Consider the following 53,421-nt stretch of genomic DNA (forward strand, 5'->3'; position numbering starts at 1 on the left):
ACAGGCCAGTGACGGCGACATCGCCGCCAGACTCGACGCACACGGCGAGGAGTACGAGGTCGCGGACGGCGGCCGAGCGTCGCCCTCGACGAGCGCGCAGGCCAGCGACGACGACATCGCTACCCAAATCCCCGATGTCGACGACGCCGAGTCGGCCACTCAGACCGACGACGGCGGCGACGCCGACGCGGGGCGTGATGACGCCGGACGCGACACCGGGTCCGAACGCGATGACGCCGACGCCGCGTCGTCGAGCGACGAGGACGGTGCCGACTCCCAAGAAAACGCAGACGACGAAGACAGCATCGACGCCGACGACCTCGACTTCGATTTCGGCTGAGTCGTCGGATAGCTCGCGCTACTGCGTGACGATGTCGGCGACTTCGTCGACGATCGGCGTCACGGCGACGCCCGGTTCGAAGGAGAGATACAGTCCCTCCGCGCCGTCGAGCACCCGAACGACGGTCGTGTAGTCGGTGTACGTGACAAAGCCCCGCGTCTCCTTGGCTGGCGGATACAGATCCTCGAACAGCTTGCGTTCGGTAAAATCGACGTGCATGTACGAGTGGAGCCGATCCCCAACGTCGTCGAGCGCACCGGGATCGTCGTACTCTTCGAGGACGCGGTCGCTCGCGTACAGTACCTGAAACTCCTCGACAGTGTACTCGGCGGCGACGATCACGCGGTCGTCGCTTTGCTCGCGAGCGAGTTCCGTAGCCGCCGCGGCGTCGAAGTCAACGTGTGTCGGCGCGTTCGTGATCGGCATACGTTCACGTTTCTCTGTGGTATTGTTAAATATACTCACGCCCACGGGGGGAGCGAAACGCTTTACCCGTACTCGGGCGAAGGGCGTAGTACGGGACCGTGGGGTAGCTTGGTATCCTTCGAGCCTTGGGTGCTCGCCACCTCGGTTCAAATCCGAGCGGTCCCATATTGCTGCCGCGAGCAACTCCGTGAGCGGCAGCAATCTGACGAGCGAGGATTTGAACTACGCGAGACGAGCGACGCGAGTCTCGCACCGAGTTCAAATCCGAGCGGTTCCTGTCTGCTGTGGACCGGTTCTAGTTGAGTTCCAGATCGTGGGCCCTCAGTATGCTCGCTGTCGGTGTGTGATTGATCATTGGCCAGTCACTCGGGTGCCGCCACACCGCAGACGGCGTGGCGTTCGGCCACATCCAGCGGTAGCAGTCGCGTGGACGGCTGACACGGCGGATCGACTCCGGAAAGGTTATCCGTGTCGTGGGGCTTTGTTGAGAAGCAATGGCAACTGGAACGGTTGACTTCTTCAACGACACTGGCGGCTACGGTTTCATCGACACTGAGGACGCGGACGAGGACGTTTTCTTCCACATGGAGGACGTCGGCGGCCCGGACCTCGAAGAGGGACAGGAAGTGGAGTTCGACATCGAGGAGGCCGACAAGGGTCCCCGCGCGACGAACCTCACCCGGCTGTAAACGCCGAGTAACCTTCCTACTATCCTCACATTCCACAGCGGCAGCGCTGTCACGTAGTTGACACGCGCCGCCGTCGAGTGGCGACGCAGTTTGCTGGTCGACGGCCCAAGAGCCCACCTACCGAGCGCGAGCGACGACGCCGCGGGGCAGTTGGTTTATTCTCTCGCTTGGACGAATGTCAAGTATGGCGCGCGACATCGTTCGGGAGCTGTTAGATCGCAACCGCGAGCACACCGACTCGCTGCCGGCCGGCTACTTCGACACCGTCCGGTTCGGTCAGCAACCGCCGGTCGTCTCGGTGTGTTGTTCGGACTCGCGTGTCTCGCAAGAGGGGATGTTCGATGTCGACGAGCCGGGGTATCTCTTTACCGCGAGCAACATCGGTAATCAGACCCGCGACGAGCACGAGGGTGAGTTCGTCGTCGACGGCAACATCATGTACCCGGTAAAACACACTGATACACGGACTATCGCGGTCGTCGGCCACACCCAGTGTGGCGCCGTGACAGCAGCCTATAACTGGGTGCGCTACGGCGACGAAGTCGACCACCCCGGCATCCGCGAGCGCGTCGGGAAGTTGGTACCGATTGTCGAGAACGGACTCGACAGCGGACAGATTGATGCCGATGCCGCCGACGCTGCTGTCGTCGACCAACTCGTCGAGTACAACGTCAACCAACAGATCGGGTTCTTGCTCGACAACGCCGACCTGTCCGAGGACGTGTCGGTGTACGGGTTCGTGTACGACTTTCACGGTTCGTACGACGATGTCGACGGGCGGACCTACGCGGTCAACGCCGACGGCGAAGCCGATCCCGCGGCGATCCGCGATCTGCTTTCCGAGGAGTACGAGGTGTTTGGCCACTCGCTGCTCGGGCCGGCGTAGCGACGTGATGACGGTCGTTGCGTTCGGTTGCAGCCGATTACGGCGCCATCTAGACACGATAAATGTCGGGCTGGTTCAACATAGTTTCTTATACCACGTCGCTCGAACTAGACATACGGATGAGGTTCACGAGTCCATCTCGGAGCCGGCCGTCGACACACTGCCCGCAGAACTCGACTCCCCGCGCGCGAAACTGGTGTACCTCTACATTGCTACCGCCGACAGCGCCCATTTGACCGACCTTCAGGCGACGCTGGGGCTGAAGAAGATCACGCTGTTTAGCATTCTCGACACGCTGCAGGGTCGCGACCTGATCGAGGAGCGCGGCGACGCCTACGCCGTGGCATCCTGACCAAGCGCGAAACGGATTTGTAGCTGCCAGTCGAACGCCGGAGCGTGTCCGACGACAGCTCTCTGGCGGATTTCGGCGACGAAGCGGACGACCCAGACGAGGCCAGCGACATCGCCGATGACGCCGCTGGTACCGCTGTAGTCACCTACCAGTGGGGTACCGAAACCACCTGCGAGCGCTGCGGCGAGGCGACGAGTCGGCTGTGGCGTCCGGACGACGACGCGGGCGAACCAGACACCGCCATGGTCTGTGTCGACTGCAAACGCTGGTAGCCCCCGAAGCCACGCAGTCGACTGCCGGTGCTCACAAGCTACAAGGTCCGGCCCTGCGTGTGATAAGACGATTCCCGTGTCCGACCGTAGCGAGTTCACCTGCACCGGCGTCTGGTCGCGCGAGCGCGTCGAGTCGTTTCTCCGCGAGACGACCGTTCCACTCAGGCTCTCGTGTCACACGCCGGCCGGTCGGCTCTGGATGCTCTCGCTGTGGTACCGGTACCGGGACGGCCGGCTGTGGTGTGCGACCGCGGCCGACGCCGACGTGGTCGAGTATTTGCGCGCCGACGAGGAGGTCGCCTTCGAGATCTCGACGAACGACCCGCCCTACCGTGGCGTGCGGGGCAACGGCGTCGCGCACGTCCGGTCGGATGGCGGCAAGGAGCTCTTGGCGTCGCTGCTGGAGCGATATCTCGGTGGGACGGAGTCGTCGCTGGGCGATCAGCTACTCGATGACAATCGCGAGGAAGTGCGCATCGAAATCGAACCGAGGCGGGCGTTCAGCTGGGACTTCTCCGAACGAATGGCCGACGCAGTCGACGACTAAAGTACCTGCCGCTGGCAGGTGCCACAGAGCGTTTCCTCTTTGACATCGACCTCCCGGACTGTCGGCGAGAAGTTCATCACACAGCGGTTGTTGTCACAGTGTTCCAATCCAAGGGTGTGACCGATCTCGTGGACGATCTCCTTGCGAACCCGGTCGCCGAAGATTTCGTCGGGATTGCGCTCGGAGAACCCGCCGTCGCTGGAGGTCTGGAGGCGGTACGTCGAGACGACGCTCCCGTTACCGTCGAGGTACGCCAGCCCGAAGACGTAGTTACGCTTGCGGTAGAACAGGTCCTTGGCGGTGACGGCGATGTTTTTCTCTCCCGACCCGATGTGACTGGCCATCTCGATGAAGTCCTCGGCGCGGTACTGATTTCGGTTAGCGTCGAACGCGCCGTCGGGGATCGGCTGGGACTTGTGGACGGTGACATCACAGTCGTATACCGTCCGGAGGCCGGCAGAGGCCTTCCGCTTTACCTCCGCGGGAAGGTCCCCCACCGGGACGATGTCAACGAGCATGGGAACCACTAATATCGCCCCGAGCATAAATATCCCGCCGTGCCACACGCTGATTCCGACGCGCTCGTCGAACGACTCGCCCGCTTCGAGCGCGTCGTCGAGGTGGGCGTCGGCCGTCGCCCCGGCGTCGCCGCCGCGCTCGCGGACGCCGGCGTCGACGTGACCGCGACGGATGTCGTCGCGCGCGAGACGCCGGCGTCGGTCCAGTTCGTCCGCGACGACGTGACCGATCCGACCCGATCGGTGTACGCCGACGCCGACGCGGTCTACGCACTCAACGCGCCGCCGGAGCTGCATCGCCCCTGCGCCGAGATTGCCCGTGCTGTCGATGCTGCGTTCCTCTTTACGACGCTCGGGTACGATCAACCCGCGATTTCAGCCGAGCGGGAGACGCTTCCGAACGAGACGTTGTTCGTGGCTCGTCGGACGAGATGACAGTTGTCCGCCGGTTCGGAGATGCCGTCAGTCGGACCAGTTGACGCTCCGTCCGTTCGACCCGCTCCGTCGCTCGACGAGGCGCTGCTCGGTCCACGCGACGATCCGATCGGCGGCGTACACCGCGACGGCTCCGAGCACGATGCCGGCGATCACGTCGGTCAGCCAGTGGATGCCCAGATGCATCGTTGCGATCATCACGCTGATGCCCAGTACCGTCGCAATCGGCGTCCACGCCGGGTACTCCTCGCGGCTCATCAGCGCCAGCACCATCGCCGTCAGCGACATCGAGGTGTGCAACGACGGGAACACGTTCGAGCTGTAGTTGATCATCGCGGTCAGATACATCACCTCGGGGAACTGGGTGTACATCGGCTGGGCGACCGCCGTCGGCATCATGTTCCGTGGCCCGTAGGCGACAAAGAGGGTATAACAGATCACGCCGACGCCGTAGTTGATCGCGTAGGCGGTCAACAGCACCTTCAGATGCCGGAGTTGGTCGGCGACGAAGTACGCCACCAGCGGGAACACCAGCAACACCACGTAGCCGAACACGTAGATCCCCGCGAAGTAGAGGAGTGCGGCGTCGGGGAACAGGTCCTGTATCCACGCGACGAACTCGCCTTCGAGTTCGTAGATCTGGCCGGTCGCTTTCCAGCCCACCAGCCGCGAGGCCTTGAGACTGTACTGCAGCAGACCCTTGTTGATCAGCAACACGGCGACAAGCCCGCCGAGATACGGCACGATCTCACGAAAGCGTCGCTTGCGCTCTGCGGGGCTCCGTAGAATCGCCGAGAGGCGATCCACTCCCACGCAGCCCACGAGAAGGGCTCCAAGGATCACGCCGGCCACCGCTGCAACGACGGCCAAGATCTGGAGCAGGATCATCGGATACCTACCACTACCTTCTCGACCATAAAGAAGGTATACATTTTGTCAGACACTCACAACGAGTGCCACAGAGTCACTAGCGAGAGCGTACTTCGCCGTCAGTCAGCAATCGAGAATAGTTGCGGCAGGCTATCATGGACGACCGCTCCGTCATGCGGATCGATAGACGGGATCACTCGTCACGTCCGGAACACGCTGGGAGGTCAGTCTTTGTGGTCTACGTCGACGCGCTCGCGGAGGTCTTCGAGGGCGTCGGACTCGGCGAGCTCTTCGAGACGCTCCTGAAAGTGCGCCTCACAGAGTCCCACCTTGATGCCGTCGGATTCGGCGGCGACGGTGGCGTCGTCGTCGCAGTAATGACACTGCATACCTTCTCTATCCGCCCAAGCAGTTTGAACGCTACGGCTTCGGCCGCGCCCGCCGCGGTCTCCATACGCACACGCCCTACGATTCGTCGGCCCGCTTGAGAGCATCCTCGATGGGCTGGTAGTCGGCTTCCGATAGCCCGGCGACGCCGAGCTGTTCGTCGTGGGCGTCGCTCCCACCAGTCGCCACCAGATCGTGCTCGCGGATCGAACGCTCGACCGGTTCGTGATCGACCGCCTCGCCGTAGGGATAGTACCGCTCGACGGCGTCGAGGTCGCTCGTCAGCGCCAGCGCCGACGCCGGATCGTCGTACCGCAACGGGTGGGCCAGTCCGACGAGCGCGCAGGCCTCGTCGAGGACCTCGCGCCCGCGCTCGAACGTCGGCAGCGTCCGCGCGGTGTAACAGGGACAATCGTTGCCGATCAGTTCCGCGAAGGCGCCCTGATAGTCCTGCGGGAGATCCGGATGGTCGGCGATCGCCCGCGCGATGTGGGGCCGGCCGATCCCCTCGTGGGCGTCGACGCCGAGAGCGACGCCAGTCCGGTCCTCGACGGCGTCGACGATCGCCCGCCCGCGCTCGATCCGATCGCGCTGGAGTCGTTCGATCTCCTCGTCAAGAGCGGGCGTCGAGCGCGCGCCGTAGCCCAACAGATCGACGCGCTGGCCGCTGGCGGCCTCGACCCGCAACTCGATCCCGCGGATCACCGTGACGCCGTCGAGCGTCGTCACCGGAGCGTCGAGGGCGGGCTGCAACCGATCGTGGTCGGTAACCGCGACGACATCGACGCCGGCCGATCGGGCAGCCGCCGGAATCGTCTCCGGCGTCAGCGCGCCGTCGGACGCCGTCGTGTGGACGTGGAGATCAGCGTACACCATGCACGTACTCGGCGCCCGCCGGCGCAAAGTCGTTGCGCACGCGGTCGAGGCGATGCCGGTGGTGGGGTGCCGCCGGAGATCGGTTTACTGGTGGGTGCTCGGTGGGGGTTGGGAGTGAAACGCCGTTCGGGCGGGTTCGAACCGCGAGGACTTCGCTTCGCTCGTCCTCTGGGCTCGAACCCGCGTTTCCACTTCGACGGCGTAGCTCCTCGCTACGCTCGTCGCGTTACGCCGTCAGAAGTGGGTTCGGGCGGGTTCGAACCTCGTTCGTTCCCGTTCGCTCGCTGCGCTCGCTCACCTCTCACTCTCTGGTTCGAACCTCCCTCGAGTAAACGATTTGACTGCTCACGTCCGTTCGCAGTCAAAGTCGATGGGTTCGGGCGGGTTCGAACCGCCGATCTCGGCCTTGTAAAGGCCACGTCATAACCAGCTAGACTACGAACCCGACAGTCGAACCGAGAGGATCCGACGAAATAACGCTTTCTCTCTCGGTCGGTAGCCTTACCTCGGGACGCACCTACGATCACGTATGGCAGACACGCGCGCGACAGCGGCAGTCGGAAGCCTCGTCGTCGTCTTGCTGCTCGGCGCGCTGGCGGTGCAGGCGGGCTACGTCCCGACGCCGTGGGCCGACCAGTACGGCGAGGCCACGGTGACGATCGCCGACGAAGACGGCGAACGGCTCGCGGTCGTGCAGGCCGAGGTCGCCGACACGCGCCACGAGCGCTACACCGGGCTGAGCGAACACACCTCGTTAGAGCCCGGTCGCGGAATGTTGTTCGTCTACAATGAGGCGGACGACCGCACCTACGTGATGCGCAACATGTCCTTCGGCATCGACATCGTCTACGTCGACGCCGACAATCGGATCACCGAGATCCACGAGGCCCGCGCACCCGGGCCGAACGAGAACGGCGAGTCGATGCAGTACCCCGGCTACGGCCAGTACGTGCTCGAAGTGCCAAAGGGGTACATGGCCGAGCACAACGTCACCGAGGGCGACCGCATCACGATCGAGTACAACGAGTGACTCAGGCGACCTCGATCGCAACCTCGTTCCGGCGCATGAACGGCGGCGTCCACGGGTCGTCGTAGCGCAACAAGAACGGTTCGCCGATCGCCTCGACGCCGTGTTCGTCCAGCGTGTCGAGCAGATCGCGTTCGATCCGATCGACACGACCCGATGTCGCGTACCACGAGAACGAGCGTACCGCCAGCACGCGCTCGCTCTCGCTGCGTACCGTCACGTCCGGATCCGTCGGCTCGGGCGGCGTCTCGACGCCGTACTCCGGCGGGAGGTAGAACCCCATCGTCATGCCGTCGCCGGACTCTTTGGAGCGGACCGGCGCCGTCATCGGGATCTTCGTCGATTCCGACCGGACCGGCGCCGTCATCTCGATCTCGCTGGCCGTCTCGTTGTCACCCGTGATGTAGTTGAACAGCCGCCGAAACGCGGTCGTTTGGTCCTCAGCGGTCGTCTCGGCGACCGCGATGGGCGGATACCGTCGCAACTCGACGCCGTCGACCATCCGGATGGTCGTCGACGGAACCGGATCGGCGCTTTGTCTCGCGTACAGCCCCCACGCCGTCCACGCGGCCAGCGCCCCGGCGGCGACGGTCGCCAGCGATTTGCGGGTCAGTGCCATACTCTCAGTAGCGCCCGACCAGTCATAAGTCCCGCCGCTGGCTGGGCGTGACGACGCCTGATCGTAACGCATACGCGCCCGCCGACAGCAGGGAGAGACATGGGTGAGCACGTCGACGCGCTCGCGGACCGCGAGGGGTGGCGCGCCGAAGACTTCGCGGCGCGGGTACACTACCAAGGCGCCGGAGACGCCTTCAGCATCGAGTACTACGAGCCGAGCGACTGCGTGCTCTACTGGAAAGTCAAAGACGACGGCGAGACGGCCGTTCCAGTGGGTCGCGACACCGTCCCCGATCCGCTGCGCGAGCGCATTCGTGAGGACCTCGCAGCCGCCGGCATCGACGCCGATGCCGAAGACCGCCGACTCTGAGCGGCGGGACGCCACACTCCAATTTGCGAGGCCCGAGAAACCGGCACCGTTCGGGTCACTCGCAAACGCTTTTAGACGGCTATCCGCTAGAGCGGGGTCATGAGCGGCGTCGATCTCGACGAGGACGATCCCTTCGAGGAGCAGCGGGAGCAGGTCGAGAACCCGATGCGCCGGCTGTTTCGGGTCTACGGCGGAGACTACAAGTTCTCGGCGACCGTCGGGGTTGTCGGCAGCCTGTTCGCCCGCCTGTTGGATCTCGTGCCGCCGATTTTGCTGGGGTTCGCGCTCGACGCCATCTTCGAACAGAACAAGGAGTTCTCGAGCATCTGGTTCGTGCCCGACAGCGTGATCCCGGCCGACCAACAGGGCCAGTTACTCCTCACCGTCGCGCTGATCGCTGGGGCGTTTTTCACCGCCGCGGGCTTTCACTGGGTTCGAAACTGGGGGTTCAACGACTTCGCCCAGAACATCCAGCACGACGTTCGCACCGACACGTACGACAAGATGCAGCGGCTGAACATGGACTTCTTTGCGGACAAACAGACCGGCGAGATGATGTCGATTCTCTCGAACGATGTCAACCGACTGGAGCGCTTTCTCAACGACGGGATGAACTCGATGTTCCGCCTGCTCGTGATGGTCGTGGGCATCGCGGGCGTGCTGTTCATCTACAACTGGCAGCTCGCGCTCGTGGCCCTGCTGCCGGTGCCCCTGATCGGCCTCTTCACCTACAAGTTCATCCAGATCATCCAGCCAAAGTACAAGGAGGTGCGCTCGACCGTCGGCAAGGTCAACTCCCGGCTGGAGAACAATCTCGGCGGGATCACGGTGATCAAGTCCTCGAACACCGAGCCCTACGAGTCCGACCGCGTCGAGGACGTCTCGCAGGACTACTTCGATGCCAACTGGGACGCGATCGGCACCCGGATCAAGTTCTTCCCGGGCTTGCGGATCCTCGCGGGGATCGGCTTCGTCGCGACGTTCCTCGTCGGCGGGCTGTGGGTACTCGCGGGCGAGGGCGGGGAGGCACCGTGGATCTTCACGATCCCGCTGTCGGCCGGCGAGTTCGTTACGTTCATCCTGCTCACCCAGCGCTTTATCTGGCCGATGGCCCAATTCGGACAGATCATCAACATGTACCAGCGCGCTCGGGCCTCCAGCGCTCGCATCTTCGGGCTGATGGACGAACCCGCCCGGATCGAGGAGGACCCCGGCGCCGAGGAGCTGGTCGTCGAGGACGGCTGCGTCGAGTACGACGATGTCACCTTCGGCTACGAGGACGGCGAGACCATCATCGAGGACGTGAGCTTCGACGTCGAGGGCGGCGAGACGCTCGCGCTCGTCGGGCCGACCGGCGCGGGCAAGTCGACGATCCTCAAACTGCTCATGCGGCTGTACGATGTCGATGAGGGCGAGGTCCGAATCGATGGGACGAACGTGCGCGACGTGACGCTGCCCAGCCTCCGGCGCCAAATCGGCTACGTCAGTCAGGACACGTTCCTGTTCTACGGCACCGTCGAGGAGAACATCCGATACGGCGCGTTCGACGCCGATCGCGAGGACGTGATCGAGGCCGCCAGAGCCGCCGAGGCCCACGAGTTCGTCCAGAATCTCCCTGACGGCTACGACACCGAGGTCGGCGAGCGCGGCGTCAAGCTCTCGGGGGGCCAGCGCCAGCGCATCTCGATCGCACGCGCGGTGCTTCGGGACCCCGAGATCCTCGTGCTGGACGAGGCGACCAGCGACGTCGACACCGAGACGGAGATGCTGATCCAGCGCAGCCTCGACAAACTGACCGAAGATCGGACCACGTTCTCGATCGCCCACCGGCTCTCGACGATCAAGGACGCCGACGAGATCGTCGTCCTCGAAGGCGGCCGGATCGAAGAGCGCGGGCGCCACGAGGAGCTGATCGACAACGACGGGCTGTACGCCCACCTCTGGGGCGTCCAAGCCGGCGAAATCGACGAACTACCCGACGAGTTCGTCGAACGCGCAGCGAGGCGGCAGGCCAGAACTGAGGCAGACGGTGACGACTGACCGGTCGAGGTGACGGCTGGCCGTCGACGCCCTCCTCGATGGCCGTCGACACCGTCCTCAAGCCTCACCGTCGGCGTCGCCCGCGACGTGACGCCGCCCCGTCCCCGCAAGCCAGCCCACGAGCGCCCGCACTGCCTCGGGATCGGAGAGCGCGTGTTCGGCGGCCGTCTCCGTCCGCCCGACCGCAATGCCGACGCCGTCGTCCAGCGCAGCGAACGCGTCTTCGTCGGTCACATCGTCGCCGACGTAGACGGTGAGCCAGCGCTCGTCGTCGGGGACCAGTCGATCGCGCAACCACTCGACGGCGGCGCCTTTGTCCCAGTCCACGGCGGGCCGGATCTCGAAAATCTTCTTGCCGGACGTGATCCGCAGGTCGGCATCGGCGTCCGCGACGGCGGCCTCGACCGCGCGCTGTACGTTAGGCACTGCACTCTCGTCGACGCCGCGGTAGTGGACTGTCGCAGTGACGCCTTTGTCCTCGACGGCGGCGCCGTCGATGCCATCGATTCGGGACGCCACGTCGCCGGCCACCTCGCCGACGGCGTCGGCCGCCGCCGCGGCGTCCGGATGGATTTCGATTTCGGGGTCGGCGTCCTCGCCCTCGGCCGCGGGGGCTTGCAACTCCAGCCCGTGATTTCCGGCGTAGTGGACGCCGGAGACGCCGGCGCGCTCGCGGAGATCCGCCAGCGCGCGGCCGCTGACCAGCCCGACGGCGATCCGGTCGGTGTCTCGTAACGCGCGCAGGCTCTCGGGAACGCCGTCGAGCGGCGTGGCCGTTGTCGGATCCTCGACGATCGGTGCGAGCGTGCCGTCGAAGTCCGCGAGAAAGAGCAGTCCGTCGGCGCGGTCGAGCCGCCGCTCGAACGTCGAACGAAGCGTCGCCGGGACGGCGTCGTCGCCGCCCATCTGTCAGGCGTCGACCGCGGATTCCTGCTCGGGGCCGGGGCGCTCGATCCGTTCGGCCGTCCGGAACTGGCTGGCGATCCACTCGTACACGTCGGCGTCGAGGACCTGCTCGCGGAGTCCGCGCATGCGCCGCTCGCGCTCGTCGGCGGGCATCGACAGCGCGCGCTCGATGGCGTCGGCGACGGCGGGCGTGTCCGAGGGGTGGATCAACACCGCGTCGTCGCCGAGTTCGTCGCTGGCGCCCGCGAGCTCCGAGAGTACGAGCACGCCCGTTGTGTCGAGCTGGGCGGCGGCGAACTCCTTGGCGACGAGGTTCATCCCGTCGCGCAGGGACGTGACCAGACAGAGATCGGCGTGGCGGTACAGCCCCGCCAGCGCCTCTCCAGAGAGCATCTCGGTCGTGTAGACGATCGGCTGCCAGTCGGTCGTTCCGAAGCGGCTGTTGATGTCCGCGACCTTCGCCTCGACGCGCTCTTGGACTTTCCGGTAGGCGGGGATGCGACTTCGGCTCTCGGAGCCCTTCTGGACGAAGGTGAACTCGCCGCGCCACTCCGGGCGGGTCTCGAAGAACTGTTCGAGCGCTTCGAGGCGTTCGACGATTCCCTTGGTGTAGTCCAGCCGGTCGACGCCGACGCCGACGCGCCGATCCTCGAGCCCGTGGGCGTCCGCGAACGTCTCCCAGAACGACGCCGCTTCGTCGGTGTCGGCCGCGGCGGCCTGCGCGTCGGCGTCGATGCCGATTCGGAACGGCCGAACGTACGTCCGGCGGTCGTTCTGTCTGACACAGCGAGTTCCTCGGTCGACGTCGTAGTCGGTCGTCGCCTCGACGGTGTCGAGGAAGTGCTGGCAGTACGCCGCCGTGTGAAAGCCAAGCAAGTCGTTGGCCAGCAGGCCGTCGAGCAACTGCTCGGCCTGCGGACAGGCTCGGAACACGTCCCAGCCGGTCCACGGCAGGTGCCAGAACTGCATGAGGAATGCGTCCTCGCCGAGGCGCTCTCTTGCCATCTGCGGGGCCAGTCCGAAGTGGTAGTCCTGAAACCAGATCACCGGATCGGCGTCGTCACAGGCCTCGACGGCGGCCTCGGCGAACAGCTCGTTGACCTCGCGGTAGCACTTCCAGTCGTCGCGCGAGAACGTCGCCCGGGTCGTGTCCGAGTGGCTCAGCGGCCACAGCGCCTGATTGCTGTAGCCGTAGTAGTAGCCGTCGACCTGCTCCTCGTCGAGCCACACCCGCCGCAGGTCGTAGGCGGGATCCTCGGGCGGCACTTCGACCACGTCGTCGTCGGCGACGACGCGGTCGGCCTCGCCGCTCCCCCACGCGACCCACGTGCCGCCGACGGTTTGGATCACCGGGTCGAGCGCGGCGGTCAGCCCGCCCGCCGGTCGGTTGACGACGACCTCGTCGCCGTCGTACTCGTGACTGTAGGGCTGGCGATTCGACATCACGACGAGGCGGCGTCCGTCCAGAAACGACGCCGCGGCGTCGGTCGCAGCCGCCTTCGAGTCGGCGCCGCTCCCTCCAGATCGGTCGTCCGACGGCGTCACGTCGAACCACCCCGGCGGACGCGTGGGCTTGCCCGCACGTTCGGCCCCCGGCCTCTCGGTCGGCGCCGGTGCGTCGCTCTCCCGTTCGTCACTCGGCACGTCGACTGTCCGCCAGATCCGTGCTGTACGCTGGTCATGTCCCACTCCCCTCTCGATTGAGCGGTTTCGGTGAAAAGCCGCCCCACCGTTTCGAACCGTTCGGCGAGTGCTTGCCGCGAGTAAGGACTCGCTTCGATGCCGTCGCCAGCCCGTCACGTCCGGTAGGCGCTCCTTTCTCCCCGAACCGAGCACCTAGAGCGACTCCTGATCGGAGTCGGTGTCTTGGCCGGGCGCGCCTTCCTCCGGTCTGTCCTCGCCGGTCGCCGGCGGCGTCCGGTCGCTGTAGTTCTTGCGTCCGATGGCGTCGTCGCCGACCATGTTGAGCGCGGCCTGCTGAACGTCAGTTTTCGACTCGAACTTCTGTCCGCCCATCGGGTCGAGCAGTTCGGCGAGCGTGGCGCTGCCGCCCTCGTACTCCAGCTCGGCGTCGCCGTGGTCGTCGAGCAGTCTCTCGGTCGTCACCGGATACGACAGCTCGTCGAGCGCGTCGTCGAGGTAACCGAAGTCGACGCCCATCTCGCGGCTGTCGCTCCCGTTTGTCTCGGTGTCGTCTCCCATTGTGTTCTCCCGGGTGCAAAAACGCGAGGCGGACACAAACCCCTTGGCCCCACATATTTATCGCCGGCACGCCAGGGAACGCACGTGCATCTGAGCGACCGGACTTGGACCGACGCCGCCGACGCCGAGACGGACCTCGCCGTCTTGCCCGTCGGCAGCACCGAGCAACACGGCCCCCACGCTCCGCTCGGCACCGACGTGCTGACCGCCGAGGCGGTCGCTGACGCCGGTGCTGAGCGCTACGACGGCGAGGTCGTCGTCGCGCCGGCGATCCCCGTCGGCGTCGCCGAGGAACACCGCCAGTTTTCCGGCACGCTGTGGGTCTCCGAGGAGACGTTCCGCTCGTACGTCCGCGAGACGGTTGCCAGCCTCGCCGCCCACGGCTGGGACCGGGTCGTGCTGGTCAACGGCCACGGCGGCAACGTCGCCGCGCTTCGGGAGGTCGCCGGGAGAATTGTCCGGCGCGACGACGCCTACGCGGTGCCGTTCACGTGGTTCGAGTCGGTCGGCGAGCACGCCGCCGACATGGGCCACGGCGGCCCGCTGGAGACGGCGGTGCTGCGCGCCGTCGCGCCCGAACTGGTCCGCGAGGACCGGGTCGAGGACGCCCGCGAGGGCGCCAGCGACGGCTGGGGCGAGTGGCAAAGCGGCGTCAATCTGGCCTTCGACTCGGCGGAGTTCACCGAAAATGGCGTCGTCGGCGATCCCGAGGCGGGCGACGCCGAACGCGGAGACGAACTGCTCGAACTTGGGGCCGACGCGCTGGCGGCGCTACTCGACGCTATCGAGGAGCGGGACCTGAGCCGTCCCGACCGGCGCTGAGCGCGACGACAATCGGGGCGTCGTCACTCGGCCTCGGCTTCTTCGGCGTCCGCATCGGCCTCTGTATCCGCGTCGTCTGCGTCCGTACCGGCGTCTGCGGCGTCGTCGAGCGTGCCCCGCAGATCGGGGATCGTCGCCGTGAGGTCGCCGACCTGATCGTGGGCCTCCTCGATCGTCTCGATCAGCGCTTCGACCTCCTCGATGCTCTCTTCGAGGTCCTCTGCGTCGTCGAAGGCGTCGGCGCGCTGGCCCATCGTGAACCACTTCTTGGCGTCGCGCAGGTCCGACTGAGCGTCTTCCACGTCGAGTGCCGAGCGGAGCCCGTTGAGCACGCCGAGCACGTTGTCCGCCTCGGTCTCCCAGACGGCGTCGCCGTCCGGGAGCGCGGCGCGGGCGTCGTCGAGCGACGCCTCGACGTCCTCGCGCATCTCGTTTGCGGCTTCGCCGAACAGTTCGTCGTTGTCGAGCGTCGACTGGCTCATACCCCACGTTCAACCTGCCCACTGTTAAAAAGTCGCCCGAAAGTGAAAGTGAAGATCCCGCCGAGAGCTATCGAGCGCGTTGATTCGACTTTGGCGGCGGCGACGATTCGAAACGAATGTCGTCTGTCTCGGCTACGTCGCGTCGCGCCCCGAGACGACGCCGAAGGAGTCAGTCGAGACCACGACGGCGGCGTGGGCCGCCAGTGCGACAGTCAGCAGACCGGCGTTCCACCACGGCGAGTTGTACCAGATCAGATCGAGCCCCCACCACCCCTCGACGACCGGCCAGAGCGGTTCGATCGGCGTCGAGATGTCCGGCGCCGACAGCATGTCCGCGAACACGTGACTCAGTCCGCCGGCAGCGTAGCCCGCGGTGGCAAATGTGAACGTGGATCGCTCGTCGAATCGCGCGCTGGTCCAGCGCGCCAGCGGTTCGGCGAGCGCGGCGGCCGTGATCGCGCCGGCCACGACCGCGATGCCGACGACGAACACCACAGTGTGCGTGACGCCGTGGTGGTGGATCGCCGCCGGGAACAGCGACGACAGCACCAGATCCACGTCCGGAAGCATCGACGCCGCCGCCGCGAAGCCGACGAAGGCCAGACTGACGCGGTCGTCCCAGACGATCCACGCGGGCAGCGCCCACAACAGCCCCATCGCCACGTGTCCCATGACATCTACCATTGCAACCGAGTACGCCCCGACCGAGTAAAAAGCGAATGCCTGCACCGCCCGGCCGTGCTACTCGTCGCGTCGCACGGCGTCGACGCGCATCAGCGGGTAGCCGTCCTCCATCTGCATGCTGGTGACGACCTCTGTGCCCTCGTAGTCGACGACGACCTCGACCTCCATGAACTCGCCCGTCAACTCGGTGTAGCCGTGGTCGATGGCGGCGTCCAGACGCTCGTTGAGGATGTCGACGGACACCGCGGCGCAGTGGGGCTGGTTCTCGATCGACTCCTCGATGGCGCGCTCTAAACTGGACGCATTGTCGGGGCTGACCGGCGTGCCCGCGAACTGGTGGTACAGCGTGCCGAACTTGATGCCGGCCTCGAACGCCGCTCGCTCGCCGGTTGTCGGCGTCGCGTCGGTGTTGTCCATGTCAGTGACTCGTCGCGTGGCGCCCTAAATCGCATGGTACTTATCGACCCTGTCCCACTGGGCGAACGAATGGACGACCCCGTGCTGCTGACCGGCGCCGGCGGGCGCGTCGGACAGGCGATTCTGGGCGGGCTCGCGGACGACTACGAGTGGCGACTCCTCGATCGAGAGCCACCGACGGGCGAGCATCCGGGCGAGTACGTCGTCGCCGATGTCACCGACTACGACGCCATCCGCGATGCGATGGAGGGCGTCAGCGCGGTGATCCATCTCGCCGGCGATCCGCGCCCTGAGGCGCCCTGGTCGAGCGTTCTGGAGAACAACATCGACGGCGCCAAGACCGTCTTCGAGGCCGCCGTCGACGCCGGCGTCGAGAAGGTCGCCTTCGCCTCATCGAACCACGCTGTCGGCGCCTACGAGACCGACGAGCGCACGCCCGAGATGTACCGCGACCACCACGAGCTCCGTCTCGACGGCACCGAACTCCCTCGGCCCACCAACCTCTACGGCGTCAGCAAGGCCGCCGGCGAGACGCTCGGTCGGTACTACCACGACCAGCACGGACTGGACGTGGTCTGCGTGCGCATCGGCAACCTCACTGAGGGCCACCCCCCGATCGACTACGAGCGCGGACAGGCGATGTGGCTCTCCTATCGTGACTGTGCCCACCTGTTCGATCGCTGCCTGCAGGCCGACTACGACTACGAAATCGTCTACGGCATCTCGGACAACGACCGCAAGTACTACTCGATCGAGCGCGCGAAGGAGGCACTTGGATACGAGCCGCGAGACAATTCTGCACACTTCGACGGCGAGGAGCGGGTCGACGAACCCGAGGCGTGAGCGCGGCACTACGACTCTACGCGACGGCGGCGACACAGCGGCGTCCGTGCGCGAACGATGTTACTCGAACAGGCCTTCGACATCTCGCTCCCGCGAGCGACGCCGATCGACGTGCTGGCTCAGTCGCTGGTAGATGATTCCCCTGTTTTCGGCGTCACGAACGAAATCCAGCACGAACGTGACGAACGGGCTCCCCTCCTCACCAGCATCGAGGTCATCACGGGCGTACTCGACGGCGCGGTCGATCGTCGCTTCGTCGTACCTCTCGGCCGCTTCGGCGAGCAGTGGCGCGACGGTCCAGACCGCTCCGATGTCGAGATCGGTGAACTCGACAGCTCGCCCGTCGACCCGTAACTCGGGCGGACGGCGCCGTTCGATCACCTCGGGGTCGGACGCAAGCGTCGAAAGCGTCTCGCGGACCGTCCCGACGTTGACGCCGCGGTAGTCGGCCGGCAGCTCACGGAGGTACGCGCCGGCGCTCTCGGCGAGTCCGACCGCTCCCTCCCAGTTGCGATCGTGCGCGTGGTGGACGGCGGCTGTGAACTGAATCAGGCCGTGGAGCAGGCGCTCGTCGTGGCCTTCCTCCAGTTCCAACCACCGATCCTCCCACGCGTCGTGGGCCGCGTGGTAGTAGCCCGCGTTGTAGGCGGCGATGCCAGCGCGGAGTAGTGACTCCATCGGATGGGCGTCCGTAGAAAATCCGGCGCGGTCAGGCGCTGCGGGCTTCCTTGGCCTTCGGGCGGAGATTGCCGTAGCCGCACTTCCGGCAGTTCTCGGCCTCGGCGGCGTTGCGCGCGTTACACCGCATGCAGATCATCTTGTTCAGCAGTCGCCCCTCCGCTTTTTCGAACGTAGCCATACCCGTCGGTTAGCCGCTCGCTCGTTTAAGCGTGGTGGTTCCCGGTTGCGACGCCGACGCTACACAGTGGCGACAGCAGTCGCTTGTCGCGCGTAAAAACCGCAGAAGAATCCCGAAATCCTTAGAGACGGCCCGCCTTCTGGAGCTTCATCAGGTCCTCGGTGTCGAGGGTCTCGCCGTCCTTGAAGCGCTCGTAGATCTCCTCGGCTTCCTGCTCGACTTCCTCTTTCTCCTGCTCGCGCTCGGACTTGCGCTCTTGTTCTTCTTCCTTGTCGAGTTCGCGCAGACGCTTCTGGACGCGGACGAAGTCCTCGTGGTGACGGTCGGCGGCCTCTTGGGCTTCGACGAACAGCTCGTGCATCTCGTCGGCGTCGTCACGGATGTCGTCGGCCTCCCGATAGGCCTCGATCATCTCGTTGTGGTGCTCTTGGGCCTTGTCGGCGAGCTCGGTCACCTTCTGGTGGTGCTGACTGGCTTCCGATCGGACCTCTTCGGCCTCCTCGACGAGGTCATCGAGCTCCTCGTTCTGATCGAGTTTCTCCTTTCGCTGCGTGTACTCCTCGCGCTTCTCCTCGATCTTCTCGATGAGTTCGCGCTCGTCCTCGGTGCTGAGAACCTCGGTCTGCTGCTTAAATTCGAGCTCCTCGATCTCCTCTTCGAGCTCCTCGAGGTCCTTGCCCTCGTCGAGCTCCATGTCCGACTTCATGGCCTCGACCTTGTCGAACAGCTCGTTTGCCTCGGCGTTGAGCTCGTTGCGCTTTTCTTTGTGCTCTTGGACCTGCTCGTTGAGCTCGTCGCGCTGCTCGCGGTGCTCTTGAGCTTCGTCGACCTTCTCGCGTGTCTTCGCGTTCAGGTCGTCGCGCTTGGATGCGCGCTCGGATGCGAGCTGGTTCAGCTCGTTTCGCCGGTCTCGCAGCTGGCCTGCGAGCTTGATGAGCTGTCCTTTCGATTTGTTTTCGAGGTCGTCCTCCGTAAGTTCGACGTTGTCCGCTTCGTCGAGTTCTTGTGCATCTACCATTGTTAGTCAAGCCTCTGTGCCATACCCGCACCGGCGGGTAGCAATAGCTCGTGACGTACGATGACGGTCCGATTATAAGGATTGCCTGTCATTCTGGTCTGCGAGCGATGCTACCCGAACGCCGGTGACGTTCTGGTACTGCTTAGTAACGGGGCTTACAATTTAAAAGTACCGGTCATCAAACCCCTGAAAACAGTTAGCAAGCGGCCTGACTCCCCGTGTAAAGGGTTCTCACGACCCCCGCCAAACCATATAAAAGGAACCTCGGCGTCCCGCCGTTCCGCCCGGCGATTGCTCGGCGCGTCCTCGACGCCCTCGGCGAACGAGCGCCGCCGACGCGTACCGGCCGCGATGCTCGACGCACTCTCAGCAACAGCCCCATCGGACCCTGTATGACGGCGTCCAGCCGACTACAGCCGGTACGTGTTCGTGACCCCCTCCCCGTCGTTCGACAGCGTCAGCACGACTTCGTCGGCGCCGTCGGGAATCTTGACGCCGCCGGCGGACTCGCTGTCGAGCGGCTCGACTGTGGCATCGAACGAGCCGCCACGGTCGCCGGCCGTCCACTCGACGGTCGCCTCGGCGTGCTCGCCCGTGTCGTTGACCACCGTGACGCCGACGGTGCCCGGACGCGGCGTGTCGTCGAGCACGGCCTGTAGCGGCTCGTAGGCGTCGGCGAGGGCGCTGTAGGCCGGTTTCTCACCGCCGTCGGCGGCCAGCAGGCCCATCCCGCCCGCCGGTCTGGCGTCCTGCAACGCGAACGCGGCGACCACGGCCGCGCCGTTGCGCCGCAGCGTCTCGCCGACGCGTTTTACTGTCCGTGCCTGCTCGCGCTGTGTCCTCTCCGGGTCGTTTGCCTCGATGCGATCGGCGAGTCCGGGAACCGAGTCGGTCCCGTCGGGATCGACGACCGATCCGGCGCCAAACTCCGACACGACTTCGCCGAGCCCGGGATAGCGGTCGAGCAACCGGTCGATATCCGCGGCGACGCCGTAGTCCCAGCCGGGGTACAGATTCGCGGCGTCGGGCGCAGTGCCGGGCGGGCCGGCGACCGGGACGACCGGTCGATCGGTGTCGAACGTCGCGGCGATCTCGTCGGCGGTCGATCGGTCGTAGTCGGTGCGCCACGCGCGCCAACGAAGCCGCGAGCGCGCAATGGTGCCGCTTCCCAGCGGTTGCTCGAAGGGATCCGCGGGGTCGTCGTGGACGCCGTAGACGCCGACGCTGGGGCTGGCGCGAGTCGTCTCGACCAGTGCGTCGGCGAGTTCGGCGCCCCGTTCGGGGTCGACATCCACGGGGCCCGATAGCGGGAGATCCTGCCAGAGCAGGAGTCCGGCCTCGTCGCAGGCCTCGCGGAACGACGGCGAGGCGACGTGTGCGTGTGCGCGAACGAGATTGGCGTTGGCGGCCGCCGCGGCCTCGACAGCTCCGACGGGATCCTCGCTCGGAACCACGTTGACCCCGCGTGCGCGGGCACGGCGGCCGTTGATGCGAAGTCCGTCGTCGTCGAGCGACACCGTACTGAAGCCGGTCGTCGCCGCCCGCTCCGCGCCGTCGAGCTTCGCGCGCACCGTGTAGCGGTGCTGGGAGCCCAGATCGCGAGGCCACCAGCGCCGCGGCTCTCGAACCTCGATCTCGCGTTGGACCGTGACGCGCTCACCGGCGTCGGCCTGCACGTGGACCCGCTCCATCGCGCCGCCGCCGCGGAACCCCTCGGGCCGGAGCGACAGCGTCGCGCGCTCGTCGATCTGCTCGGCGGCGTCGACGGTCAACTCGGCCGTGATCGTTCCGCGGTTCTCGTCGAGTCGTGGCGTCACCGACAGGTCGACGAGCGCGACCGGTCCGTGCGTCTCGACGTGGGCATCCCACCAGATACCCGGTACGCGCGCGCTCTCCGGCAACCGGTCTGTCTCGTGGACGCCGCCGAAGCCGTCGTCGGGGCGCCGGCACTCCACGATCAACTCGTTGTCGGCCGAGGGCTCGAACTCGAAGCGAGCAGGTCGGAAGTAGGTGTCGTGCTCGCCGAGCAACTCGCCGTCGTGCCAGACGCGTGCGTGCGCGTACAGCCCGTCGAGGACGAGCGTCGCGCGCGTTTCCTCGTCGTCACGCGGATCCGGAAACGTCGTCCGGTACGCGACGGCGTCCGCTCCGGCGAGCGCGTCCGGACGGCCGGGAATATCGACTGGATCGGGGTCATCGAGGACCGGCGGCTCGTCGTCGTCGCTCGGTTCGACCGCGGCCCCTTGCCACTGGTCCAGCATCGGTTATCGACTCCACCGTCCGGCACCGAAATAGGTCTTACTCTCGATAGGCTCCGGACCGCCGGCAGTCGCTGCGCCGACGACCCGATCTGTTCACTTTCACTTTCACTCCGGGGGAGGCGCAGTTTAAGGGTGCTTGCCCATCCAGTCGGTAGTATGCTCGAACGGCTCACCAGCACGTGCGAGGGCGAGGACTGCGACCGTGCGCTCGACGACGAGCACCTGATGCTTGCGATGGAGACGGAGTCCGGCACCCGTCGCGCCTACGAGTGCGACTGTGGCGCCGTGACGATCACCGTCGTCCGGGAGCAGTAACCGACGTTCGGCGTCGCCCGACACCCCCGACCGGAGATGCGTGCGCTCAAGTTTCGCGGCCGGGAAGGCTCGGCCATGCAAGAACAGATCCATGCGACGGGGCACCAGAACGTGCTCGCAGAACACACGAGCACGTTCGAGGTGACGACCGACGACTACCTGACCACGGCCGGCGACTGCATCCTCGCGGTCGAGGCCGATCGCGCCCCCGCCGACTTCGATCCCGACTTCGTCGCGGCCTGCCAAGACGCCGACGCGACGATCACCGCCGAGCTGGCCGTCGGTGACCAAACCGAGACTGTCACCGGCAGCGGCCACCCCGATCTCTCCTTCGAGAGCGAGCGCAGCGCCGTCGGTCGCACCAGCGAACACGTCGACGAGCGTACGATCATGGTGAACGCCGACAGTCCCGCGCTCGGCTTCGACCGCGATCTGGTCGCCGATCTGGCCGACGGCGCCGACGCGACGCTGACGCTTTCTGTCGAGTAAACTCCCTTACACGTCGGCGTCGACGTGTTCCTCGACGAGTTCGACGTTCCGACGATTGGCCTTCCATCCGGCATCGAACAGCGTCCCGAGCACCGGGACCGAGCCGATAGTGGCGTCAATGCCGATGTTGAGTACCATCCGCGCGAGAACGTGCCGCGGGACGCCGAGGTTGATCGCCTCGGCGACGACGTACAGCGAGATCAGCGCCATCGTCCAGTCGCCGGCGACCGGCAACGCGCTGACTACCGGGTCCAGTCCGAACCGCATCTCGGTACCGGGCACGCGAAACGCGTCGTCGAGCACCGCCCCGACGCCGCGGATGCGCTGGATCGCCGCTGCCTCGCCGCCGAGGATCGCGTCCTCGATCTCGGTTTCGATGTCTTCGACCGCCGTTTCGTGTTCCATACCGCCCGTTCAGCCTCCGGCGTCGTAGGCTCGCGGCCGAAGTGTGTAGGCTTCACTCCCCGATGCGCTCGCGCGCGGCGGCGACGACCAGCGGGAGCGTGATCGTCGCGTCGGCGTAGACGCTTGCGTTTCTGCCGGCCTTCTCGATTTTCCCCCACGAGCGAGCCTCTTCGAGGGTGGCGCCCGAGAGCCCGCCGGTCTGTTCGTCGTCCATCGTCAGCTGGACGGCGTAGTCGTAGGAATCGGGCGCGACCAGCATCGTCTGGAGGACGAAGTTCTTCGGGACGCCGCCGCCGACGACCATCGCGCCGGACTGCTCGGCGTCGAACGCCCGGTCGGTCAGCGGCGTCATGTCGCCGAGCGCGTCGAGTTCGAAGTCGGTCGTCTGAGAGTACATCCACGCCTGCAGGCCGAGCACCGAGTCCTGAATGGCCGGGCAGTAGATCGGCACGTCGTTCTCGTAGGCCGCGGCGGCGATGCCGGCGCCCTCGTCGATGCCCTCGCGCTCGTTGACCTCGGCGTTCGCTCGCCCCAACTCCTCGGTGAGTCGTTGGATGGTGACGGTCTCTTCGACCTCGGAGAACACCTCCGAGCGCAGGTGGTCCTCGAACAGCGCGAAGTGCTCTTGGGGGAGATAGACGTTGTAGATCCGGTCGACGCCCTCGTCGCGCAACTGCTCGTCGTGCTCGCGCATCGTCCCCTCGCCGTGGGTGCGTCCGTGGTGGTGCTTGCCGCCGATCGCCTCGATCGCGTCGTGGGTGAGGTTCGCGCCGGTCGTCACCAGCACGTCGATGTGCCCGTCCCGGATCAGATCGGCGACGACTTTGCGCATCCCCGTCGGCACCATCGCGCCGGCCAGCCCGAAGAAGTTGGTCACGTCGTCGCCGAGCATCTCCGCGTAGATGTCGACGGCGCGGTTGAGGTCGTCGGCGCCGATGCCGGCCTCGCCGTACTGGTCGACCAGCTCGCCCACCGACATCCCGCCGCGCACGTCGGCGTGCCCGATCGGGTCGTGCGCGAACTCCTCACGGGGCGGCTGTTCGTGCTCTTCGTGCTCGTCGTGGTTCTCGTGGTCCTCGTCGCTCATACGACTCTCTCGCGGTGCGAGCGATTTGAACGCGACGGTCCTAGGATGGGTTGCTTTTGCTGTTCGATCTCTCGGTATCACCAACGCCGCCTCGAAAGCCCCCGATCGCTGGCGGGCCGGGACTCGCTGCGCGCGCTCGCTTCGCTCGCGTGCTTTCGTCGTCCGGGCGCCGCCAGCGATCGGCCCCTTTCAGTCCCGCCCGATGCCGGCTGACCAACCGGCGCAGGAGGGACTGAAAGGGGCTGCCGTCTCGGGGAAGACGGCCGACGTAAGCACCGCAGCCGCCGGAGGCGGTGAGCCGAGCGCAGCGAGGCGATCCTCGTCAGAGCCTTACTCTGACGGTGGCGAGGAGCGCAACGAAGCCCTCGACCCGAGACGGCAGGGGCTTTCGAGGCGGTGGTATCATGCTATTCGGTTCTCCAGCTACTGCAGCACAGGTTTATCCGACAGTGAGCGGCCAAAATCCCCCATCCGCCACTTGCTAGCCGCGACGCAGGAGTAGGCCGGTGCGCGACGCACCGCGTCGCGGCGGGGCTGGTCGACGCCGCTTCGATCCCCCGGTCGGAAGCGTCGCCTGCTCGCCCCTCACCCAGCCGTAACTTTCCTCAGAGTCCGGTCGGATGGTCGACGAAGGTCGTCTCCAGTCCCCACTTTTCGGCCAGCTCCTGCAGCGATCGGACGCCGAACGTCTCGGTGGCGTAGTGGCCTGCGAGGAACACGTTGATCTCCAGTTCCCGAGCGAGGTGGTAGGCCTTCTGTTTGCCCTCGCCGGTGATCAGCGCGTCCGCACCGGTCGCAGCGGCGTCCTCGAGCCAGTCGACGCCGCTGCCGGTGACGATAGCCACGTCCTCGATCTCGTCGGGGCCAAAGGTCATCGCCCGAACGTCGCGCCCGCCGGTGTCCAGTTGCGAGCGCAGGTCGGCTTCCAGATCGTCAGCTTCGATCGGCTCGCTGGCCCGCCCGCGCTGGCCGATGTACTCGGCGCCGACGGTGCCGAAGGGCTCGCGGTCGTCGAGTTCGAGCAGGTCTGCGATTCCGGCGGCGTTACCCAGCTCTTGGTGGCCGTCCAGCGGCAGGTGCGAGACGTACAGCGCGATGTCGTTCTCGATCAGCGGTGCGATCCGCCCGTACTCGGTGCCGGTCACGCGCTCGATGCCGCCCCACGAGAGCCCGTGGTGGACGACCAGCGCGTCCGCGTCGGCGTCGACGGCGGCGTCGATGGTTGCCCGTCCGGCGTCGACGGCAAATGCGACGTGCTCGACGGTCCCTGAGTCCGGGCCGACCTGAAGGCCGTTCGCGCTGGCGTCGACATCGCTGTAGGCGTCGGTATCGAGACGATCGTCGTAGCGTCCGACGAGTTCCGAAAGCTCCATGCGCGGGGTTTCGAAGACGGGGAGAAAGGGCGTTGCGGTCCCTATCTGTGGGCCGCCGCGTGCGAGAAGACGAACTCCCGGAGGAGCTTCCCGGCCAGCGTCGCGGCCTGCCCGTCGTCCCGGTCGTTCACCTCGACCACGTCGAACGCGTCGGCGTGGGGTCCGACCTCGCGGACGACATCGCGCAACTCGCGGCTGTCTAGTCCGAACGGCTCGGTCGTGCCCGTCCCGGGTGCGACGGCCGGATCGGCGGCGTCGATGTCGACGCTGAGGTACACCGACTGCTCGGCCAGCCGCTCCGGCGGCGTCCACGCAGCGACTTCCTCGGGTGGAACCACCGTCACGTCGTCGCGCTCGGCGCGGTCCCACTCGGCCTCGCTTCCCGTGCGCGCGCCCAGCACGAACGCCTCGTCGGCGACATCGAGCGCGTGGCTGGTGACGGTCGCGTGACTCAACTCGTTGCCGTCGTAAGCCTCGCGAAGATCGAGATGGGCGTCCAGACAGACGAACGCGTCGGGCTCGACCGCGCGGACGCCGGCGATCGAGACGGTGTGCTCGCCGCCCACTACGAGCGGGACGGCGTCGTCCCAGACGATATCCGTGACAACGCCCTCCAGATAGTCGAGGTACTCGGCGGCGTCGTCCCACGCGCGGACGTCGCCGTGGTCGTGCACGAAAAGCTCAGAGAAGTGCGCGTCCGTCCGTCGGTCGTAGTCGTCGAAGGTGCGGGCGAACCGGCGAATCCGGTCCGGCCCGAATCTGGTGCCGGGCTGGAACGTCGTCGAGACGTCCAGCGGCGCGCCGGCGAGGACGTAGTCAGCCTCGTCGCGGGCGGCGCCGGCACCGGGAAACATCAGTCCTGCAGAATCTTGCGCTGCTCTTCCATCTCGAGGTACTCGATGTCGTCGTCGGGCGAGAGGTCGACGTCACCGGGCGTCTTGATGGAGATCGTCTCGTAGGTTTCGAGGTCCATGACCTGCGCGACCGTGTCGCTCTCGACACTGACGACTTGGCCCTGCTTTCGGTTGACGATCGGGACCCAGATCTTGGCGTCCACAGGCTGGGAAAGGCTGCGCTTCTGGTCGTCGAAGACGCCCTTGCCCTCGATACGGGCCTTCGCGCTGCCGTGCTTGCCGGGCTTGGCCGTGCTGTAGGCGGTGATCTTGCACGGTTCGTCGTCCATCATCACGTAGTTACCTTCCTGAAGATCTCGCACTTCCTTCTGCTCTTTCGCCATACCAGCGGTGTAATATCCGCGGGTGTATAAACGGTTTGGAAACGCTGAGTGACGGATTTCGGGCACTTCGGGCCGTTTTCGGCCGGTTCGCAGGTTGGCGAGCGCACCCCTCAAGTGGCTGTCGAACCAACGGTCGGGCATGTCCGACGATCAGGAACCGGCCGAGAACATCAGCGGTGGCGCGGCCCGCGGCGGTCGTGCTGCGGCGTTCGAACCGGGCGACGCCGACACCCGCGCCGAGGCCGTCGTCGACCGGCTCGGCGAGCTGTACTGGCAGAAAGCCTACGGCGGACGCGACGCCTTTGAGTGTCTCGTCCGGACGATCCTGAGCCAGAACACCAGCGACGTGGCGAGCCAGCCCGCTCACGACGCGCTGATGGAGCGGTACGCGCCTGCCGAGAACGCCGAAACCGGCAAAGACGCCGCGCCGACGCCGGACGCCGCCGAGCGCAGCTCGTCGAGCCCTGCCTCGACTTCGTCTCGGCAGGACGCCGACCTCGCCGCGGCGCTCGTGGCCGCCGACCGCGAGGAGCTCGCAGAGACGATCCGGCCCGCGGGATTGTACAACCAGAAGCCCTCAGTAAAGTAAAGAAACATTATTTACGCCAGCGCATCAGCTTTCCGCCGCAGCGATGGCGGAAACAACCCAAGTGAACGTCAAAGTCCCAGTCTCGATGAAACAGGACTGGGAGAAGTACATCGAGGAACACGAGGAAGCCACATCGCTATCCCACCTGATCCGACTGTCGGTGCAGCGCGAGGTCAGTGGCGAGCGCGGGTCGAACGTCGACATCGACCCCGAGGACGTTGAACTCGACGTCGACGTTGATTTCACGCAGTTGGAATCGAAGATCGATAACATCGACTCGAAGTTGGACGAGCTGCGGAGCGCGGTACACTCCCTTGAGGCCGCCGAGTTGACCGACACGGAAGATGTGCAGGAGATTGCGGACAAGATATACGACACGATGCCGCGTCGATCGGCGGAGACGGAGAGCAGAGAGCGCGACCTTTCGCCGCGCGAAATTGCGAGAATGAAGATTATCGATGACGTTGAGATGCGGATGGATCGCGGACAGTCCCTGAAGGACTTCGCGGAGCAAGAGAACTTCTACGGGCTGGTTGAGGCGTACAAATTGTACTTCGAGACAGACGACTACACGATGCAACGCGCCTTGGAACGCGTGCAGGAATACAGCAGCCGCGTTCACGTCGTGGACGATCTCGAATACACGGTTGTCTTCGAACAGGAGTGATCCACCTATGAAGAACGTCACACGGGACAAGTTCGATCACAAGATCAACTACGAGTTCTGCGTCGCGCACCGAAACAAGGTCGAAGAGGGCACCCTGACGGGGTATCGATGGACGGTCAAGAGCTTCCTTGAGCACATCGAGGGGGAGGGAGTTGACCTTGAAAACATCGACTGGACGGACATCGACTCGTTCATCGATTCGATGGTCGAGGAGTACTCGCAGTCCACAACGAAGACAAGGTACAACCACCTCAGGTCGTTCATCAAGTGGCTGCGTGCCCGGAAGGGGTACTACACCGACTCCGAGCAGCTACCCATCGACTCACGCCATCTCGAAATCAAGGAGTACATCGACAGAGGGGAGACAAAAAAGGGGAACGAGGCATCATCAAAGGAAGGAGTCGTCTTCGTTGAGGCGGGCGAGTACGAGTTGCTGAAGGAAAACGTGCCGGCGCCGAAATTCAGAAACGAGTTGATTCTGAAAATGCTGTGGCATCTCGGCCTTCGGCGGATGGAAGTGACCGAGATGCAGATCACGCCGGAGATGCCGCACAAGGACGAGTACGGCAACATCGACTTCGGTGACAACGAGATCACCGTCCCGGATGTCAAGGGTGGCGGACGTGAGCTTTGGTTCCGTGACTCGCTGGCCGCGCCGCTGCGGCGGTGGATCGAGTCGGAGCGTCAGGCCGTCTACTACGCCGACGAATCCCAGTACCTGTTCCCATCGCGGAACAGCGAGCAACTCACCCCAAAGCGGGTCACGTCGATGGTCGATCAGGCCGCGCAGAACGCTGGAATACAGTCCACGGTCTATGTCGATGCCAACGGCAACGAGCGACGGCGGATCACACCACACGCTCTCCGACACGGATATGGCGTCAGACACGTGCGGAACGGTACTGACGTGCGGACTCTCCAGCAGCTAATGGGGCATCACGACATCAGCGTCACGCAACACTACCTACAGTTTAAAACAGAGGCGAGAAAGCGAGCACAGCACCGGAACGCACCCGAAGTGTAGTCATTAGTCGTTTGTCTAATCGGTGTACGTCTACGCCTGCGACCTTGACAAGTTTATACCCGCTCAAGCCAGTCCGCCGCGCCCTGCATCTGATAGTCCCCACCGTCTGGCGTCGCGGTTAGACTCGCTTCCTCAACCACGTCCTCGTAATACCTCTCCGTCACGCTGAGATGCTCGAATCCATCCACATCGACGTGGATGTTGAGCGTCCCCATATCACCATCATCCGAGCTGATGTGGGTCTTCGTCTCCACCTCGCCACGAACCTCACGCCGAACCTCACTATCATTCGATGCCGCATCCACGTCACCGAGCAGACCAGTCACAACCCCGCGTACCAGTACCTCGTCGCCTTCCTCAACGTCCTGCAGCACCTCGTACACGTCCTCGGGATTCCAAACCGTCGATCGCACGTCCACGTCCGCAACCCTGCCGATCACGTCCCCGTCATCCTCGACTCGATGACCGCCGAACACGCTTCGTAGCGTGATGAGCTTTTCACTGCGGAACGGCACGTCCAGCGCCATCATTCCATCTTCGGGGAACACGTCACGGATCACTCCCGAGAACTCGCTGCCGTCTTCCAGTTCGATGTCCGTGACATCTCCGCGGTCGGCACTCCCAAGTTCAGAGACGTTCACCGACATAACGGGCGGTGATATGGCGTCATCCCAGTTAAAAGTGAATCAACCGACAACTAGGGAGCGCAGCCACCCCAAAGCGCCGCCGAAGCGGCCCGGGGCGAATCTACGCGGTTACGGGACTGGCCTCGCAACCGTGATCTTGTTCCCACGTCTCAACAGGGCCAACAGGATCACCTACGTAAACGAACTGACAAACACAGGACAGCACTTCCCGCCCGTCCAACTCACCGCGAACAACGCGAGCGTGACAGTCCGAGCAGACGAGATCAGTCATCTCCTCACTTAAAAATGGGAGAGAGACAGTTATAAACCTCCCGGCTGAACGACATTTACCCCCGTTTCGTCTATTTCAAGTATGATCTAACAATACGGTTAACAAGCGATTCCACCGCTGCCACTGGCTGACAACGTCGAGATCGGTGGAATCGGATTTGACTCCCGAGATCGTGTATGAGGCGTGGAAGGTGGCGGTGGTTTGGAGAGAGAAGGCGTTGTCAAACCCCTTAACAAGCGAACATCGACGTTTGAGGCGGGTGAAAACGCCGAGGAAGACATTTCCGTTCGTCGACTTCAAGACCGTGTGTGAGACGTGGAGAGTAGGGGTGGCGTGCGAGTCGTCGCCGCAGGCAAGGGATGTTCACTCTGACTGCTCAGTCTAACTTTCCTCTCATTGAAAGTACAATGGAGAGGAACGGTTGGACTAGTGTTCACGGACGAAAGTGTTATTAACCTTACACACTTACTCTATCCCGAGAGGTTGTTCAAAAGCGAAGGGAAGGAAACAACGTCCCTTCCCGAGCGAGGCGCGAGGGCACCCCACCTTTCGACTCTCACACACGGTTTGAAAATCGATTTCTTAATCCCGATATTTCTCGGTCGAGAGTGTCTGAACTGCCGGGGAACGCTTGTAAAGTGATCTAACAAGCGTCGTGAATCCGGGCCAGTCCCGTCCACCCCGGTACTCTCTGCACTTCACACGCGGTTTTGTGACGAAAGGTTGAAACCGCCGATTCTGGTATTGATAGGGTCTAAATCGACGGAAATTGCTTGTTAAACGATTTGCCAAATTTAACTCGAAATAGACGAAATAACGCGAATCATAATCTGTTAAATCTGTCAAATCTTGGTAGGTCTTATAACCAAGGCGACATTAAAACCTATTGCCGAAATGGGAAGTGGACTCAACGTCCCGGTCAACGACGACGACAGGAAGGAGCGACTCGAAGAATTGTTGGCCGCATCAAGTACGAGCACAAACACCGACTTCGGCCGCCATCTCATCGACGCGGCTCACGAGATCTGGGAGCAGTCCGACGCCGAAGATCCCATCGAGGCTCTTCGAGATGCGGACGTGGATGGTGACGGTGGCATCGACTACGATCCCAACGAGCGCCGCTCAGAGAAGCTCGATGTAGAGACGATCCGGCGCATCCTTGACGAGCGCACCGAGCCAGCGATCAACCCGCTTCACATCCCCGATGGCGCCGCCAACGAGCTGTACAACCTTGACGAGCGCATCGATCTGTGTATGGCGGCGGCCCGAGCGAAGTACGAGACGTTCGGGCGGGCGAGTGCGGAAACCATCGTAGTCCGCGTGCTTGGCCGGGGAAGCAACGATTACTACATCGACCCCGACCGTGCTGACGTTCCGGGAGAGATGGTTAACCGCGGGTTCAGCGAGCCACGACTGCCGACGGTTGAGCAGGATAAGGCGACGTACACGTCGTCTTCGGCGTATCTTCGGACGTGGGTTTCGCTGGTGAATCAGGTGTTGGAGTTGGACTTGGGTGATCTTAGTGACATCCAACTCGCCCGGTACTTCGGCGAGTCGGGGCAGAGTGCCGTTGAGATTCTCATCGAGCAGGGTGAGCGACTCTTGATTCTTCGTGATGGCTCGGAGGATATGATCCGTGACCTTATCGAGTCGCTGGAGCAGTTCAAGCGGGAGGTGGATGAGGAGGCGTTCAAGCGTGCGCAGGAACAGGCCAGTCGTGAGTACGAGAGTGCTGCTTCCCGTCTCGAAGTTGAGGAGGCCGAGGAGTAGGCCGTTTGAAACGCTTCTAACGTTCCGCACGTCTCTCACGTTCTGCACATCCGAAACCACGACTGGCTCGTTCGCGTGCGTCCGCACCTCGCCGCACATACAGAACGGAGCAGCGACTTCTTCCTGCTCTGTGGCCAACTTACCGTGCCCGTCGTTGGTAACCGATCTGCGCGTCCAGCAGCCGCCCAGACGAGACGATCTGAGACTTGCGCGTGTGCATAATGCACGGCCGCAGGAGAGTGTTTTCCGCGCGGCGGCACACGCCGTGACGTCCGCTGCTCGACCTGTCGTTGATAAGTGGGCCACCAGTTGTTATGAGTCTCCTTCACGTGTTCGTCAGTAATGCGCGACGGCATCACTCCTGCAGAAGGCCCGTTTGAATCGGGCGATATTGTCCATATATCACCCACCGTGGATGTGGATGGCCGTCCCCATCGCTACGCGTGCGAGGTCGAAGAAGTTCACTCGGGAGACAGTCTTGATGAGCACACCTACAGCGTGCGTTCCGTGGTGCAGGAGCGGACGTTGCGTCCTCGGTTCGGACACTACGACCTGATCCCTTCGCCCCGTGGCTACGAGAACATCGACGCTCTCCTCGGCAGCCGTCACGTCGACGGCGAGCGACTCCTCGGCAAGTTCAAGCGCCCGGATCTAGAGAAGATCAATGCCTGCCTGTCGGTGGTCGACCCCGACGAAGACCCGACGAAGGACTGGTTGAATGAGTTGGAGAAGAATGATGTTGACCGCATCAACTCGATTTTCGCCGAGCTGATCCTGCTCTACCATCTTCGGACGGCCTACGGGCGAGATCAGGTGGTGATGAATGCTCGCATCGATGGCAAGGGGTCGAAGGACTTCGACCTGCGTGTGCTGACCGAGGAGGACGACGTGTGGATTGAGGTCATGAAGCCGGATTACGCGGCCAGTCTGCCCGACGAGGTTGGGTTCATCAGCGGTGATAAGACGGGGAACTCCATCGACAACAAGCTGAAGAAGAAATTCGAGGACGCACGTGATCACGCGCCGGATGGCGCCGTGCTGGTTCTCGCCGCGTACCTCGAGGAGCAGATTACGCAGGGACTGGAGATCAGTCAATGGTTGGACGAGGACTACTACGATGTCGGGGAGTTCTGTGATGGTTGGCTGACTTACACGCACCTGACTGAAACAGAGATCGGGTATCAGTCCTTCACAGAAGCCGGTGAGCGATGTCGGACTCTGTTTGACCGGATGGTTGCGGAGTGAGACCTATATCCCCAGCTCGGTTATCCCGGCGGCGATGAACGCGGCACCGTAGTTCTCCCCGTTGATGCGCCGGCGGACGATGGCGCCTTCCGGCAGACAGTCGTGAATGGTGAACTCGTCGGTGCTGTATCGGCCCTTCCCATTCAGCGCCCTGACGCCTCCTTCGAGGATCACTGGAGTGAGCGTGGTTTCGCGCCCTTGCTCGTCACTCGGCCCTGTCGGTGCTTCGAGGTCGCTGAAGTCCTTGTAGTAGTCCGGGACGGCGATCTTGCCCCGGGAGTGCCCTTCGATGAAGTCGTCGACGCGGTTTGGCGGTGACGTGACCAGTCCGATGGTGCGTGGCTTGTCGGTGGCCTCGGTCTCTCCCTCGGTGTTCATTCTGACTGTCAGCGCAGGCGTGAGATTGTCCAGCGTTGTCGGTTCTGACCAGTCGATGTTGTCGTGGGGCAGTTCATCGTTCCACGCGGTGTGCATATCCGGGTGCTGTTACGCGTTTTTGATAGGTGCTGTGCTCCCCCCGGTCGTTGGTAAGTCCTTCGCGGGGTGCTGACCCCTTTCATCACGGGGCCCTTCGGCCCGAGACTTTCACTTCGATAACGGGGTGTTCCCCGGCTCGCGAACCCGCTGTGATCCCACCCGGGGGATGTCCTATTGGGCTTCTAGTCGATTCCGCCGCTGGCCGCAAATCCCCCGGCAATAATCCCGTATATTTGTGGCCATAGCCGGCAGTTGCCGGATGTTCTGCCGAGTGATTTATTCACCGTCGTGAGTGAGTTATTAATGTAGTGCGTGCTACATATTCTGAGCCAGAGAGGTGCGATGATCTCAGTCAGATGGTGCTGTCTGCGCTGCACAAGCGGGGTCGAGCCAGCACCTCGCAGTTGAGGAGAATGACCGGCGGCGACAGCAGTAGCATCAGGTATCGCATCGACGAGTACCTGTCCCCCGCGGGACTCGTCCGCGAGGTTGACCGCAAGGAACACGCCGGCAACGACGTGCGCGTGTTTGAGTTGACGAACGAGGGGCAAATGTACGTCAGCGATATGTGGAGTGACCTGACCCACTACGCACGCCGCCACGAGGTGCTTGACGCCGCCGAGGAGACGCACGACCGTCTTGATCTTCTTCACGACCGCATCGATGATTTCGAGCGGCGACTGGACGAGATGGACGAGGACATCGAGGGCATAGCGGACGAGCTGTTCAGCGAGTGGCAGCAGTTCCGGGGCGGGATGGAGGGCAACTTCTCACAGTTGCGCGAGCAGGTCGCCTCGATGGTGGATCAGTTGGAGGCCGAGCAACGCGAGCGCGAGAAGCTCGAAGAACGAGTGGACGAGTTGGAGCAGTTGGTGGGGAGCGAGACCGATATGACCACGCGCCGCGACGAGACGCTCGTTGAGGCTGTCGTTCGGAACCGCCGACTCGTTGAGGAGGCGTGGGCACGCGTGATGGAATTCGAGATAGAGACCGGCGTGGCGAACTACCTCAGCGTGGGGAAGGCGAAGGAACTCGTATCGGCGTACGGCCCAGACGATTTACGGGACTGGCGGCGGTGATGGTTCAATTGACTTCTTGAAACAGCGTGATGGCTTCTGCCTTGAACCGGTTGTACAGCCTTCTCTCGTCCCATTCATCCGCCTCGTGGATACGGTAGTCGTTGCGCCCCGCACGGACGATCACGGCGCTGTCGATGTCGAGCGAGTCGAGTTGATGCAAGGCAACTGTCTGCATTTTCGAGGCGTTGGTAACTCTTTTTGAGGTCTTGATCTCAACGAGAATCACTTCCTCGGTGTCAGGATGTAGGAGCAGCAGGTCAATTCGACCGGCATAACCGGCCTCGCCGTGCTCGCGTTCCTTGTTGAGGAAGTTAGTTGTCTCAGGGTGTTCACACCTGATGACCTGTATTTTCGCGGCCGCGTACGTCTCGGCATCGATCAGGTTGCAAAGCGCGTCCTTGACCCGGGACGTGATGTCGCGGGCATCCGACTGGGCTTGCTTGGCGAGATCGTCGAAGATGAATCGGTCGGGGTAGTAGTCCTTGAGCGTGGAGACCACCTCGACCTCTGTGCCGGTGTTGGGGTCGAGAAGTTGGGCTTTGATGTCGTCTCGCTTGTGGGTGGATCGGTAGTCGTCTTCCAGACTCTCCTGCAGGTTCAAGTGTGCGGTGCGTCCGACCAGTCCCGCGTATTCCCGGACGTGTTCCGGGTTCTCGACGCTCCGGTCGTAGTTTTCCAGCGGGAACAGAGGTTCGTGCAGTTCTCCCTCTATGGGGTGGTTGAAAGGCACTCTCTGCACGATCTCGTTGACGCTGGGGTAGTATGTCTCGCCCCGCTTGAAGCACCATACACCGTCTTTCTGGACTGCCCGGAGGTCGGAATCCGGAAAGTTCACCTCGTGGTGGAACTCAACGCTGGCCATATCCCGTGGAACGCCCCGGGACAATATATCAGTTTTCCGAACAGACTTCGCCCCCACACACTTGGTACTTCAGGTCTCCACGGTTTGGAGATGACCATCGCGGGTCTCGATTTCCACGGTTTGCTCGCCCCGGGTGTCGATTTTGACCGTGGTTTCATTCGCCCGGGCTTGGATTTGGACGTTGACACCGTTGGCCCCGACCGAAAGGATTTCGAGGTCATCGTCAGCGTATCGTCCGCCGTTGGTGATTCGGTTGTAGGGGTCGAAGAACATCTCGGACTCGAGTGCTCTCCTCGCTGGTTAAATACGTGTGCCCCGGAGGCTGCCCGGGCGTCAATATCACTCGAGTAGGCGTGTGCATCACGAGCGGAACATTGCTTCGACACCATCACCGGTATCGGCGTTCTCCTCATCCTGACAGGGACAAGTCAGCGAATCGGCGAGCAAGTCGAGAACGTCGTGCCGCCGGTTGCAGTTCCCACACCTGACCTTGAGTTGAACGCTGGCCGAGGGTTCATCGATCTCGACTTCGCCTTCCCGGGCAAGACGTTCAAGCGACCCCTCAATGACGTTGGCAAATCGTGTTCGCATCTTCTTGATCTGTTGGAGATCGCGCTCCGGGTCAGGGGAGTAGTCGCGGCTAGTGTCGGCGTTGAGGCACGATTTCAGGTGCTTCAACACGGTTCGATAGGAGACGAAATCCGACGTAACCTGTTCGACATCCACGCCCGCGTCTCTCAGTTCGAGCTTCGCCTTGTCTTGAGCGGAGTCCATCACTTCATCATCGGTCAACAACCTGTGGTAGTTCTCTTCCTCGCCATCCAGAACAGTCATTCCAGCCCGCTCCATCGCTCGCCGAAGCAGTTGTTGGTTGATCCACGTCTCCAACCTTCTCACACCCACGTCACCGGTCTCGTAGCGATGGCAGAGTCGCTCGTCAAGGTTGTACAGGTCGTACTCGTCCCGGACTCGATCAACCTTGCAGGTCATTTCGGCCCCCAGTCAGCATCTCACTTACTTCAAGGCTGCACGTCTGCTGCACACTCATCGGTGGTGATCCTGTTCGAACCGAGTGAAAAAGAACACCGCTTCGCGGGGAAAGGGCAGCATCTGTCTTGACGTTGAAGGGCTTCAGATTCCAATCTACAACAAGCAGATGAATCGAGCTGAGACAGCTCCCTTGGTCGGTTGTTCAATCGTCTGTGGTGAATATATGCGTGCGAATGGTATTTTCTTCCGTGTAGAAGATCAAACATTCCTCGTTACGGCCCGTCATAATGCTCTGCCCACATCTAGGGAAAATATACGATCTGGGGCGATTTCTCTTGACTTCAAAACGGAAGAGTTCCGCCCAGTTATCGACGTTTACTTGCGGTCGTCCGGAGGACTCGACGTGGAGCGTATTGACATCAGGGACGTTGATGGCGTGAAACAGTCACCTGAAATCGATGTTATCGGTATCCCGTTTGATCCCGACCCAGCCGAGTACGGGTACCACGTGTGGGAACAGGATGACGTGGTCTCTCCCGTGGGATCGGCGGAGATGCTGGATATTATCGGATTCGATGGGGCTGCATTCCCCAGTAGCGATAGAGAGTACGATGTGGAAATGTACCGCGACGAAATTGGCAGACCCGTTATGCTCCCTGTGGAAAACGAAATGTTGGAACAGGATAATCTATCGAGAACCGGATTGATGGCAATTGCTGCAGACGAGGAATTCGTGGGAGCTGACGAGGATTACAACGGGTTGAGTGGGGCACCTGTGCTCGGAAATGGGTTAATGGGCATTCACTCTCTGAACTGGGAACCTCCAAAAGAAGCCCTCGAAGAAACTGGTGAAGAGGAATTTATGTTTCTCATATACTCGCGTGCAGAAATATTGCCGGAGTTACTGGCGTGATCGTCTGGATTTACTGATAACTGACGCTGAAACTGAGGCTTCCAGCATCGAGACCCTGAACTGTCCGTTGATTACGATGGTGAACTGCCTCGGAGTCAAGCCCGCAAGGCACTCGACCTGTCCGCCCGTGGACTAGTTGTCGTGTCGGGTCAAGCAGTACGGTAATCCAACGACTTCAACGGCTTCGACGTCCGGAGCCTTGATCACTGCCTGCCCTTTCCCGAACTTCGGAATGTCACGGCTGTAGCCCCGCGGCACCGAAGGCACATCCTCAACGACCTCCTCACGCAGATGGAGAAACACGTTCGTGTTGGTCTGTTTCAGGATGTCTCCGTCGATGTCCTCGGGATTCTGCGTGATCATCATCAACCCGAGCTTGTCCTTGCGGCCCTGCTTGGCCGCCTCCCGTGCCCGCCCGACGATGTAGGCCTCTCGGACGTTGTCCGGACTCGAGAAGTAGTTGTGCGCCTCGTCGACCGCCACGAGCATCGGCGTGCGCTTGACCGCCGAATCGACATCGAAGTCGTCGATCTTGTTCTCGATGATGTACGAGAGGATCGACAGCACGACGAGGTACTCCTTCTCGCCGCGAAGGTGGCTCGTCGGGATGACCGTGACCTGCCCCTCTCGGAAGAGCTGGTCACTGACCTCGGGAAACGGATTCGTCCCCGTGTCGAACACGTCGAAGTAATCGGCCTGCTTGGTGCGCCGCCAGACGGCTTCCCACGTTCCGTCGCCGATGCTGTTCCGGTCGCGGAGTGGACTGTTCGAATCGTCGTGCTCACCGAGGAACTCGATGAAGTCCTTGTACCGGGGATCGACGACCGACCGTGAGGGCCAATCGTCGTTCTCGTCATCGAAACAGCTGAAGTACGCGTCGATGCAGTCGGTGATGGCTCCCTGCGTGACGTCCGACATCTGATCGAACGGCATCAGCAGGCGCGGCTCGTCCTGCACGACCGAGAACGGAATGGTGAGTTGCTGGCTTTCGTCTGTCGATGGACTCCGGGTGCGATCGACCTCGGGGATGAACACCTCCAAGTCGTCGACGCCATCGAACTCGATATTCTGTCGGCGGAGCTTCCGGCGTTGATCGTCGGTCAGCTCCGGATTGTCGTCGCGCATCTCCCAGTACTCGTTCTCGGGGTCGAAGACGACGACGTTGAGACGACTGCGCTCCATCTCGCCCTCCCCGACATCGACGGGATACCGCTTGCCGCTGACGAACTGCCGAAGCAGATTCTTCGTGAAATGGGTCTTGCCGGCGCCGGTCGATCCTGCGACGAGCGTGTGTCTGAACACCGCCGGCTCACCGTCTTCGATCTCGCTGGTATCGGGATCGATGCCGGGATTCTGAATGTAGTAGGGGAATTCCTCGCCGTCGATCTCCATCGCATCGCCACCCACGGAGAGGTAGCCCGCGAAGATCCCCTCCTTCGGGATGTTGAGTCCGGTGCGGAGATAATCGTCATCTCGTGAGAGGCTGACCGGCGTGTTCGGCTTCGGAATGCGGTTGACGACACCGCGCTCAAGCTCGTCTCCCTGTTGACGGAGGATAGCGATGGGCTCGAGTTCGGCCACGAGGACGAACTCCGATTCGTCCAGTTCGCGCTCGCGGCTGATCTGATTGTGTGTATCCGACTTGTCGTCGAGTTCGGTGTACGGCTCGTACCGGAGGCCATCGATGACGGAGAACAGCTCGTCGTCGCTGCTCGGATAGGGGATCTGAACGTAATCCCCGACACGCACAGCATCCCGATGATCGGTTGTCACGAACGCGTTGACGTTGTATTCGCTGCGGGTGACGTGAATTTCCTCACTCGCGAGGACGTGACCGATCTCGCCCTCGTCTGCGTCCGTCGTCGCGCTTGACACGGATGCCTCCGGAATTGCAGTATCCGACCCGTCGTCTATCTCCGTATCGCTCTGGTCGTCTGCCCCGACATCGCTTGCCTGTTCAGATGTCTGTTCGCCTTCGATCGGATCGTTTTCGAGCACGTCGTCTACGTTATCGGTCATAGTTCGGGATCCTCCTCGATGTCGCTCCAGCGGCCATCCCAATTGTGGTCGTACGAGTATTCCGTGCGCTCGATCATATCGCGTATCGTGTCTCTGTTCTCCCGGCTGATGCGGGCGAGCCGGTCAGCCCGGTGAATCGCACGGGGCACGCCGCGCCGTTGAGCGATCTCCTTGAGCGCCTTCAGCCGCATCTGCTCGCGCATATCCTCGTCCTTTACCATCAGATACGGCGCCTCGATGCGCAGCAGGTCACCCGTCTTCGGCAGTCGCACGTAGCAAAACGCCCGCCGATACGCCTCGGCGTCACCGTGTCGTCCCCGGCCCGATATCGGTTCCAAGGCCTCGACGTGCTGTCCTTGAATCTCGCGAGACTGTTGCACGAACCACGAGGTGTAGGTGAGGTACTCCAAGTCGTCGAACCGCAGCACCTCGGACATAAACTGGTGGTCGCGCGTCCACGGCACGCTCACCAGTCGCCCACTGTCGTCACGGATATTGTGGCTGGCAATCTTCTCCCGGAGCGACGACAGCAACTGCGACAGGGATGACGTCTTCACGATGCCGATCACGGGCTGGTCGCGCTCGTACTGCCGGTCGATCACCTCGATATAGTTGCCGACGATGTCGGCGGGCACGTCCCACGAGCCCGCCGGCGAGCGGCCGCCGGTGTAGTCCAGCAATAACCAGTAGACGATTCCCAGCGGCAAAACGGCACCATCGAGAAAGAGCGGGCCGTCGACGCTCTCGACCGAGGCGAGCGCCTGCCGACTCTCGCTCATCCGCTGTGCAACGGACGCAACCGACTTTCCGATGTTTCGCGGTTCCTTGGCCGGCTGCGGGAAGGGGATCAGCTCTGCTGTCACATTATCGCCATCGAAGGTTTGGGCGTGCAGCGTACTGTCATCGTCATCGAAGTATGCGACGCCCGTGATGTGTCCGGTACGCTCGATCTCGCCGCCGTCATCATTCCCCGCGACAGCAGTCTTCGCATACGCGGTGTCGACGACGAGCCCATTATTGTACTCGATGGGGCGAGTCGTGCCGGCGTCGACCCCATATGTAGCTCCCGCCCACGGGTCGTCGCTCCACGTTCCGAGTTCATCGATGCGCGTCCGCCAGTACTGCGGCTCTCCGATGGCCTCGACGTGTCCGCCCTCGCGAGCAAGTAATTCGAACAGCTGGCGGGCGTGATCGGCCTGCGAGGTCGGCTCACGCGGCACGGCCTGATCGACCGCCTCGAACATCTCTCGCACGATGCCGAGCGATTCCGAGTCCATCGTTAGTCCGCCCCCGCCGTGTTCATCGTCACTCGGCTGGTGTTTGTCGTCTCGTCGATCTCGACGCGGCACGCGTGGTCGGCGCCGTGGATGAGCGTTTCGTCGTGGGAGACGACGATGACCTGCGGCACGTCCCAGTCGCGAATGCGGTCGAGCATCTCCTCGAGCTGATCGACGTGCCCCTCATCGAGGAACGTCGTCGGCTCGTCGAGGATGAACGGCGGGAGCCGCCCGCGGTCGCCGCCCTCCAGCTCGGCGATGAGCTTGTAGATGCCCGCGCGAAGCGCGAGGTTGACGATGGCCCGCTCGCCGCCGCTGGCGTTGCTCGGATCCTCGGTCATCCCGTCATCGCGCAGGAGCTGGATGTCGTAATCGTAACTGTTGCTGCGCTCGTCGTAGGTTTCGCTGATGACCACGCGCTGGTAACTGCTGTTGCGGTAGATCTCTTGGAAGATGTCGTTCGTGTACTCGTTGATGTAGGCGAGGTACTCCTCGCGGAGTTCCGACTTGACCGTCTCGTAGACGGAGATGGTTTCGTCCAACTCGTCGTGGACTTCCCTCGCCCACTCGGTCTTGCGCTCGTACGTGTCGATCTTCTCCTTCAGGTCACGCAGATTTGACAGCTCATTCCGCAACTCCGCACGCTCGTCGCGGAGCGTCTGCACTCGCTCCTGTAACTCGTCGCGCGTTTGCTCGCGCTCCTCGATCTTGTCCTCGACCTCCTCGAGCTTCTCTTCCAACTCCTCAATATCGGTGTCACCGAGTCGTTCCGTGAGGTCGTCACGCTCGTCGCGAAGCGTGGCGAGCTGCTCGTTGAGATTCTCGATGGTTTCGCGGTAATGCTCGATATCCTGCTGCTCGTTCGCTCGCTCGGATTCTCGGTCGTCGATCTGCTCGTAGAGATCGTTGATCTCCGCCACCGTCTCCTTCGTCTCTTCGAGGTCAGCAACGTGTTCCGCGGCCTCTTCGAGAGATCCTTCGCGCTCGGCAACGGTCTCCTTCTGTTGGTCGATATCTGCTTCCAACTCCTCGATGCGCTCCTCCACGTCCTCGATCTCGCTTTCCACGGTCTCGCGGTCGTCCTCGAGGTCTTCTATCTCCGACTTGATGTCCTCAACCTGTTCGCGCTTCTGTTCGACGCGCTCGAAGCGATTGGCGAGCGTCTCGCCGGTCTCGATTTCCTCGACCACCTCATCGCGGTCGGTCTGGAGTCCGTCGATTTCGTCTTCGAGATCGTCGATCTCTGCCTCAAGGCCGTCGATAGTGTCCTCGTGGCTCTCCAACTCCTCTTCAAGATCGGCGATTTCCTCTTCCAGCTCGGATTCTCGCTCCCGAAGCTCGTCGAGATTCTCCTTCGCTGCTTTCACCTCGTCGTTCCGGAATTCGATGAGGTCGAGAACGTCGTCGCGTAGCGCATCTATTTCGTCGCGCGTTTGTTCCAGCGACTCGCGCTCGCTTCGAGCGGCCTCCAACTTCCGGGTGATCTCGTCCAACTCGGATTCGATCTCCGCAACTTCGTCCTCGATATGGGTCTCATCGACCGGCTGCTTGCAGCGGGGACACTTGCTTTCCTCCTCAAGCTCGCGCAATTCGTCCAAGTCCGCGTTGCGTTGCTCTCGTTGCTGTTCAAGCGCGGCGATTCGGTTGTCAATCTCGTTGTACTCCTCGCTCACGTCTGCACGCAGGTCTGGCAACCGCTCGTTGGCCGCCGTCTCCAACTCATCGGCCGCGAGGTCGATGTCGTGTTCCGTCGCGCGGGATTCGAGCGACGAGAACCGCGACTCGAACTCGTCGACAACCTCGTCGACGCGCTCTTCGGCGTCCTCTATGTCGGCCTGCAGCGCGTCCAGATCGCTCTGTCGCTCCTTTAGCTCCTGCTCGCTCTGCTGGGACTGCTCGCGCTCCTCCTCCAGATCGCTCTGTCGCTCGTCGAGAGTGGTCTCTCGTTGGGCCAACGTGGTCTCGATGTCGTTGCGCTCGTCCTCGAGGTGGTCGATTCGCGCCTCAACGTCCTCGATGGTCGAGGCGTCCACGTCGGCCGTTGATTCTGGCCCCGGGAGAAACTCGACTGCCAACTCATCCCGATCGTCGATGGCATCGTTGAGTTCGTCCTCCGCCTCGTCAAGATCGGTCTGGCGACCCCCGATTTCGGCCGCGATGTCGTCGCGCTCGTCACGCAGTTCCGATAGCTCGTCCTTCGCATCTGTCAACTTCTGTTCGAGGTCGTCGAGTTCATCTTGAGCCTGCTCCAGCGCATTCTCCCGGTCGTTTGCCTCGACCGAGGCGTCCTGCAGTTCATCCTGCACGGTATCGAGCGCATCAGCTGCGGCGTCCGCTGTGCTGGCGTCGTAATCAACGGAATCCGCGAGTTCCTCGATCTCGTCTTCCAGCTCGTCGATTTCGTCGTTCAGCTCCTCGATGCGCTCCTCGCACTCCTCGATTTGGCGTTGCTTGCGGTTGCGCTCCTCGGTGGTCTCCTCGATCTGCTCCTCTTTCTCGGCCTTCTTTTCGGCCACCTCCTCGTAGGAGTCGATGTCCGCTTCGACCTCGGCCCGCGCGTCTCGGAGCTCATCGAGGTAGTCCTCCACGTCGTCGATCTTCCCCTCGACATCACGAATTTCCTCGTCCTTTGCTGCGATTGCCTCCTCGAAGTCCTCCTCATCGCGGTCGAAGTCCTCATTGAGTTCCGAGCGGCGCTCGTCCGCGCTGTCGCTGTTGCGGGTCTGGACGCGTCCCGCGCCACGCCGCGCCATTTTCATTCGCTCGATGTATTCGTCGATCTCGTCAAGGCCGAGCAGCCCGTCAATCATCTCGGCGCGGTCGCTCGCCTCGATGAGACGATCGATCTCACCCTGCTTGACGTACACCGAACTGGCGAAGTCCTCCTCGTCCATACCGAGGATGCGAGATATCTCGCTGCGGACGTCCCGGATGCCCGACACCGGACTGGACAGGGATGCCGATGTCAGCGTGGCGTCGTTCGGCGTGCTGGTGGTGTAGATCTCCCACTCGACGGTGTACTCCGTGCCGGCAACCTCGAAGGTGAGTTCGACGACGCCCTTGTCCTCGCCGCGGCGGACGAACTCATCGAGCGCGAAATTGTTGGTGCCGACGTTCCGAATCTCGGAAAGGAACAGGCCGCCGAACACGCCCATCAGAAGTGAGGTCTTGCCTGCGCCGTTCTCCCCGTGGATGAGGATGGTGCCTTCGGGGAAGTCAACTGTCTGATCGGCGTAGCTGCGGATGTTCTGGAGATGCAGTTGCTTGATTTTCATTCGTCTGTCACCTCCGTTGGAGTCGCTTCGGCAGCCTCATCGAACGCCTCGGCCTGTGCGTCCATCACCATCTCCTCGACCTCGTCGTCGAAGCCCGATGGAGCCACGCCCTCGGTGCGCACGCGCTCGTCGATCTGGGCGGCGATGTCGCTGAGATCCTTCTCTGCGAGCTTCTCCTCGATTCGCCTGTCCTTGTTCTGCACGTCGCCGCTCGGGCCGTCCGAGGTGTCGATTTCGGGGCCGCCCCGCTCGTCATCGACGCAACAGACCGCCGCACCGCGATCCATAACGATCCCGCGAACGTCGCTCGAGGTGACCGAATTCGACTCCCCGACCACGGTGACGAGAACGACCTTTTTCTCGACAACGTGGCGATCGATCTCGTCCTCCGCGTGACCGTAGCTATCATCCTCGGTGAAGTTGATCGTGATCGTCTCGAAATCCCGCGTGTCCAGTTCTTTCTGCCGACGCGTCAGCTCACCGTTCTCGATTTCGAGGAGACTGACGCTTCGAGACGCATCCTCGTCCACCGCGCACCGTTCCGTCGACCCGGCGTACCAGACTGTCGTTCCCCGTTCGACAGTCCCGACGGACTCGTGATAATCGCCGAGCGCAAGCGCATCGAGGTCGAGATTCAAGCGGTCGAGCACGTCCTCGAGGGGATGTTCGGCCTGAATCTCCGGAACCGGGGGCTGGAGGAGTTGATGCATACAGAGAATCGTGAAGACGTCCTCCGGAGGCGAATCAAGTGTGAAGTCCTCGGCGTGCCACGCCGGCCGTGTCACGGCGTCGATGCCGTAGATGGCCACCTCGTCGTTGATGAGAGTTGGAGACGTGTCGAGACGCTCCGCCGCTCCGGTCTTGCGGATGAGATCGAGGTATTGGTCGTCCATCTTGCGCTCGTGATTGCCGACGATGCCGTAGAAGGGGATGTCGGCGGCGTCGAGCGACTGGAGGATGTCGATGCAGCGGTTCAGGTCTGGCAATCGGGGATCCCGCGTGTCGAAGAGGTCTCCCGTGTGGATGACGGCGTCGACATCTTGGTCGATGGCGTATTCGATGGCCTGCTCGAATGCGTCCGCGAAGTCCTCTCGGCGTGTATCGCTCCCGTACTGGCGGTTCCCGAGGTGAGTGTCGCTGACGTGGAGGAGCCGTGTAGTCATACGATATCGAATGTGGTGGTGGATGACAGATAAGTCTGGGTCAACCGACGTGAAAGTGAAATATTAGAGGATAGTTGCCTACTAAGGATTGTAAACACCACCCACAGAACGGTAAAGGGGCCCCACAAGACACTCATTAGGGACGATAGACACTTTGAAGAGTACACAAGCGAAATTATAGCCCCTGAATCGCTCCCCGGTTTCAGGTGTGAACTTCACTGATGACGACCAATAAGGGTGGATTGAAAGATTGGGCGAAGTGGCTGCTCTTCTTTAGTTCCTACTTTCCGCTCTACGTCATCATCGCCGTCAAGACCCGGACGTCGAACTTTGACTTCCTCCTCTTCCAGACGCCCGTGTACCACCTTGCCGGGTACAAGCTCTCGCTGGTCTCGGCCCTCTTTCTGGTCTTCGGGCTGTTCGTTCTCGCCTTTCTCTACGTGGTTGTCCGATTCAAGCGAGCGGAGAACGGGCAACCCAAAGAAGTCGGCGAGCCGGCTGAGCGGAACGAGCTGATCATCACGTACATCCTCGTCCACGTGGTTCCGTTCGCCTTCATTAACTACTCGAAGACCCTGAACCTTCTCGCATTCATCTTTCTCTTCCTCTCCATCGGGATCATCCAAGTTCGGTCGTCGTACCTCTATGTCAACCCCATCCTGTCGGCGATGAGGTACGACCTGTACGAGATAGAGGACGCCGACACGCGAGGGCAGATGTTGCTGGTCAAAACCTACGAACACGCCAACTCCGAGGAGACGACGGTCACAGCAGTGGAGTTAAGTAATGATGTCTACATAACGACCAGTTGATGGGCGCCACGGAGGAAGTAGAAGAGCCAATTGACGTTGGGGAGAAATTAGAGGAAGTCGTCGATTTCGTTCAGGGAGTTAACGAGGATAACGACCCGTACGACCTCATCGTGGCGAGGGAAGGCGAAGAGGATGAAGACGACGAGAACAACCACACAGTCTACGAGTTCAAACGCGCGAAGACCGTCGGCGATCTCCCCGAGAGACTGGGAAACTTCGCCGAGGACAAGATCGAGACCAAGCAGCAAGCGGTGGCCGACGAGTCGAAGGAAGCCGTCGAGTACGCCGCGGCCAACATCTCCAATCAGTCCGACTACGTGCAACACGTCCTTGCCGATGATGTCCCCCGATTCGAGCAGTACCAAGACCTGCTGACGACCGACGACTTCGAGCAGACCGACTACATCAATGAGGACGGTGAAGGCCCGGAGTTCCAAGTCATTCTCATTCGCGATGGAACGGAAGACCGAGCCCTCGTCTTCCAAGACATCACCCGGCGCGAGATTCTCGGCAGGGATGATAAAATTCGGTTCTGGTCGACGGATGACCACTACACGGACGTAGACAAGACCATCGTTGAGGTTCCGAACCGAATCGATGCCGTGTACTACGACGGCCACATCTTCATTTTCGACCAGCGGCGTTTCGAGAAGATTTTCGATTATATGGACGAGTTCAACGAGGTCGCCGAGGACACCGTTGAGGAGATCGTTGACAGCGATGTTCCCATTCACACCGATGACGTGTTCCTTGACGCGGTCACCTCCTATCCGAACGCGACCCGTATCTTCTACGCTGTGCGCGAGCGGGCGCTTTGGGAGCACGAGGATGTCGATATGAATACTTTCGACTACATCGTTGACGAGTTCGACCTCTCCATCGACATCGAGGAGCGGGATGGTGAAGAGGGAATCGTGCTGGAAGACAAGCGAAATGTCTGGGAAGTCATCCACCTCTACAACGACGACCACCTGAGTTCTCCGATAACCGAAGTCGGATATCAGGTCGAAGGGAAGGACGCCCGAACCGAAGAGGTCGGTGAAGAGTAAACTACTCCGGCCAGCCGGATCTCAAGCAGAGAAGTTCGTGTATACGCTTCGCACGTCGTACTCGATGTTGCAGTTGTCCCCGGGGAAGTCGTGGCGGGTAGTGTAGACCTGTTCGGACTCGCGCTCCAGTTCGTCGGCTCGGATGCCGAGTTCGGTGTTGCAGGAGTAGTAGGCGATGTCATCGAGAAGGGTGTTTATCAGGCGTTTGAGTTCGTCCCCTCTACTGGCTGAACCGGCGGTATTGTCAAGTTAGCTGCGGGAGGCTGGTACGAGGTCTCGGTGTCTGAACCACACGTCGATTTCTTCGCCGTCCGACTCGATACGGTAGCTGTAGGAGTCGAGTTCTCGCTCGGTTTCCTCTCCAAGTGAATCCTCGAGGACATCAGCGATCTTTCCGACCGTCCCGTGGTGATGCGAGTCCGAATCGTCCGGGCCAAGGTAGACCTCTACCCTATCGCCCACCTCGTAAGGTTCGTCCGCTGGCTGGGGAACGTCTTGACTGTCACCCACGATGTCGCGGGCAAGTTCCTGTAGGCTGGTGTCCTTGTTTTCCCATCGAACCTCTTTCGGGACTACTTTGGTAAAAAGTCGCTTTCGTCGCCTCGTGAGTGTTTTCAGCTTCCCGATGCCGAACATCCTGTTCAACGTGTGGATGTTTTCCGCTTCCTGCATCGCGTGGGCCGGGTAGGTGGGGTGATTCTCGGTGTACGTTATTGGGGTCACGTCCTCTTCCAGTAGTTCTTCCATCCTTTCGAAGCGGCTGTCATCGTTCCACGGGACGAGTTCGTGTCCGTTGTATCCGTCAGTCTCGTACCGCCCGCGGTCAATTGCATCTTTCTTCGTGCTGAATGCGACGATGGCCCTCCATCCCCACTCTCCGTCCTCGTAGGAAAGCAGGAGGTCTACCTCTTCCATTCCCACGTCTTGACCGTGCCACGTCCCGAGGTAATCCACAGCGATTCCGACGGGGTGGCTATCCGTTTCCAGCGTGATGATGGTGGGCCAACCGCCGTCGGTCTCGTCGTGAATCTCGATGTTGTCTCCGTGGAGTTGAAGCATCGAGTTGGCCAGTACTGTGTTCTGCGGGACTTCCGTTCCAATCGGGAGAGGTATCGAACCGTCGAAATCCATCTTCTGTCACTTGTACTCCGTGAAGGGGCGTTCAAGCGAAAGCTTTCCGCCAGCGAAGAATGCTGAATCGTGGTCGGCGTCCATCTGCCCGGATCTAGACCAACTGAACTCGCATTCCTCGATTCCATCCCCTGCGCTTCTGACAACGGATGGTTCTTCCTCAAAAGTTCCAAGCAGCTCCGAGTAAGGAAAGTTCTCAACCTTGGCCTGCAATCCGTCCTTCCAGATCACAGGAATGGTGTCGTGTTCGAACCCGGGGACGGATGCAGAGCCGTTCCGCGCCTCCTCGGCGTGATCCTCGTAGGCGGCGAATGGAATGATGTACCCACGATCGAAGAACAGTTGACAGACGAAGATCGGGACGTCGTACTGGTCTCGCCACGACTGGAGTCGGGGGAAGTCCTCGTCCTTCACGTACGCGGACAGGGAACTGTTGTATTGCCGTTCTCCGATGTGGAACTTGCTCGACTCGGCTTCGAGAGCCATCTCCGCTGCGTCGATGGCTTCCGACCGCTCCAGTTCCGGCAGAATTGATGCTCTCTCGTCGGGGTCTCCCGCGATGTAGTTCTCCACGAGTTCGCGGGCATCACCGGCGAGTCCTCGAAAGTCCTCTTCCTCGTAGACGAGCACGTCGGGCCGCTTCATCTCCTCGACGCCGGGTTCCTTCACCTCGTCGAGTTCGTCCTTCGTGTCGAGTGCGTCGCCCCGAGAGACGCCGTACTGGAAGGCGAACAGACCGTCCTGTCGCTCTATTGTCTCCATCAGAACGGTCTCCGCCCACTCGCCCCGGGCGAACTTGTGGGAGAAGTCCTCGCCGCGTGGAATGTCTCCGATGTCCATACCTGTACGTGACAGAGGCAGGATATCAGCGTTCCGCCAGTTACGAGAAGTAGCTGTGGAGGGTGTCGAGGCGGTGTTCCCAGAAGATGGTGATGTTGTCGTTGACGAGAGTATCGATCTGACTCTCTGGAATCCAGCCGGAGAGTGCCGCGCCCACGTCGGCGTCGGGGTAGGTACTTCGCCAGTCGGACTCCTTGTTGCGAATCTCCTTGATCCGCTTGTAGGAGTCGATTTTGACGCCTATCGCCTTTGCCTCGATGAAGACGAGACCGCCGTCGCGTTTGCGGGCCACGAAGTCGGCCTTCTGGTTGTCTCCCCCGCTGACGGCTACCTTGGTCTCCGGGACGAACGATCCAGTTGGAATGTCGTCCTTGGATTCGAGGACGGACGACCGGCTCACTTTTTCGAGACCGGCTTCCATCATCGTCTCGGCCACCTTCTCTTCCTGCACGTCCTTTCGCCAGTTTCGGTAGCGGGTCTTCGCCTCGGACTGGGCGATTATGTCGCAGACCCACTCCCGGGACTGCTCCAGCTCGTAGTCCTCGTCCTGCACGTTCTCGTGCAGCCAAGGCACCTTTCGCTCGTCCAGATTGCGCTCCACGAAGTCGGCCATCTGCTCCGCGGTGTTCGTGTTCGGCGTGGTGGGGTTGTCCTTCTCGTAGGAGTCCGTGGAGTTGATGCCGGACATTTGACCGAACTTCATCTGCGAGATGGGTGGTTTGACGAGGTAGCGCAGAACCTTCACCACGTTCGGGTTGTCTCGGATGACGGAGGGGCCGAAGTTGCGGAAGTTGTTGGTGCGCTCGGCCGCGTAGTCGAACAGTTCCTTGTGATCCTCGAACTCCTGCTCGTAGAAGTCTCGGATTGCGTCTAAGAAGATTTCTTCCTCGAATTGCTGGCTTTCCTGAACGACATCCTCTATGGATTCCTGAGACGAGAGCTGCATACTGACAGGATACATGCTGGGTTGATATCTTTTTATGTGAGGACTGACGTCGTCGGCGCCGAGACGATGCAGTCAGATAGATACATACAGGATGAGGCGGAACATCGGAGCAACGTGATCCTTTACGCTTTGAATCCTGTTGGAGGGCGATATTATGAGTAGGTCTGGCACCGTCGAGCAGGTCATCTCCGACGTGGCCGAGTCCATCGAGGATGACGTTGAATCGGTGGATGGGTTCGATGAATGGGTTGAGGCGCACGGTCTCGGGCGCACCGACTCCGCGGAGGAGATCGTCGCTCGACAGGCGGCCTTTCACGTTTCTCTTGTCTCCACGCTCCACGAGTCGTATCGGAATGAAGGAGTTGAGCTGCCGTCGCTTGACGCCGAGAATTACCGGGAAAGTGTTTCCGAGGCTCGTGCTGAGACTAGAGATGAGTCCTTCGAACCGTACTTCCTGTCCGAGGTTGCCGATCTTTTCTCCAAGGACGATCTCTCTCGCCTGATTGAGACCCGGGAACAGTTTCTCTCCGCCGACGATCCGGCTGAGTCCATCGGGCACGTTCACGAGTCGCTCGTCCCGCGAAAGGATCGGCACAAGCTCGGTCAATTCCGAACGCCGCCCGTTATCTCGGACTTGATGGCCAAGTGGGTTGTCCGGGACGGCTCTGATCTGGTTCTCGATCCGGGCATCGGTGCGGCGGCTCTCTCAACGAGCGCGTACGCGGCGAAGAAGAGACGTGAGAACGAGTCAGAGTTGGACGAGATGTTTGGCGTGGACGTGAGCGAGTTGTCCGTTCTGATGGGCACGACTGCGCTCCGACTCTCTAACGGTGGCGGGAGTCCGAACCTGCAGACACACGACTTCATCGATCTCCAGCCCGACGAGGTTGACAAGGTGGATGCGGTCATCTCGAATCCGCCGTACACGCGACATCACGAGTTCGATGAGGACGTGAAGGCCGAGATGAACCGACAGATGGAGAACGAGGCCGACCGCTCCATCTCCACCCTTTCTCCACTCTACGCCTACTTCTACATCCACGCCACCCAGTTCCTCGCCAACGACGGGAGGGCGACGTTCATCACGCCGTCCGAGTTCCTCGAGACGAAGTACGGTGAGGACTTGAAGGCGTTCCTGCTGGACAACTTCCACATCCGCGGATTCGTGCTGTACGACCGGGAGGCGGACTCGCAGTTCGACGAGGCACTCACCACCTCGTTCATCAGCTTCCTCGAGCGAAAGACTGCTGACGAGGACGACGACGAGGAGTTGACCAAGTTCGTCCGCGTGGACGAGTGGCCGGGACAGGACGCGGTTCTCGACGCTGTTGACGATGGAACGGAGGGTGAGACTGACTGGGGGTTCGTGAACACGGTTCGACAGTCCGATCTGGAGCCAGAGGACAAGTGGGACGATCTGCTTGACCCGCTCGACATCGGTGACGACGAGCAACTCGTCCCGTTCTCCGAGATTGGTGAGGTGAACCGAGGCATCGCCACCGGGAAGAACGACTACTTCTGCCTGAGCGAAGATGAACTGTCCGGCTCTGCGGGCGAGTACAAGTGGGACATCGAAGACCGGTGGCTGTCACCGCTCATCCGAAACGCACGGGCCGTTCCCAACTTCGATTACCGTGAGGAGGATTGGGAGCGGCAACGCAACGAGGGCGAGGAGGTGTGGATTCTCTACCACCTCGATGAGTTGGAGTGGGTGCCGCAACTTCACCCGGACTCAGATGATGGGGAAGACAGCCAGAACGCTCGCATCAGCGACTTCGGTGCAGCTTCCGAGGAGGACGAGGAAGACCTGCCGAGCATTGTGGAGTATCTGAAGTACGGGATGGAGGAGTTGGAGGTTCACGACGGGTATCTGGCGAGTAACCGCGAGCCGTGGTACGTCTTCGACCGCCGCGATCCCGCACCCATTCTCTACACGTATATGAGCCGCTCCCGGGGACGATTCGTGCGCAACCGCACCGACGCGCGAAATCTCACCAATCTGCACTGCGTCTACCTTGACGTGGAGTTGGCGGAGAAGGAGATCGATGCGCTTCTGGCCTACCTGAACAGTCCGTTTGCCGACGAGATCGTGAAGCGGCACGGACGGACGTACAGCACGGGGATGGACAAAGTGGAGCCGAACGAGTTGGAGGGCGTGCCGGTCATCGATCCCCGGACGCTTGACTCCGAGACCGTTGACCGGCTGGCCGGACTGTTCGATGACCTCTGTGAGGCCAGTCGAAACGGTGGTGAAGAAGAGGTTCTTGACCAGTTGACCGCCGCGCTTGACGACATCCTCGACGTGTGATTCAGGCCTCGAGGAAGTCCGAAAGTCCGTCCAACTCGTGATCCCAGAACACGGTGATGCCAACCTCTTCGAGCCGCTCCACGTCGTCCGTGTCTATCACTCCGCCAATCACGGCGACAATCTCTGAGTCAGGCCTGCCGTCCGTCCAGTCGTTGTAGTCGTCGATCATCTCCTTGCGGCGCTTGTGGAAGTTGATCTCGGTGCCGCTCATCTTCGCTTCCACGAGGAACAGATCGCTGTCCCGGTTGCGGATGGCGAAATCGGCCTCCTTCCCCTCGACGCTCAACTCCAGCACGTACTCCCCGGGGCCGATCTCATCCACGTCGTCCACGTTCACCTTCTCGAAGCCGGCCTCGAAGAGTTCGTCGTTGATGGCGTCGTGCTGGATGGTGGCCCGCCAGTTTCGGTACTCCGTGTTCGCCTCGGACGTTGCGATATTGTAGGCGATGGCCGTCTGGAGCTTCTTCACGAGAGTTTCCTCGTCGTATTCGTGGTACTCCATCTGCTCCACTTCGAGCCACGGCAACAGGGTCTCGTTCCGAAATTCTTCGAACGTGCCGATGATCTTCTCTGCGGTGTTCGGCTGCGGCGTCGTGTCGTCCTCGTAGTCCTCATACTTTCGGAGAGTCTGATCGCCTACATCACAGTACTCGCTGAACTTGTCGCGGCTCAGAATCGGTTCGGTCAGGTAGCGCAGAATGCGGACGGTGATGGGATTCTCTCGGACGAAGTCGATGTCGACGTCTCTGAAATTGTTGGACGCCTCGGCCAGCTCTCTGAACACTTCCTCGGTGGCTTGGAAAATCTCTCGCTGGAATTCGCCGCACTTCTTCACGTACCGCTCTTTCTCCTGCTCACGACTTTCCTCGGCCAGCTCTTCCAGCGTCTTATCCGATACACTCATCCGAAATATCCCTCTTTTCACTCGCTTCGAGACCCCTGCTGTAAAACGCACTGGTGTCATCGCGGCGAGACACAAGCATCAAGAGTCGACAGGCTTATCAGGGAAGTATGAGCGCAGAGACAGAGTTTGCCGGAACGGTGACCCGCGGCGAAATCGAAGGTGAAGACGACGATCTCGTGGCCGTCGCACCCTCTCGGAAGGAGGGTGTGGAGTTCATCCGGGAGAACAACGCTTGGGGATTCGTTCGGATGAACCGCGAGCCGGAGTACGTGGCCATCTACATCAGCGAGGACGTCCAGCAGGTGAAGTACATCGGCAAGGTTCGGGAGATTGTTGATGCCGACGAGGCGGAGTTGGCCCGTCCGGTGGAGGAGTACGAGGGGTATGACTCTGGGAAGAAGGTGCTGTTCTTTGAGGAAGACTCCGTCTACGAGTTGGAAGACCCGATTCCGTACGAGAACCGCGTCGTGTTCCCGCCCTTCAACTACACGACGCTGGGCGAGTTCAAGTCCGCCGAGTCAACCGACGGTCTGTTTTAGCCGCTCGGTCACTTTCTCGAATCCTTTGGTGGCGGTCTCTACGTCCGATGAACCGGTGATAACCACCTTTCCACTTCCAAAGATGAGGAACACGCAGTCGATGTCTGGCGGGCGGTAGACGACACCCGGGAACTGCTCCGGTTCGTACTCGGTCTTCTCGAGTCCAAGCGCGATAACGAGCGTGTTCAGGTCAATCTGCTCTTCCAAGTCGCCGGTGAGAACGACGTTCTTGATGGCGAACGTTGCCGTGACCTCGATGCCGAGGTCTTCGAGCGCGGCCACCATCCAGTCCTTCATTTCCTCGGTTTCCTCGATGCTGTCGGCGCCCGTGATGTGGTAGCTGCCGGAGCGAAAAAGCGTCGCCATCGGGCCGCCTTCCTCGCGCCGCAGGTAAACGACGCGGTGCGAGTAGCTCTCGCTGGAGAGCTTGGCCACGGCGGCATCGATGTCTTCAGCAACTGCGGGAATGTCGATCTCCCGACCGAGCTTGCCCGCCGCGACGACGTTCACTATCTCCGGCATTAGCTATGAGTAGCAATTGTATCGCGTCGGTTTTAATTGGCCTCATTAT

Annotated in this window: 58 protein-coding genes, 2 tRNA genes and 1 pseudogene (1 of these 61 only partly in view); 25 read left to right on the plus strand and 36 right to left on the minus strand. The window is 62.2% G+C overall.

From position 1 onward, the window contains the following. A protein-coding gene (locus tag CRO01_RS07540) for a DUF7504 family protein (RefSeq protein WP_097008529.1) crosses the window boundary here: on the plus strand, positions 1 to 340 show its 3' end. 680 nt of this gene lie to the left of the window's left edge; the window shows 340 of its 1,020 coding nt (coding positions 681–1,020); its start codon lies off the left edge, out of view; the stop codon is at positions 338 to 340. Positions 341 to 358: 18 nt separating this feature from the next. Here the strand turns inward: CRO01_RS07540 and CRO01_RS07545 are convergent, their stop codons facing one another. After that, the gene (locus tag CRO01_RS07545) at positions 359 to 766 is read right to left on the minus strand and encodes a hypothetical protein (RefSeq protein ID WP_097008530.1); all 408 of its coding nucleotides are present in this window, start codon (positions 764 to 766) and stop codon (positions 359 to 361) included. A gap of 92 nt (positions 767 to 858) precedes the next feature. Here CRO01_RS07545 and CRO01_RS07550 point away from each other — a divergent pair. The 5 genes from CRO01_RS07550 (at position 859) to CRO01_RS07575 (ending at position 3,512) form a co-directional block, all read left to right on the plus strand. After that, positions 859 to 931 (plus strand) — tRNA-Pro (locus CRO01_RS07550). A 329-nt stretch (positions 932 to 1,260) separates the two neighbouring features. After that, the gene (locus tag CRO01_RS07555; protein WP_015408520.1) at positions 1,261 to 1,455 is read left to right on the plus strand and encodes a cold-shock protein; all 195 of its coding nucleotides are present in this window, start codon (positions 1,261 to 1,263) and stop codon (positions 1,453 to 1,455) included. A 184-nt stretch (positions 1,456 to 1,639) separates the two neighbouring features. Then, positions 1,640 to 2,341, plus strand: coding sequence for a carbonic anhydrase (locus tag CRO01_RS07560; RefSeq protein ID WP_097008531.1), 702 nt, complete (start codon positions 1,640 to 1,642; stop codon positions 2,339 to 2,341). A gap of 396 nt (positions 2,342 to 2,737) precedes the next feature. Continuing rightward, positions 2,738 to 2,965, plus strand: a complete 228-nt coding sequence (locus CRO01_RS07570) for a DUF7573 domain-containing protein (RefSeq protein WP_097008532.1) — start codon at positions 2,738 to 2,740, stop codon at positions 2,963 to 2,965. A 70-nt stretch (positions 2,966 to 3,035) separates the two neighbouring features. After that, on the plus strand, positions 3,036 to 3,512 hold the full coding sequence (locus CRO01_RS07575) for a pyridoxamine 5'-phosphate oxidase family protein (RefSeq protein ID WP_375097338.1): 477 nt from the start codon (positions 3,036 to 3,038) through the stop codon (positions 3,510 to 3,512). On the opposite strand, the gene CRO01_RS07580 is transcribed toward CRO01_RS07575, so the two are convergent. Next, positions 3,509 to 4,030: an archaemetzincin family Zn-dependent metalloprotease gene (locus tag CRO01_RS07580; protein ID WP_097008534.1), complete on the minus strand. Its 522-nt coding sequence runs from the start codon at positions 4,028 to 4,030 to the stop codon at positions 3,509 to 3,511. The two genes, CRO01_RS07575 and CRO01_RS07580, sit on opposite strands and share 4 nt — an antisense overlap. Before the next feature lie 39 nt (positions 4,031 to 4,069). Between CRO01_RS07580 and CRO01_RS07585 the strand changes: the two genes are divergently transcribed. Then, the gene (locus CRO01_RS07585) at positions 4,070 to 4,465 is read left to right on the plus strand and encodes a UPF0146 family protein (RefSeq protein ID WP_097008535.1); all 396 of its coding nucleotides are present in this window, start codon (positions 4,070 to 4,072) and stop codon (positions 4,463 to 4,465) included. Positions 4,466 to 4,492: 27 nt separating this feature from the next. Here the strand turns inward: CRO01_RS07585 and CRO01_RS07590 are convergent, their stop codons facing one another. The 4 genes from CRO01_RS07590 to CRO01_RS07600 form a co-directional block, all read right to left on the minus strand. Then, entirely contained in the window at positions 4,493 to 5,353 is an 861-nt protein-coding gene (locus tag CRO01_RS07590; protein ID WP_097008536.1) for a phosphatase PAP2 family protein, read from the minus strand. 206 nt (positions 5,354 to 5,559) lie between these two features. Beyond that, the gene (locus CRO01_RS16595) at positions 5,560 to 5,724 is read right to left on the minus strand and encodes a DUF6757 family protein (protein ID WP_179747428.1); all 165 of its coding nucleotides are present in this window, start codon (positions 5,722 to 5,724) and stop codon (positions 5,560 to 5,562) included. Positions 5,725 to 5,800: 76 nt separating this feature from the next. Further along, a complete protein-coding gene (locus CRO01_RS07595; RefSeq protein ID WP_097008537.1) occupies positions 5,801 to 6,598 on the minus strand; it encodes a PHP domain-containing protein in 798 nt (265 codons plus the stop codon). Between the two features lie 371 nt (positions 6,599 to 6,969). Continuing rightward, positions 6,970 to 7,043: transfer RNA gene (locus tag CRO01_RS07600), tRNA-Val, on the minus strand. 84 nt (positions 7,044 to 7,127) lie between these two features. Here CRO01_RS07600 and CRO01_RS07605 point away from each other — a divergent pair. Beyond that, entirely contained in the window at positions 7,128 to 7,628 is a 501-nt protein-coding gene (locus CRO01_RS07605) for a DUF192 domain-containing protein (RefSeq protein ID WP_097008538.1), read from the plus strand. 1 nt (position 7,629) lies between these two features. On the opposite strand, the gene CRO01_RS07610 is transcribed toward CRO01_RS07605, so the two are convergent. Beyond that, complete coding sequence (locus tag CRO01_RS07610) at positions 7,630 to 8,244, minus strand: SOUL family heme-binding protein (protein WP_097008539.1); 615 nt, start codon at positions 8,242 to 8,244, stop codon at positions 7,630 to 7,632. A gap of 99 nt (positions 8,245 to 8,343) precedes the next feature. Here CRO01_RS07610 and CRO01_RS07615 point away from each other — a divergent pair, with 99 nt between their 5' ends. Then, positions 8,344 to 8,613 carry a DUF7538 family protein gene (locus CRO01_RS07615; RefSeq protein ID WP_097008540.1) on the plus strand — a complete coding sequence of 90 codons (270 nt, stop codon included), beginning with the start codon at positions 8,344 to 8,346 and terminating at the stop codon, positions 8,611 to 8,613. 99 nt (positions 8,614 to 8,712) lie between these two features. Further along, positions 8,713 to 10,653, plus strand: coding sequence for an ABC transporter ATP-binding protein (locus tag CRO01_RS07620; RefSeq protein WP_097008541.1), 1,941 nt, complete (start codon positions 8,713 to 8,715; stop codon positions 10,651 to 10,653). 57 nt (positions 10,654 to 10,710) lie between these two features. Here the strand turns inward: CRO01_RS07620 and otsB are convergent, their stop codons facing one another. The 3 genes from otsB to CRO01_RS07635 all read right to left on the minus strand — a co-directional run bounded on the left by otsB (position 10,711) and on the right by CRO01_RS07635 (position 13,761). Next, a complete protein-coding gene (gene otsB / locus CRO01_RS07625) occupies positions 10,711 to 11,559 on the minus strand; it encodes a trehalose-phosphatase (protein ID WP_097008542.1) in 849 nt (282 codons plus the stop codon). 3 nt (positions 11,560 to 11,562) lie between these two features. After that, entirely contained in the window at positions 11,563 to 13,203 is a 1,641-nt protein-coding gene (locus CRO01_RS07630; RefSeq protein ID WP_310731933.1) for an alpha,alpha-trehalose-phosphate synthase (UDP-forming), read from the minus strand. Positions 13,204 to 13,395: 192 nt separating this feature from the next. Beyond that, complete coding sequence (locus CRO01_RS07635; RefSeq protein WP_097008543.1) at positions 13,396 to 13,761, minus strand: DUF5789 family protein; 366 nt, start codon at positions 13,759 to 13,761, stop codon at positions 13,396 to 13,398. Between the two features lie 84 nt (positions 13,762 to 13,845). Here CRO01_RS07635 and CRO01_RS07640 point away from each other — a divergent pair, with 84 nt between their 5' ends. Further along, positions 13,846 to 14,583, plus strand: coding sequence for a creatininase family protein (locus CRO01_RS07640; RefSeq protein ID WP_097008544.1), 738 nt, complete (start codon positions 13,846 to 13,848; stop codon positions 14,581 to 14,583). Positions 14,584 to 14,606: 23 nt separating this feature from the next. On the opposite strand, the gene CRO01_RS07645 is transcribed toward CRO01_RS07640, so the two are convergent. From CRO01_RS07645 to CRO01_RS07655, 3 genes are all read right to left on the minus strand, one after another. Continuing rightward, entirely contained in the window at positions 14,607 to 15,065 is a 459-nt protein-coding gene (locus tag CRO01_RS07645; RefSeq protein WP_097008545.1) for a DUF5790 family protein, read from the minus strand. Positions 15,066 to 15,197: 132 nt separating this feature from the next. Next, entirely contained in the window at positions 15,198 to 15,749 is a 552-nt protein-coding gene (locus CRO01_RS07650; RefSeq protein WP_097008546.1) for a metal-dependent hydrolase, read from the minus strand. 57 nt (positions 15,750 to 15,806) lie between these two features. Continuing rightward, positions 15,807 to 16,166: a dihydroneopterin aldolase family protein gene (locus CRO01_RS07655; protein ID WP_097008547.1), complete on the minus strand. Its 360-nt coding sequence runs from the start codon at positions 16,164 to 16,166 to the stop codon at positions 15,807 to 15,809. A 69-nt stretch (positions 16,167 to 16,235) separates the two neighbouring features. Between CRO01_RS07655 and azf the strand changes: the two genes are divergently transcribed. After that, positions 16,236 to 17,009: an NAD-dependent glucose-6-phosphate dehydrogenase Azf gene (azf, locus tag CRO01_RS07660; protein ID WP_097008548.1), complete on the plus strand. Its 774-nt coding sequence runs from the start codon at positions 16,236 to 16,238 to the stop codon at positions 17,007 to 17,009. A gap of 60 nt (positions 17,010 to 17,069) precedes the next feature. On the opposite strand, the gene CRO01_RS07665 is transcribed toward azf, so the two are convergent. The 4 genes from CRO01_RS07665 to CRO01_RS07680 all read right to left on the minus strand — a co-directional run bounded on the left by CRO01_RS07665 (position 17,070) and on the right by CRO01_RS07680 (position 21,147). Next, a complete protein-coding gene (locus CRO01_RS07665) occupies positions 17,070 to 17,687 on the minus strand; it encodes a DUF309 domain-containing protein (protein WP_097008549.1) in 618 nt (205 codons plus the stop codon). A 31-nt stretch (positions 17,688 to 17,718) separates the two neighbouring features. Next, a complete protein-coding gene (locus CRO01_RS07670; RefSeq protein WP_097008550.1) occupies positions 17,719 to 17,868 on the minus strand; it encodes a 50S ribosomal protein L40e in 150 nt (49 codons plus the stop codon). 121 nt (positions 17,869 to 17,989) lie between these two features. Then, positions 17,990 to 18,886, minus strand: coding sequence for a coiled-coil protein (locus tag CRO01_RS07675; RefSeq protein WP_097008551.1), 897 nt, complete (start codon positions 18,884 to 18,886; stop codon positions 17,990 to 17,992). Between the two features lie 410 nt (positions 18,887 to 19,296). Continuing rightward, positions 19,297 to 21,147 carry a glycoside hydrolase family 2 gene (locus tag CRO01_RS07680; protein WP_097008552.1) on the minus strand — a complete coding sequence of 617 codons (1,851 nt, stop codon included), beginning with the start codon at positions 21,145 to 21,147 and terminating at the stop codon, positions 19,297 to 19,299. A 156-nt stretch (positions 21,148 to 21,303) separates the two neighbouring features. Here CRO01_RS07680 and CRO01_RS16600 point away from each other — a divergent pair, with 156 nt between their 5' ends. Together CRO01_RS16600 and CRO01_RS07685 are read left to right on the plus strand one after the other, a co-directional pair. Next, on the plus strand, positions 21,304 to 21,462 hold the full coding sequence (locus CRO01_RS16600; protein WP_179747429.1) for a hypothetical protein: 159 nt from the start codon (positions 21,304 to 21,306) through the stop codon (positions 21,460 to 21,462). A 75-nt stretch (positions 21,463 to 21,537) separates the two neighbouring features. Beyond that, positions 21,538 to 21,951, plus strand: coding sequence for a DUF371 domain-containing protein (locus tag CRO01_RS07685; RefSeq protein WP_097009155.1), 414 nt, complete (start codon positions 21,538 to 21,540; stop codon positions 21,949 to 21,951). 6 nt (positions 21,952 to 21,957) lie between these two features. Here the strand turns inward: CRO01_RS07685 and CRO01_RS07690 are convergent, their stop codons facing one another. From CRO01_RS07690 to CRO01_RS07710, 5 genes are all read right to left on the minus strand, one after another. Next, on the minus strand, positions 21,958 to 22,356 hold the full coding sequence (locus CRO01_RS07690; protein ID WP_097008553.1) for a DUF4112 domain-containing protein: 399 nt from the start codon (positions 22,354 to 22,356) through the stop codon (positions 21,958 to 21,960). A 52-nt stretch (positions 22,357 to 22,408) separates the two neighbouring features. Continuing rightward, complete coding sequence (locus CRO01_RS07695; RefSeq protein ID WP_097008554.1) at positions 22,409 to 23,443, minus strand: deoxyhypusine synthase; 1,035 nt, start codon at positions 23,441 to 23,443, stop codon at positions 22,409 to 22,411. A gap of 605 nt (positions 23,444 to 24,048) precedes the next feature. Continuing rightward, entirely contained in the window at positions 24,049 to 24,816 is a 768-nt protein-coding gene (locus CRO01_RS07700) for a Nif3-like dinuclear metal center hexameric protein (protein ID WP_097008555.1), read from the minus strand. 41 nt (positions 24,817 to 24,857) lie between these two features. Beyond that, positions 24,858 to 25,670 carry an agmatinase gene (gene speB / locus CRO01_RS07705; protein WP_097008556.1) on the minus strand — a complete coding sequence of 271 codons (813 nt, stop codon included), beginning with the start codon at positions 25,668 to 25,670 and terminating at the stop codon, positions 24,858 to 24,860. After that, the gene (locus CRO01_RS07710; protein WP_097008557.1) at positions 25,670 to 26,053 is read right to left on the minus strand and encodes a translation initiation factor IF-5A; all 384 of its coding nucleotides are present in this window, start codon (positions 26,051 to 26,053) and stop codon (positions 25,670 to 25,672) included. Before CRO01_RS07710 ends, speB begins: the two co-directional genes overlap by 1 nt. A 139-nt stretch (positions 26,054 to 26,192) precedes the next feature. Between CRO01_RS07710 and CRO01_RS07715 the strand changes: the two are divergent. From CRO01_RS07715 to CRO01_RS07725, 3 genes and pseudogenes are all read left to right on the plus strand, one after another. Next, a pseudogene (locus CRO01_RS07715) lies at positions 26,193 to 26,627 on the plus strand (endonuclease III domain-containing protein); the annotation flags it as partial. A 58-nt stretch (positions 26,628 to 26,685) separates the two neighbouring features. Then, on the plus strand, positions 26,686 to 27,309 hold the full coding sequence (locus CRO01_RS07720) for a hypothetical protein (protein WP_097008558.1): 624 nt from the start codon (positions 26,686 to 26,688) through the stop codon (positions 27,307 to 27,309). A gap of 7 nt (positions 27,310 to 27,316) precedes the next feature. Beyond that, positions 27,317 to 28,333, plus strand: coding sequence for a tyrosine-type recombinase/integrase (locus CRO01_RS07725; RefSeq protein WP_097008559.1), 1,017 nt, complete (start codon positions 27,317 to 27,319; stop codon positions 28,331 to 28,333). 53 nt (positions 28,334 to 28,386) lie between these two features. Here the strand turns inward: CRO01_RS07725 and CRO01_RS07730 are convergent, their stop codons facing one another. After that, positions 28,387 to 28,980 (minus strand): hypothetical protein, encoded by a 594-nt coding sequence (locus tag CRO01_RS07730; RefSeq protein ID WP_097008560.1) that lies wholly within the window; start codon positions 28,978 to 28,980, stop codon positions 28,387 to 28,389. Between the two features lie 1,165 nt (positions 28,981 to 30,145). Between CRO01_RS07730 and CRO01_RS07735 the strand changes: the two genes are divergently transcribed. Then, complete coding sequence (locus CRO01_RS07735) at positions 30,146 to 31,021, plus strand: hypothetical protein (RefSeq protein ID WP_097008561.1); 876 nt, start codon at positions 30,146 to 30,148, stop codon at positions 31,019 to 31,021. 342 nt (positions 31,022 to 31,363) lie between these two features. Next, the gene (locus CRO01_RS07740; protein ID WP_097008562.1) at positions 31,364 to 32,266 is read left to right on the plus strand and encodes a hypothetical protein; all 903 of its coding nucleotides are present in this window, start codon (positions 31,364 to 31,366) and stop codon (positions 32,264 to 32,266) included. A gap of 3 nt (positions 32,267 to 32,269) precedes the next feature. On the opposite strand, the gene CRO01_RS07745 is transcribed toward CRO01_RS07740, so the two are convergent. Further along, on the minus strand, positions 32,270 to 32,740 hold the full coding sequence (locus tag CRO01_RS07745; protein ID WP_097008563.1) for a hypothetical protein: 471 nt from the start codon (positions 32,738 to 32,740) through the stop codon (positions 32,270 to 32,272). A gap of 416 nt (positions 32,741 to 33,156) precedes the next feature. Here CRO01_RS07745 and CRO01_RS07750 point away from each other — a divergent pair, with 416 nt between their 5' ends. After that, complete coding sequence (locus CRO01_RS07750) at positions 33,157 to 33,822, plus strand: hypothetical protein (RefSeq protein ID WP_097008564.1); 666 nt, start codon at positions 33,157 to 33,159, stop codon at positions 33,820 to 33,822. 4 nt (positions 33,823 to 33,826) lie between these two features. On the opposite strand, the gene CRO01_RS07755 is transcribed toward CRO01_RS07750, so the two are convergent. The 3 genes from CRO01_RS07755 to rdfA form a co-directional block, all read right to left on the minus strand. Continuing rightward, on the minus strand, positions 33,827 to 34,684 hold the full coding sequence (locus tag CRO01_RS07755; protein WP_097008565.1) for a hypothetical protein: 858 nt from the start codon (positions 34,682 to 34,684) through the stop codon (positions 33,827 to 33,829). Between the two features lie 69 nt (positions 34,685 to 34,753). Next, positions 34,754 to 34,957, minus strand: coding sequence for a hypothetical protein (locus tag CRO01_RS07760; protein WP_097008566.1), 204 nt, complete (start codon positions 34,955 to 34,957; stop codon positions 34,754 to 34,756). An 87-nt stretch (positions 34,958 to 35,044) separates the two neighbouring features. Then, positions 35,045 to 35,674, minus strand: coding sequence for a rod-determining factor RdfA (rdfA, locus tag CRO01_RS07765; protein WP_097008567.1), 630 nt, complete (start codon positions 35,672 to 35,674; stop codon positions 35,045 to 35,047). A gap of 82 nt (positions 35,675 to 35,756) precedes the next feature. Between rdfA and CRO01_RS16355 the strand changes: the two genes are divergently transcribed. Further along, positions 35,757 to 36,587: a hypothetical protein gene (locus tag CRO01_RS16355; RefSeq protein WP_143824930.1), complete on the plus strand. Its 831-nt coding sequence runs from the start codon at positions 35,757 to 35,759 to the stop codon at positions 36,585 to 36,587. 132 nt (positions 36,588 to 36,719) lie between these two features. Here CRO01_RS16355 and CRO01_RS07775 read toward each other — a convergent pair whose 3' ends face one another. The 4 genes from CRO01_RS07775 to CRO01_RS07790 are packed head-to-tail and all read right to left on the minus strand — an operon-like array spanning position 36,720 to position 44,321. Next, on the minus strand, positions 36,720 to 38,606 hold the full coding sequence (locus tag CRO01_RS07775) for an ATP-binding protein (protein WP_097008569.1): 1,887 nt from the start codon (positions 38,604 to 38,606) through the stop codon (positions 36,720 to 36,722). Further along, on the minus strand, positions 38,603 to 39,883 hold the full coding sequence (locus CRO01_RS07780) for a DNA double-strand break repair nuclease NurA (RefSeq protein ID WP_097008570.1): 1,281 nt from the start codon (positions 39,881 to 39,883) through the stop codon (positions 38,603 to 38,605). The genes CRO01_RS07775 and CRO01_RS07780 overlap by 4 nt, the downstream gene beginning before the upstream one ends. Before the next feature lie 2 nt (positions 39,884 to 39,885). Then, positions 39,886 to 43,158, minus strand: a complete 3,273-nt coding sequence (locus CRO01_RS07785) for an AAA family ATPase (RefSeq protein WP_097008571.1) — start codon at positions 43,156 to 43,158, stop codon at positions 39,886 to 39,888. After that, a complete protein-coding gene (locus tag CRO01_RS07790) occupies positions 43,155 to 44,321 on the minus strand; it encodes a metallophosphoesterase family protein (protein ID WP_097008572.1) in 1,167 nt (388 codons plus the stop codon). The genes CRO01_RS07785 and CRO01_RS07790 overlap by 4 nt, the downstream gene beginning before the upstream one ends. Before the next feature lie 221 nt (positions 44,322 to 44,542). Between CRO01_RS07790 and CRO01_RS07795 the strand changes: the two genes are divergently transcribed. Together CRO01_RS07795 and CRO01_RS07800 are read left to right on the plus strand one after the other, a co-directional pair. Continuing rightward, positions 44,543 to 45,133 carry a hypothetical protein gene (locus CRO01_RS07795; protein ID WP_097008573.1) on the plus strand — a complete coding sequence of 197 codons (591 nt, stop codon included), beginning with the start codon at positions 44,543 to 44,545 and terminating at the stop codon, positions 45,131 to 45,133. Beyond that, on the plus strand, positions 45,133 to 46,182 hold the full coding sequence (locus CRO01_RS07800; protein ID WP_097008574.1) for a Kiwa anti-phage protein KwaB-like domain-containing protein: 1,050 nt from the start codon (positions 45,133 to 45,135) through the stop codon (positions 46,180 to 46,182). Before CRO01_RS07795 ends, CRO01_RS07800 begins: the two co-directional genes overlap by 1 nt. Before the next feature lie 249 nt (positions 46,183 to 46,431). Here the strand turns inward: CRO01_RS07800 and CRO01_RS16940 are convergent, their stop codons facing one another. Genes CRO01_RS16940 through CRO01_RS07815 form a run of 3 tightly spaced genes read right to left on the minus strand, consistent with a single transcriptional unit; the run spans position 46,432 to position 49,099 of the window. Further along, complete coding sequence (locus CRO01_RS16940) at positions 46,432 to 47,313, minus strand: hypothetical protein (RefSeq protein WP_245838526.1); 882 nt, start codon at positions 47,311 to 47,313, stop codon at positions 46,432 to 46,434. A gap of 6 nt (positions 47,314 to 47,319) precedes the next feature. Then, positions 47,320 to 48,153: a hypothetical protein gene (locus CRO01_RS07810; RefSeq protein WP_097008575.1), complete on the minus strand. Its 834-nt coding sequence runs from the start codon at positions 48,151 to 48,153 to the stop codon at positions 47,320 to 47,322. A 40-nt stretch (positions 48,154 to 48,193) separates the two neighbouring features. Further along, on the minus strand, positions 48,194 to 49,099 hold the full coding sequence (locus tag CRO01_RS07815; protein WP_097008576.1) for a XamI family restriction endonuclease: 906 nt from the start codon (positions 49,097 to 49,099) through the stop codon (positions 48,194 to 48,196). A 154-nt stretch (positions 49,100 to 49,253) separates the two neighbouring features. Between CRO01_RS07815 and CRO01_RS07820 the strand changes: the two genes are divergently transcribed. After that, positions 49,254 to 51,407 (plus strand): Eco57I restriction-modification methylase domain-containing protein, encoded by a 2,154-nt coding sequence (locus tag CRO01_RS07820; protein ID WP_097008577.1) that lies wholly within the window; start codon positions 49,254 to 49,256, stop codon positions 51,405 to 51,407. 1 nt (position 51,408) lies between these two features. Here CRO01_RS07820 and CRO01_RS07825 read toward each other — a convergent pair whose 3' ends face one another. Beyond that, positions 51,409 to 52,371, minus strand: a complete 963-nt coding sequence (locus CRO01_RS07825) for a XamI family restriction endonuclease (protein ID WP_097008578.1) — start codon at positions 52,369 to 52,371, stop codon at positions 51,409 to 51,411. Between the two features lie 47 nt (positions 52,372 to 52,418). Here CRO01_RS07825 and CRO01_RS07830 point away from each other — a divergent pair, with 47 nt between their 5' ends. Then, positions 52,419 to 52,850: a hypothetical protein gene (locus tag CRO01_RS07830; RefSeq protein ID WP_097008579.1), complete on the plus strand. Its 432-nt coding sequence runs from the start codon at positions 52,419 to 52,421 to the stop codon at positions 52,848 to 52,850. Here the strand turns inward: CRO01_RS07830 and CRO01_RS07835 are convergent. Beyond that, on the minus strand, positions 52,830 to 53,372 hold the full coding sequence (locus CRO01_RS07835; protein ID WP_097008580.1) for a TATA-box-binding protein: 543 nt from the start codon (positions 53,370 to 53,372) through the stop codon (positions 52,830 to 52,832). The two genes, CRO01_RS07830 and CRO01_RS07835, sit on opposite strands and share 21 nt — an antisense overlap. Positions 53,373 to 53,421 lie beyond the last annotated feature (49 nt).

Origin of the sequence: Natronoarchaeum philippinense (assembly GCF_900215575.1) — an archaeon.
Classification (GTDB): domain Archaea; phylum Halobacteriota; class Halobacteria; order Halobacteriales; family Natronoarchaeaceae; genus Natronoarchaeum; species Natronoarchaeum philippinense.

Excerpts from the sequence above, each read along its gene's own strand:
- CRO01_RS07800 (WP_097008574.1), top strand. The coding sequence starts at position 45,133 with ATGGGCGCCACGGAGGAAGTAGAAGAGCCAATTGACGTTGGGGAGAAA.
- CRO01_RS07555 (WP_015408520.1), top strand. The coding sequence starts at position 1,261 with ATGGCAACTGGAACGGTTGACTTCTTCAACGACACTGGCGGCTACGGT.
- CRO01_RS07835 (WP_097008580.1), bottom strand. The coding sequence starts at position 53,372 with ATGCCGGAGATAGTGAACGTCGTCGCGGCGGGCAAGCTCGGTCGGGAG.
- CRO01_RS07735 (WP_097008561.1), top strand. The coding sequence starts at position 30,146 with ATGGGAAGTGGACTCAACGTCCCGGTCAACGACGACGACAGGAAGGAG.
- CRO01_RS07790 (WP_097008572.1), bottom strand. The coding sequence starts at position 44,321 with ATGACTACACGGCTCCTCCACGTCAGCGACACTCACCTCGGGAACCGC.
- otsB (WP_097008542.1), bottom strand. The coding sequence starts at position 11,559 with ATGGGCGGCGACGACGCCGTCCCGGCGACGCTTCGTTCGACGTTCGAG.
- CRO01_RS07635 (WP_097008543.1), bottom strand. The coding sequence starts at position 13,761 with ATGGGAGACGACACCGAGACAAACGGGAGCGACAGCCGCGAGATGGGC.
- CRO01_RS07655 (WP_097008547.1), bottom strand. The coding sequence starts at position 16,166 with ATGGACAACACCGACGCGACGCCGACAACCGGCGAGCGAGCGGCGTTC.
- CRO01_RS07665 (WP_097008549.1), bottom strand. The coding sequence starts at position 17,687 with ATGGAGTCACTACTCCGCGCTGGCATCGCCGCCTACAACGCGGGCTAC.
- CRO01_RS07545 (WP_097008530.1), bottom strand. The coding sequence starts at position 766 with ATGCCGATCACGAACGCGCCGACACACGTTGACTTCGACGCCGCGGCG.
- CRO01_RS07695 (WP_097008554.1), bottom strand. The coding sequence starts at position 23,443 with ATGAGCGACGAGGACCACGAGAACCACGACGAGCACGAAGAGCACGAA.
- CRO01_RS07700 (WP_097008555.1), bottom strand. The coding sequence starts at position 24,816 with ATGGAGCTTTCGGAACTCGTCGGACGCTACGACGATCGTCTCGATACC.
- CRO01_RS07615 (WP_097008540.1), top strand. The coding sequence starts at position 8,344 with ATGGGTGAGCACGTCGACGCGCTCGCGGACCGCGAGGGGTGGCGCGCC.
- CRO01_RS07720 (WP_097008558.1), top strand. The coding sequence starts at position 26,686 with ATGGCGGAAACAACCCAAGTGAACGTCAAAGTCCCAGTCTCGATGAAA.
- CRO01_RS07680 (WP_097008552.1), bottom strand. The coding sequence starts at position 21,147 with ATGCTGGACCAGTGGCAAGGGGCCGCGGTCGAACCGAGCGACGACGAC.
- CRO01_RS07560 (WP_097008531.1), top strand. The coding sequence starts at position 1,640 with ATGGCGCGCGACATCGTTCGGGAGCTGTTAGATCGCAACCGCGAGCAC.
- CRO01_RS07795 (WP_097008573.1), top strand. The coding sequence starts at position 44,543 with ATGACGACCAATAAGGGTGGATTGAAAGATTGGGCGAAGTGGCTGCTC.
- CRO01_RS07730 (WP_097008560.1), bottom strand. The coding sequence starts at position 28,980 with ATGTCGGTGAACGTCTCTGAACTTGGGAGTGCCGACCGCGGAGATGTC.
- CRO01_RS07750 (WP_097008564.1), top strand. The coding sequence starts at position 33,157 with ATGACCGGCGGCGACAGCAGTAGCATCAGGTATCGCATCGACGAGTAC.
- CRO01_RS07645 (WP_097008545.1), bottom strand. The coding sequence starts at position 15,065 with ATGAGCCAGTCGACGCTCGACAACGACGAACTGTTCGGCGAAGCCGCA.
- CRO01_RS07775 (WP_097008569.1), bottom strand. The coding sequence starts at position 38,606 with ATGACCGATAACGTAGACGACGTGCTCGAAAACGATCCGATCGAAGGC.
- CRO01_RS07760 (WP_097008566.1), bottom strand. The coding sequence starts at position 34,957 with ATGTTCTTCGACCCCTACAACCGAATCACCAACGGCGGACGATACGCT.
- CRO01_RS07825 (WP_097008578.1), bottom strand. The coding sequence starts at position 52,371 with ATGACACCAGTGCGTTTTACAGCAGGGGTCTCGAAGCGAGTGAAAAGA.
- CRO01_RS16940 (WP_245838526.1), bottom strand. The coding sequence starts at position 47,313 with ATGGATTTCGACGGTTCGATACCTCTCCCGATTGGAACGGAAGTCCCG.
- CRO01_RS07605 (WP_097008538.1), top strand. The coding sequence starts at position 7,128 with ATGGCAGACACGCGCGCGACAGCGGCAGTCGGAAGCCTCGTCGTCGTC.
- CRO01_RS07810 (WP_097008575.1), bottom strand. The coding sequence starts at position 48,153 with ATGGACATCGGAGACATTCCACGCGGCGAGGACTTCTCCCACAAGTTC.
- CRO01_RS07670 (WP_097008550.1), bottom strand. The coding sequence starts at position 17,868 with ATGGCTACGTTCGAAAAAGCGGAGGGGCGACTGCTGAACAAGATGATC.
- CRO01_RS07820 (WP_097008577.1), top strand. The coding sequence starts at position 49,254 with ATGAGTAGGTCTGGCACCGTCGAGCAGGTCATCTCCGACGTGGCCGAG.
- CRO01_RS07610 (WP_097008539.1), bottom strand. The coding sequence starts at position 8,244 with ATGGCACTGACCCGCAAATCGCTGGCGACCGTCGCCGCCGGGGCGCTG.
- CRO01_RS07675 (WP_097008551.1), bottom strand. The coding sequence starts at position 18,886 with ATGGTAGATGCACAAGAACTCGACGAAGCGGACAACGTCGAACTTACG.
- CRO01_RS07595 (WP_097008537.1), bottom strand. The coding sequence starts at position 6,598 with ATGGTGTACGCTGATCTCCACGTCCACACGACGGCGTCCGACGGCGCG.
- CRO01_RS07725 (WP_097008559.1), top strand. The coding sequence starts at position 27,317 with ATGAAGAACGTCACACGGGACAAGTTCGATCACAAGATCAACTACGAG.
- CRO01_RS07785 (WP_097008571.1), bottom strand. The coding sequence starts at position 43,158 with ATGAAAATCAAGCAACTGCATCTCCAGAACATCCGCAGCTACGCCGAT.
- CRO01_RS07745 (WP_097008563.1), bottom strand. The coding sequence starts at position 32,740 with ATGCACACCGCGTGGAACGATGAACTGCCCCACGACAACATCGACTGG.
- CRO01_RS07685 (WP_097009155.1), top strand. The coding sequence starts at position 21,538 with ATGCAAGAACAGATCCATGCGACGGGGCACCAGAACGTGCTCGCAGAA.
- azf (WP_097008548.1), top strand. The coding sequence starts at position 16,236 with ATGGACGACCCCGTGCTGCTGACCGGCGCCGGCGGGCGCGTCGGACAG.
- CRO01_RS07590 (WP_097008536.1), bottom strand. The coding sequence starts at position 5,353 with ATGATCCTGCTCCAGATCTTGGCCGTCGTTGCAGCGGTGGCCGGCGTG.
- CRO01_RS07690 (WP_097008553.1), bottom strand. The coding sequence starts at position 22,356 with ATGGAACACGAAACGGCGGTCGAAGACATCGAAACCGAGATCGAGGAC.
- CRO01_RS07755 (WP_097008565.1), bottom strand. The coding sequence starts at position 34,684 with ATGGCCAGCGTTGAGTTCCACCACGAGGTGAACTTTCCGGATTCCGAC.
- CRO01_RS07830 (WP_097008579.1), top strand. The coding sequence starts at position 52,419 with ATGAGCGCAGAGACAGAGTTTGCCGGAACGGTGACCCGCGGCGAAATC.
- CRO01_RS07620 (WP_097008541.1), top strand. The coding sequence starts at position 8,713 with ATGAGCGGCGTCGATCTCGACGAGGACGATCCCTTCGAGGAGCAGCGG.
- CRO01_RS16600 (WP_179747429.1), top strand. The coding sequence starts at position 21,304 with ATGCTCGAACGGCTCACCAGCACGTGCGAGGGCGAGGACTGCGACCGT.
- CRO01_RS07710 (WP_097008557.1), bottom strand. The coding sequence starts at position 26,053 with ATGGCGAAAGAGCAGAAGGAAGTGCGAGATCTTCAGGAAGGTAACTAC.
- CRO01_RS07580 (WP_097008534.1), bottom strand. The coding sequence starts at position 4,030 with ATGCTCGTTGACATCGTCCCGGTGGGGGACCTTCCCGCGGAGGTAAAG.
- CRO01_RS07650 (WP_097008546.1), bottom strand. The coding sequence starts at position 15,749 with ATGGTAGATGTCATGGGACACGTGGCGATGGGGCTGTTGTGGGCGCTG.
- CRO01_RS07815 (WP_097008576.1), bottom strand. The coding sequence starts at position 49,099 with ATGCAGCTCTCGTCTCAGGAATCCATAGAGGATGTCGTTCAGGAAAGC.
- CRO01_RS07780 (WP_097008570.1), bottom strand. The coding sequence starts at position 39,883 with ATGGACTCGGAATCGCTCGGCATCGTGCGAGAGATGTTCGAGGCGGTC.
- CRO01_RS07740 (WP_097008562.1), top strand. The coding sequence starts at position 31,364 with ATGCGCGACGGCATCACTCCTGCAGAAGGCCCGTTTGAATCGGGCGAT.
- CRO01_RS16595 (WP_179747428.1), bottom strand. The coding sequence starts at position 5,724 with ATGCAGTGTCATTACTGCGACGACGACGCCACCGTCGCCGCCGAATCC.
- speB (WP_097008556.1), bottom strand. The coding sequence starts at position 25,670 with ATGTTTCCCGGTGCCGGCGCCGCCCGCGACGAGGCTGACTACGTCCTC.
- rdfA (WP_097008567.1), bottom strand. The coding sequence starts at position 35,674 with ATGACCTGCAAGGTTGATCGAGTCCGGGACGAGTACGACCTGTACAAC.